This window comes from Telluria sp. ZT3P26 (assembly GCF_059686035.1).
Window position 1 is genome coordinate 171096 of sequence record NZ_JCASII010000004.1, and the last position, 54609, is coordinate 225704.

Annotated in this window: 59 protein-coding genes (2 of these 59 running past the window's edge); 36 read left to right on the plus strand and 23 right to left on the minus strand. The window is 63.4% G+C overall.

Annotated elements, in window-relative coordinates; translation table 11 throughout:
• On the plus strand, positions 1–976 hold the 3' portion of the coding sequence (locus tag AC56LN_RS14480; RefSeq protein ID WP_499572708.1) for a TonB-dependent receptor domain-containing protein. 1298 nt of this gene lie to the left of the window's left edge; the window shows 976 of its 2274 coding nt (coding positions 1299–2274); its start codon lies beyond the left edge, outside the window; its stop codon occupies positions 974–976.
• 145 nt (positions 977–1121) lie between these two features.
• Positions 1122–3254 (plus strand): TonB-dependent receptor plug domain-containing protein, encoded by a 2133-nt coding sequence (locus tag AC56LN_RS14485; RefSeq protein ID WP_499572710.1) that lies wholly within the window; start codon positions 1122–1124, stop codon positions 3252–3254.
• A 135-nt stretch (positions 3255–3389) separates the two neighbouring features.
• Here AC56LN_RS14485 and AC56LN_RS14490 read toward each other — a convergent pair whose 3' ends face one another.
• Positions 3390–4526 carry a PilT/PilU family type 4a pilus ATPase gene (locus AC56LN_RS14490; RefSeq protein WP_482897407.1) on the minus strand — a complete coding sequence of 379 codons (1137 nt, stop codon included), beginning with the start codon at positions 4524–4526 and terminating at the stop codon, positions 3390–3392.
• Between the two features lie 9 nt (positions 4527–4535).
• The gene (locus AC56LN_RS14495; protein WP_183556967.1) at positions 4536–5579 is read right to left on the minus strand and encodes a type IV pilus twitching motility protein PilT; all 1044 of its coding nucleotides are present in this window, start codon (positions 5577–5579) and stop codon (positions 4536–4538) included.
• A 54-nt stretch (positions 5580–5633) separates the two neighbouring features.
• Between AC56LN_RS14495 and AC56LN_RS14500 the strand changes: the two genes are divergently transcribed.
• Both AC56LN_RS14500 and proC read left to right on the plus strand, forming a co-directional pair.
• Positions 5634–6335 carry a YggS family pyridoxal phosphate-dependent enzyme gene (locus tag AC56LN_RS14500; protein WP_499572713.1) on the plus strand — a complete coding sequence of 234 codons (702 nt, stop codon included), beginning with the start codon at positions 5634–5636 and terminating at the stop codon, positions 6333–6335.
• Between the two features lie 10 nt (positions 6336–6345).
• Positions 6346–7158 (plus strand): pyrroline-5-carboxylate reductase, encoded by an 813-nt coding sequence (proC, locus tag AC56LN_RS14505; RefSeq protein WP_499572715.1) that lies wholly within the window; start codon positions 6346–6348, stop codon positions 7156–7158.
• A gap of 153 nt (positions 7159–7311) precedes the next feature.
• On the opposite strand, the gene AC56LN_RS14510 is transcribed toward proC, so the two are convergent.
• The 4 genes from AC56LN_RS14510 to ubiA all read right to left on the minus strand — a co-directional run bounded on the left by AC56LN_RS14510 (position 7312) and on the right by ubiA (position 9224).
• Entirely contained in the window at positions 7312–7614 is a 303-nt protein-coding gene (locus AC56LN_RS14510; protein ID WP_499572717.1) for a hypothetical protein, read from the minus strand.
• On the minus strand, positions 7598–7981 hold the full coding sequence (locus AC56LN_RS14515) for a phage holin family protein (protein WP_499572719.1): 384 nt from the start codon (positions 7979–7981) through the stop codon (positions 7598–7600). Before AC56LN_RS14515 ends, AC56LN_RS14510 begins: the two co-directional genes overlap by 17 nt.
• Position 7982: 1 nt before the next feature.
• Positions 7983–8303: an ElaB/YgaM/YqjD family protein gene (locus tag AC56LN_RS14520; protein ID WP_332532988.1), complete on the minus strand. Its 321-nt coding sequence runs from the start codon at positions 8301–8303 to the stop codon at positions 7983–7985.
• A 66-nt stretch (positions 8304–8369) separates the two neighbouring features.
• Positions 8370–9224, minus strand: a complete 855-nt coding sequence (ubiA, locus tag AC56LN_RS14525; RefSeq protein ID WP_332532989.1) for a 4-hydroxybenzoate octaprenyltransferase — start codon at positions 9222–9224, stop codon at positions 8370–8372.
• Positions 9225–9529: 305 nt separating this feature from the next.
• Between ubiA and AC56LN_RS14530 the strand changes: the two genes are divergently transcribed.
• Together AC56LN_RS14530 and AC56LN_RS14535 are read left to right on the plus strand one after the other, a co-directional pair.
• Positions 9530–11032: a PhoX family protein gene (locus AC56LN_RS14530; protein WP_499572721.1), complete on the plus strand. Its 1503-nt coding sequence runs from the start codon at positions 9530–9532 to the stop codon at positions 11030–11032.
• 31 nt (positions 11033–11063) lie between these two features.
• Positions 11064–11636: a PEP-CTERM sorting domain-containing protein gene (locus AC56LN_RS14535; RefSeq protein WP_499572723.1), complete on the plus strand. Its 573-nt coding sequence runs from the start codon at positions 11064–11066 to the stop codon at positions 11634–11636.
• A 183-nt stretch (positions 11637–11819) separates the two neighbouring features.
• Here the strand turns inward: AC56LN_RS14535 and AC56LN_RS14540 are convergent, their stop codons facing one another.
• Complete coding sequence (locus AC56LN_RS14540; RefSeq protein ID WP_499572724.1) at positions 11820–12665, minus strand: rhomboid family intramembrane serine protease; 846 nt, start codon at positions 12663–12665, stop codon at positions 11820–11822.
• A gap of 363 nt (positions 12666–13028) precedes the next feature.
• Between AC56LN_RS14540 and AC56LN_RS14545 the strand changes: the two genes are divergently transcribed.
• Positions 13029–14717 (plus strand): mechanosensitive ion channel family protein, encoded by a 1689-nt coding sequence (locus AC56LN_RS14545; RefSeq protein WP_499572726.1) that lies wholly within the window; start codon positions 13029–13031, stop codon positions 14715–14717.
• On the opposite strand, the gene AC56LN_RS14550 is transcribed toward AC56LN_RS14545, so the two are convergent.
• Entirely contained in the window at positions 14695–15642 is a 948-nt protein-coding gene (locus tag AC56LN_RS14550; protein ID WP_482897417.1) for a LysR substrate-binding domain-containing protein, read from the minus strand. The two genes, AC56LN_RS14545 and AC56LN_RS14550, sit on opposite strands and share 23 nt — an antisense overlap.
• A gap of 146 nt (positions 15643–15788) precedes the next feature.
• Here AC56LN_RS14550 and AC56LN_RS14555 point away from each other — a divergent pair, with 146 nt between their 5' ends.
• Genes AC56LN_RS14555 through AC56LN_RS14570 form a run of 4 tightly spaced genes read left to right on the plus strand, consistent with a single transcriptional unit; the run spans position 15789 to position 19820 of the window.
• Positions 15789–16979 carry a PilT/PilU family type 4a pilus ATPase gene (locus AC56LN_RS14555; RefSeq protein WP_482897418.1) on the plus strand — a complete coding sequence of 397 codons (1191 nt, stop codon included), beginning with the start codon at positions 15789–15791 and terminating at the stop codon, positions 16977–16979.
• 11 nt (positions 16980–16990) lie between these two features.
• Positions 16991–17464 (plus strand): D-glycero-beta-D-manno-heptose 1-phosphate adenylyltransferase, encoded by a 474-nt coding sequence (gene rfaE2, locus AC56LN_RS14560; protein WP_258836587.1) that lies wholly within the window; start codon positions 16991–16993, stop codon positions 17462–17464.
• 5 nt (positions 17465–17469) lie between these two features.
• Positions 17470–18639: an aminotransferase class V-fold PLP-dependent enzyme gene (locus tag AC56LN_RS14565; RefSeq protein WP_499572729.1), complete on the plus strand. Its 1170-nt coding sequence runs from the start codon at positions 17470–17472 to the stop codon at positions 18637–18639.
• On the plus strand, positions 18639–19820 hold the full coding sequence (locus tag AC56LN_RS14570; protein ID WP_499572731.1) for an SGNH/GDSL hydrolase family protein: 1182 nt from the start codon (positions 18639–18641) through the stop codon (positions 19818–19820). The genes AC56LN_RS14565 and AC56LN_RS14570 overlap by 1 nt, the downstream gene beginning before the upstream one ends.
• A gap of 4 nt (positions 19821–19824) precedes the next feature.
• Here the strand turns inward: AC56LN_RS14570 and AC56LN_RS14575 are convergent, their stop codons facing one another.
• Both AC56LN_RS14575 and AC56LN_RS14580 read right to left on the minus strand, forming a co-directional pair.
• The gene (locus tag AC56LN_RS14575; protein WP_499572733.1) at positions 19825–20979 is read right to left on the minus strand and encodes an epoxide hydrolase family protein; all 1155 of its coding nucleotides are present in this window, start codon (positions 20977–20979) and stop codon (positions 19825–19827) included.
• Between the two features lie 64 nt (positions 20980–21043).
• Positions 21044–21475, minus strand: a complete 432-nt coding sequence (locus AC56LN_RS14580; RefSeq protein WP_499572735.1) for a pyridoxamine 5'-phosphate oxidase family protein — start codon at positions 21473–21475, stop codon at positions 21044–21046.
• Positions 21476–21550: 75 nt separating this feature from the next.
• On the opposite strand from AC56LN_RS14580, the gene AC56LN_RS14585 reads away from it, so the two are divergent.
• A complete protein-coding gene (locus tag AC56LN_RS14585) occupies positions 21551–22264 on the plus strand; it encodes a TetR/AcrR family transcriptional regulator (protein ID WP_499572737.1) in 714 nt (237 codons plus the stop codon).
• Positions 22265–22425: 161 nt separating this feature from the next.
• Here the strand turns inward: AC56LN_RS14585 and trmL are convergent, their stop codons facing one another.
• Positions 22426–22896 carry a tRNA (uridine(34)/cytosine(34)/5-carboxymethylaminomethyluridine(34)-2'-O)-methyltransferase TrmL gene (gene trmL, locus AC56LN_RS14590; protein WP_499572738.1) on the minus strand — a complete coding sequence of 157 codons (471 nt, stop codon included), beginning with the start codon at positions 22894–22896 and terminating at the stop codon, positions 22426–22428.
• A gap of 24 nt (positions 22897–22920) precedes the next feature.
• Positions 22921–23661, minus strand: a complete 741-nt coding sequence (locus AC56LN_RS14595; RefSeq protein ID WP_499572739.1) for a ComF family protein — start codon at positions 23659–23661, stop codon at positions 22921–22923.
• Positions 23662–23721: 60 nt separating this feature from the next.
• On the opposite strand from AC56LN_RS14595, the gene AC56LN_RS14600 reads away from it, so the two are divergent.
• The 7 genes from AC56LN_RS14600 to AC56LN_RS14630 all read left to right on the plus strand — a co-directional run bounded on the left by AC56LN_RS14600 (position 23722) and on the right by AC56LN_RS14630 (position 29640).
• Positions 23722–24636 carry a methyltransferase domain-containing protein gene (locus AC56LN_RS14600; RefSeq protein ID WP_499572740.1) on the plus strand — a complete coding sequence of 305 codons (915 nt, stop codon included), beginning with the start codon at positions 23722–23724 and terminating at the stop codon, positions 24634–24636.
• A gap of 298 nt (positions 24637–24934) precedes the next feature.
• Positions 24935–26128, plus strand: coding sequence for a cytochrome c oxidase subunit II (gene coxB, locus AC56LN_RS14605; protein WP_499572741.1), 1194 nt, complete (start codon positions 24935–24937; stop codon positions 26126–26128).
• 39 nt (positions 26129–26167) lie between these two features.
• Complete coding sequence (ctaD, locus tag AC56LN_RS14610) at positions 26168–27787, plus strand: cytochrome c oxidase subunit I (protein ID WP_499572743.1); 1620 nt, start codon at positions 26168–26170, stop codon at positions 27785–27787.
• Positions 27788–27797: 10 nt separating this feature from the next.
• Positions 27798–27905 (plus strand): cytochrome oxidase small assembly protein, encoded by a 108-nt coding sequence (locus AC56LN_RS14615; RefSeq protein ID WP_482897440.1) that lies wholly within the window; start codon positions 27798–27800, stop codon positions 27903–27905.
• Position 27906: 1 nt separating this feature from the next.
• Positions 27907–28488, plus strand: coding sequence for a cytochrome c oxidase assembly protein (locus AC56LN_RS14620; RefSeq protein WP_332533006.1), 582 nt, complete (start codon positions 27907–27909; stop codon positions 28486–28488).
• A complete protein-coding gene (locus AC56LN_RS14625; protein ID WP_183557016.1) occupies positions 28475–28684 on the plus strand; it encodes a DUF2970 domain-containing protein in 210 nt (69 codons plus the stop codon). The genes AC56LN_RS14620 and AC56LN_RS14625 overlap by 14 nt, the downstream gene beginning before the upstream one ends.
• A gap of 80 nt (positions 28685–28764) precedes the next feature.
• Positions 28765–29640 carry a cytochrome c oxidase subunit 3 gene (locus AC56LN_RS14630; protein WP_499572745.1) on the plus strand — a complete coding sequence of 292 codons (876 nt, stop codon included), beginning with the start codon at positions 28765–28767 and terminating at the stop codon, positions 29638–29640.
• A 156-nt stretch (positions 29641–29796) separates the two neighbouring features.
• On the opposite strand, the gene AC56LN_RS14635 is transcribed toward AC56LN_RS14630, so the two are convergent.
• The gene (locus tag AC56LN_RS14635; RefSeq protein ID WP_482897442.1) at positions 29797–29997 is read right to left on the minus strand and encodes a twin transmembrane helix small protein; all 201 of its coding nucleotides are present in this window, start codon (positions 29995–29997) and stop codon (positions 29797–29799) included.
• A 33-nt stretch (positions 29998–30030) separates the two neighbouring features.
• On the opposite strand from AC56LN_RS14635, the gene AC56LN_RS14640 reads away from it, so the two are divergent.
• The 7 genes from AC56LN_RS14640 (at position 30031) to budC (ending at position 36044) form a co-directional block, all read left to right on the plus strand.
• Positions 30031–30756, plus strand: a complete 726-nt coding sequence (locus AC56LN_RS14640) for an SURF1 family protein (protein ID WP_499572747.1) — start codon at positions 30031–30033, stop codon at positions 30754–30756.
• Entirely contained in the window at positions 30734–31342 is a 609-nt protein-coding gene (locus AC56LN_RS14645; protein ID WP_499572749.1) for an SCO family protein, read from the plus strand. Before AC56LN_RS14640 ends, AC56LN_RS14645 begins: the two co-directional genes overlap by 23 nt.
• A 24-nt stretch (positions 31343–31366) precedes the next feature.
• Positions 31367–32524, plus strand: a complete 1158-nt coding sequence (locus tag AC56LN_RS14650) for a COX15/CtaA family protein (protein ID WP_499572751.1) — start codon at positions 31367–31369, stop codon at positions 32522–32524.
• Positions 32524–33417 (plus strand): heme o synthase, encoded by an 894-nt coding sequence (cyoE, locus tag AC56LN_RS14655; RefSeq protein WP_258836573.1) that lies wholly within the window; start codon positions 32524–32526, stop codon positions 33415–33417. Before AC56LN_RS14650 ends, cyoE begins: the two co-directional genes overlap by 1 nt.
• A gap of 13 nt (positions 33418–33430) precedes the next feature.
• Positions 33431–34021, plus strand: a complete 591-nt coding sequence (locus AC56LN_RS14660) for an SCO family protein (protein ID WP_482897447.1) — start codon at positions 33431–33433, stop codon at positions 34019–34021.
• A 29-nt stretch (positions 34022–34050) separates the two neighbouring features.
• Positions 34051–35130: an AI-2E family transporter gene (locus tag AC56LN_RS14665; RefSeq protein WP_499572753.1), complete on the plus strand. Its 1080-nt coding sequence runs from the start codon at positions 34051–34053 to the stop codon at positions 35128–35130.
• A 152-nt stretch (positions 35131–35282) separates the two neighbouring features.
• Entirely contained in the window at positions 35283–36044 is a 762-nt protein-coding gene (gene budC / locus AC56LN_RS14670; protein ID WP_499572755.1) for a meso-2,3-butanediol dehydrogenase, read from the plus strand.
• A 72-nt stretch (positions 36045–36116) separates the two neighbouring features.
• Here budC and AC56LN_RS14675 read toward each other — a convergent pair whose 3' ends face one another.
• Entirely contained in the window at positions 36117–36293 is a 177-nt protein-coding gene (locus tag AC56LN_RS14675) for a hypothetical protein (RefSeq protein ID WP_499500953.1), read from the minus strand.
• Positions 36294–36445: 152 nt separating this feature from the next.
• On the minus strand, positions 36446–37546 hold the full coding sequence (locus AC56LN_RS14680) for an NADH:flavin oxidoreductase/NADH oxidase (protein ID WP_499572757.1): 1101 nt from the start codon (positions 37544–37546) through the stop codon (positions 36446–36448).
• A 202-nt stretch (positions 37547–37748) separates the two neighbouring features.
• Here AC56LN_RS14680 and AC56LN_RS14685 point away from each other — a divergent pair, with 202 nt between their 5' ends.
• Positions 37749–38048 carry a putative quinol monooxygenase gene (locus tag AC56LN_RS14685; protein ID WP_499572759.1) on the plus strand — a complete coding sequence of 100 codons (300 nt, stop codon included), beginning with the start codon at positions 37749–37751 and terminating at the stop codon, positions 38046–38048.
• Between the two features lie 412 nt (positions 38049–38460).
• Entirely contained in the window at positions 38461–38883 is a 423-nt protein-coding gene (locus tag AC56LN_RS14690; protein WP_499572761.1) for a hypothetical protein, read from the plus strand.
• A gap of 115 nt (positions 38884–38998) precedes the next feature.
• Here the strand turns inward: AC56LN_RS14690 and AC56LN_RS14695 are convergent, their stop codons facing one another.
• From AC56LN_RS14695 to AC56LN_RS14705, 3 genes are all read right to left on the minus strand, one after another.
• A complete protein-coding gene (locus tag AC56LN_RS14695; protein WP_499559971.1) occupies positions 38999–39244 on the minus strand; it encodes a glutaredoxin domain-containing protein in 246 nt (81 codons plus the stop codon).
• 138 nt (positions 39245–39382) lie between these two features.
• Positions 39383–39544 carry a hypothetical protein gene (locus AC56LN_RS14700; protein ID WP_499572763.1) on the minus strand — a complete coding sequence of 54 codons (162 nt, stop codon included), beginning with the start codon at positions 39542–39544 and terminating at the stop codon, positions 39383–39385.
• A 30-nt stretch (positions 39545–39574) separates the two neighbouring features.
• Complete coding sequence (locus AC56LN_RS14705) at positions 39575–40531, minus strand: AraC family transcriptional regulator (protein ID WP_499572765.1); 957 nt, start codon at positions 40529–40531, stop codon at positions 39575–39577.
• 248 nt (positions 40532–40779) lie between these two features.
• On the opposite strand from AC56LN_RS14705, the gene paoA reads away from it, so the two are divergent.
• From paoA to AC56LN_RS14735, 6 genes are all read left to right on the plus strand, one after another.
• A complete protein-coding gene (gene paoA, locus AC56LN_RS14710) occupies positions 40780–41430 on the plus strand; it encodes an aldehyde dehydrogenase iron-sulfur subunit PaoA (RefSeq protein WP_499572766.1) in 651 nt (216 codons plus the stop codon).
• Positions 41427–42386 (plus strand): FAD binding domain-containing protein, encoded by a 960-nt coding sequence (locus AC56LN_RS14715; protein ID WP_499572768.1) that lies wholly within the window; start codon positions 41427–41429, stop codon positions 42384–42386. Before paoA ends, AC56LN_RS14715 begins: the two co-directional genes overlap by 4 nt.
• Complete coding sequence (paoC, locus tag AC56LN_RS14720) at positions 42383–44593, plus strand: aldehyde oxidoreductase molybdenum-binding subunit PaoC (protein ID WP_499572770.1); 2211 nt, start codon at positions 42383–42385, stop codon at positions 44591–44593. Before AC56LN_RS14715 ends, paoC begins: the two co-directional genes overlap by 4 nt.
• 39 nt (positions 44594–44632) lie before the next feature.
• The gene (locus AC56LN_RS14725) at positions 44633–45151 is read left to right on the plus strand and encodes a (R)-mandelonitrile lyase (RefSeq protein WP_499572772.1); all 519 of its coding nucleotides are present in this window, start codon (positions 44633–44635) and stop codon (positions 45149–45151) included.
• A gap of 133 nt (positions 45152–45284) precedes the next feature.
• On the plus strand, positions 45285–45965 hold the full coding sequence (locus tag AC56LN_RS14730) for a carboxymuconolactone decarboxylase family protein (RefSeq protein WP_499572774.1): 681 nt from the start codon (positions 45285–45287) through the stop codon (positions 45963–45965).
• A 241-nt stretch (positions 45966–46206) separates the two neighbouring features.
• Positions 46207–46773: a DUF3617 domain-containing protein gene (locus tag AC56LN_RS14735; protein WP_499572776.1), complete on the plus strand. Its 567-nt coding sequence runs from the start codon at positions 46207–46209 to the stop codon at positions 46771–46773.
• Positions 46774–46826: 53 nt separating this feature from the next.
• Here AC56LN_RS14735 and AC56LN_RS14740 read toward each other — a convergent pair whose 3' ends face one another.
• Positions 46827–48107 carry an Nramp family divalent metal transporter gene (locus tag AC56LN_RS14740; RefSeq protein ID WP_499572778.1) on the minus strand — a complete coding sequence of 427 codons (1281 nt, stop codon included), beginning with the start codon at positions 48105–48107 and terminating at the stop codon, positions 46827–46829.
• Between the two features lie 394 nt (positions 48108–48501).
• Between AC56LN_RS14740 and AC56LN_RS14745 the strand changes: the two genes are divergently transcribed.
• Together AC56LN_RS14745 and AC56LN_RS14750 are read left to right on the plus strand one after the other, a co-directional pair.
• Complete coding sequence (locus tag AC56LN_RS14745) at positions 48502–49530, plus strand: glycerophosphodiester phosphodiesterase family protein (protein ID WP_499572780.1); 1029 nt, start codon at positions 48502–48504, stop codon at positions 49528–49530.
• A gap of 151 nt (positions 49531–49681) precedes the next feature.
• Positions 49682–51364, plus strand: a complete 1683-nt coding sequence (locus AC56LN_RS14750; protein WP_499572782.1) for an alkaline phosphatase D family protein — start codon at positions 49682–49684, stop codon at positions 51362–51364.
• Between the two features lie 43 nt (positions 51365–51407).
• Here the strand turns inward: AC56LN_RS14750 and AC56LN_RS14755 are convergent, their stop codons facing one another.
• The 4 genes from AC56LN_RS14755 to AC56LN_RS14770 form a co-directional block, all read right to left on the minus strand.
• Positions 51408–51767, minus strand: coding sequence for a hypothetical protein (locus AC56LN_RS14755; protein ID WP_499572784.1), 360 nt, complete (start codon positions 51765–51767; stop codon positions 51408–51410).
• A gap of 28 nt (positions 51768–51795) precedes the next feature.
• The gene (locus tag AC56LN_RS14760) at positions 51796–53346 is read right to left on the minus strand and encodes a hybrid sensor histidine kinase/response regulator (protein ID WP_499572786.1); all 1551 of its coding nucleotides are present in this window, start codon (positions 53344–53346) and stop codon (positions 51796–51798) included.
• A 6-nt stretch (positions 53347–53352) separates the two neighbouring features.
• Positions 53353–54156: an alpha/beta fold hydrolase gene (locus tag AC56LN_RS14765; RefSeq protein WP_499572788.1), complete on the minus strand. Its 804-nt coding sequence runs from the start codon at positions 54154–54156 to the stop codon at positions 53353–53355.
• Positions 54157–54242: 86 nt separating this feature from the next.
• Positions 54243–54609: the end of a hemolysin family protein gene (locus tag AC56LN_RS14770; protein ID WP_332533028.1), read on the minus strand. It continues 974 nt past the right edge of the window; only the last 367 of its 1341 coding nucleotides appear in the window; its start codon lies off the right edge, out of view — the gene reads right to left on this strand; the stop codon is at positions 54243–54245.

Below are 54609 nucleotides of genomic sequence, written 5' to 3' on the forward strand. Positions count from 1 at the left end.
TTACCAGCTTCGCCTTGCCGAGAAGTGGGGCTTGCTGGGTGGCCTGCGCACCGAGTACACCGATCTCGATCTGAACCAGGTCACGACGAACGTCAAGGCCAACAACCATTACTTCGACGCGATCCCGAGCGCCTTCCTGACCTATGACCTGTCGGACGACACGGCGCTGCGCCTGAGTTACGCGCACCGCATCCGCCGTCCGGGCGCGGGCGACCTCAATCCCTTCGTCGTCTACCGCGACGAAACCAACGTCTCGTCGGGCAATCCCGATTTGATGCCCACCAAGACCGACTCGATCGAGCTGGGGCTGGAAACCAAACTGGGCAAGGTCGAGACCAATGTTCGTCTGTACGCGCGGCGCGACTCGGACCTGATCCAGGAACGGCGCACCTTCATCTCCGACACGGTGCTGCTGACCACGCGCGAGAACGCCGGCAGCAGCAACTCGGGCGGCCTCGAATTCACGTTCAGCGGCCGCGTCACGCCAAGCTTGACGCTCAACGCCAGCGGCAACCTGGGATACTCCGAACAGTCGGTGCTGGGCAACAGCCAGGACGACAAGCGCAGCGCCACGTCGCTCAGTGGCCGCGCGCGTGTGAGCTACCAGATCAATCCGACCAACAGCCTGCAACTGGTGCTCAATGCGCAGGGCAAGACGCTGTTCGGCGAAGGCTATCGCCAGCCAACGCGCAGCGCTGACCTGAGCTACCGCCGCAACCTGAGCCAGGCCCTGAGCCTTGTCGTGAACGTCAACGATGTCTTCGACTCGCAAAAGACCGAATCGATCACCGAGACCGACCGCCTGCGCGAATACAGCATCCGCCGCCAGGAAGGGCGCCTCGTGTATGTCGGGTTGTCGTACCGCTTCGGCAGTTTTGGCGGCGCGGGTGGGCGCCGACCGGATGGACCGCGCGGCGGGCCTGGCGGTCCACCAGGGTTCGGGCCACCGGGCGGCGGCATGGGGCCAGGACTCTGATCGATCGGCCCACATGCGCGCAGGGTAATTTGAGGATGTGCTGTTCTACGTAGCAGGGGCGTGACAGAATATGGCACCTTTGAATCTGCCATGACTGTCCCCCCAGATGCTTCGCCCCACGCTTGTCGCGCTTTCGCTGTCTGCCTTGCCTGCTTACGCTCAAAACACCGCGGCCCCGGCACTCTCTACGGACACCGTCCAGAAGGTCGAAGTCAAGGCCGACGCCAACGGCTATGATCCGCGCCGCGACGATACCGCCAGCAAGATCGTGGTGTCGACCGAGGAAATCCGGCGCTATGGCGATACCTCGGTGCTCGATGTGTTCAAGCGCCTGCCGGGGATCACGGTCAGCGGCGGCGCCGGGCGTGGCGGTGGCGAGATCCGCATGCGTGGCCTGGGCAGTGGCTACACGCAGATCCTGATCAATGGCGAGCGCGCGCCGGCCGGCTTCGACATCGACCAGCTCTCGCCCGAGTCGATCGAGCGCATCGAAATCCTGCGCGCAGCCAGCGCCGAATTCTCGACCCAGTCGATCGCCGGCACCATCAACATCGTCCTCAAGCGCGCCGTAAAAAAGGCGCAGCGCGAGCTGCGCATCGGCTACGGCAAAAGCGGGGAGGTGAGCAATCCCTCGGCCAGCCTCACCATGTCGGACCGCGTCGGCAAGATGTCGTACTCGCTTGCCGCGAGTGCCTGGCGCTACGAGTTCGATCGCCCGTCGCCATTCGAAGAATCGCAGATCGATGCGGACGGGCGCCCCATCTTTACGCGGCGCACCGTGCAGACCGATCGTGGCAAACCGCAAGGCATCAACCTCACGCCGCGACTGAACTGGAGCCTGGAAAACGGCGACACGGTCAGCTGGCAGTCGCTCGTGACGCACCAGCGCACCGATTACCAGGGTGGCGCCGTGGTCGACACCGTCCTTGGGCTGCCCCCGCGTTACGACGTGCGTGGCATGACCAGCGATGGCAGCAGCACCGTGGTGCGCTCGGACCTGAACTGGATGCATCACCTGGACGAGGGCGCGAAGCTGGATCTGAAGCTGGGCGTGAACGGCATGCGCAGCGATGGCGACTACCATGAAGAAGACGCCCGCACGATCGACGGCGTCGCCCGGCTGGCGCGTGACTCGGTCGTTCTCAGCGACACCGACGAAGCTGGCGTCACGGCGGTGGGCAAGTATTCGCGGCCGTGGAAAAAAGACCATGCGCTGTCGATGGGCTGGGATGCCGGCTACGCGGTGCGCGACGACGCGCGCGGCGAAGTGGAACTGTTCCCGCTCGCGGGCACGACGTTGCGTCGCAATGAACAATACGAGGCGACCCTCAAGCGCCTGGCGCTGTTCGTGCAGGACGAGTGGAACGTCACCAGGCAATGGTCGATGTACGCCGGCCTGCGCTGGGAAGGGCTGGAGACGCGCAGCAGCGGCAATACGTTCGAGACCAGCACCAACCGTACCAGCGTCTGGAGTCCGCTCGCGCAGACCCTGTACAAGCTCCCCGACAGCCGCGATCAGGTACGCGTGGCGCTGACGCGCACCTTCAAGGCACCCCTTACGGGGAGCCTGATCCCACGGCGCTTCACGACCCCGAACAACAGCCAGACCGACCCTGACTATCGCGGCAATCCCGATCTGAAACCGGAACTGGCGACCGGCATCGACGCATCGTACGAACATTACTGGGCCGAGAAGGCGCTGCTCAGTGCCAGCGTATCGGTGCGGCGCATCAGCGACTACACGCGCCAGGGCCTGCTGGTCGAGGACGGCCGCTGGATCCAGACGCCGGTGAATGATGGCGACGCGCTTACGCGCAGCCTGGAGCTGGAAGCGAAGTTTCCGCTGTCGGCCGTACTGCAGGACGTGCCGGACATCGACCTGCGGGCGAGCCTGGCGCGCAACTGGTCGCGCGTCGATGCGGTGCCGGGGCCGGACAACCGGCTCGATCAGCAGGTGCCTGTATCTGGCACGTTGGGTGTGGATTACAAGACGCCGGGCGGCAAGCTCACGACGGGCGCGAGCTTCGCCTTCAAGAACGGCGGCAACGTGCGCGTGAACGTGGAGCAGTCACGCTACCAGAGCGTGCGGCGTGAACTCGATGTGTATGCGCTGTGGAAGTTCAACCCGACCTACCAGCTGCGGCTGGCGGCAACCAATCTGCTGGCGCAGGATACGGTGTCCGAGTCGCGCTACGTGGATGACAACGGCGTGCAGCGCAGGACGACGTTTTCGGATGGGCAGGCGGTGGCGCGGGTGACGCTGGAGTCACGGTTCTAACCGGGACGCGCCGCCTGACCGTCGTTCCCGCGAAGGCGGGAACCCAAGTTCCTGTGCGTTGCCACGAAAGCGCGCGTCGGTGGCTGTGCTCGAGCTTGGGTTCCCGCCTGCGCGGGAACGACGGTGGTGAGGCCGCTACACCAATCCCAACGCCTCCGTCCCACTGGAAAAATCACGGTTCTTCGCATGCTTGCTATTGAGCTTGATGTTCAGCCGCAGGTCATTGACCGAGTCCGCATTGCGCAGCGCGTCTTCGTAGGTGATCTTGTCGGCCTCGTACAGGTCGAACAGCGCCTGGTCGAACGTCTGCATTCCCAGCTCGCGCGACTTCTTCATGATTTCCTTGATCTCATGGACTTCGCCCTTGAAGATCAGGTCCGAAATCAGCGGTGAGTTCAGCAGGATCTCGATCGCCACCACGCGCCCCTTCGATTCCTTCTTCGGAATCAGGCGCTGCGACACCAGGCCTTTGAGGTTTAGCGACAGGTCCATCAGCAGTTGCTGGCGCCGCTCTTCGGGGAAGAAGTTGATGATGCGGTCCAGCGCCTGGTTGGCGCTGTTGGCGTGCAGCGTGGCCAGGCACAGGTGGCCCGTTTCGGCAAACGCAATGGCGTGTTCCATCGTTTCGCGGTCGCGGATCTCGCCGATCTGGATCACGTCCGGCGCCTGGCGCAGCGAGTTTTTCAGCGCTGCTTCAAAGCTGTCGGTGTCCACGCCCACTTCGCGCTGCGTGATCACGCAGTTCTTGTGCGGGTGGACGAATTCGACCGGGTCTTCGACCGTGATGATGTGGCCGTAGCTGTTCTCGTTGCGGTAGCCGACCATCGCCGCCAGCGTCGTCGATTTGCCGGAACCCGTCGCGCCGACCATGATCACCAGCCCGCGCTTGGTCATCACGACATCCTTGAGCGTGTCGGGCAGGCTCAGTTCCTCGAACTTCGGAATCGCCGTGGTGATCACGCGCAGCACCATGCCCACGCAGCCCATCTGCATGAAGGCCGACACACGGAAGCGTCCCAGGTCGCCCGGCGTGATCGCGAAATTGGCTTCGCGCGTGAGCTCGAAGCCGGCCCCCTGCTTGTCGTTCATGATGGCGCGCGCCAGGTCGCCCGTGTGGCCGCTGGTGAGCGGCTGGCTTGATACGGGCGTCATGCGCCCGTCGATCTTGATCGCCGGCGGAAAGCCCGCCGTGATGAACAGGTCCGAACCGCCCTTGGTCACCATCAGGCGCAGCAGGTCGAACATGAATTTGGTAGCCTGGTCGCGTTCCATCAATGGCCCTTAGCCGAGGAAGTTTTCGGGGATCTTGGCGGCGCTGCGCGCAGCCACCGAGGAGATCATGTTGCGGCGTACGAGGTCGGTCAGGTTCTGGTCGAGCGTCTGCATGCCGACATTGCTGCCGGTCTGGATCGCCGAGTACATCTGGGCGATCTTCGCTTCGCGGATCAGGTTACGGATGGCCGGCGTGCCGATCATGATTTCGTGCGCCGCCACGCGACCCGAGCCGTCCTTGGTCTTGAGCAGCGTTTGCGAAATCACGGCCTGCAGCGATTCGGACAGCATCGCGCGCACCATCTCTTTTTCTTCGGCCGGGAACACGTCGACGATACGGTCGATGGTCTTGGCGGCCGACGACGTGTGCAGCGTGCCGAACACGAGGTGACCCGTTTCGGCGGCCGACAGCGCCAGGCGGATCGTTTCCAGGTCGCGCAATTCGCCGACCAGGATCGCGTCCGGATCTTCGCGCAGCGCCGAGCGCAGCGCGTTGCTGAACGAGAGCGTGTGCGGGCCGACTTCACGCTGGTTGATCAGGCATTTCTTGGAGTCGTGGACGAATTCGATCGGGTCTTCGATCGTCAGGATGTGGCCATATTCCTGTTCGTTGAGGTGATTCACCATCGCCGCCAGCGTCGTCGACTTGCCCGAGCCGGTGGGGCCCGTGACCAGCACCAGGCCGCGCGGTTTCAGGGCCAGTTCGCCGAAGATCTTCGGCGCGTTCAGGTCTTCGAGCGACAGGATCTTGGACGGAATCGTGCGCAGCACGGCAGCCGCGCCCCGTTCCTGGTTGAACGCATTGACGCGAAAACGCGCCAGGCCCGGAATCGCGAACGAAAAGTCGCACTCGAGCACTTCTTCGTACTGCTTGCGCTGGCCGTCGTTCATGATGTCATAGATCATGCCGTGCACGTCCTTGTGCTCCAGCGGCGGCAGGTTAATCCGGCGCACGTCGCCATGGACGCGGATCATCGGCGGCAGGCCGGCCGACAGGTGCAGGTCCGAGGCCTTGTTCTTGACCGAGAAAGCGAGTAATTCCGATATGTCCATTTATAATCCCAGTGCCGCAAACGGCCTCAAAAATATTTCCTATAGAAAATCATTATGTCCATAATCGCCGGGAACTTGCAAGCTGTCGAAGCGACAATCACCGATGCTGTAAAGGCATCGGAACGCGCGCGCAACGAGGTCCAGTTGCTGGCCGTATCGAAGACCTTCCCTGCACAGGCGGTGCTCGATGCGATGGCCACTGGTCAGCTGGCATTCGGCGAAAACTATTTGCAGGAAGCGCTCGACAAGATCGCAAGCGTCGCGCAGGCGCAACCAGATGCAGCCGTCGAGTGGCATTTCATCGGCCCGATCCAGAGCAACAAGACGCGGCCCATCGCCGCCAGCTTCGCCTGGGTGCACACGGTCGAGCGGCTCAAGATCGCGCAGCGCCTGTCGGAGCAGCGGCCGCCCGAACTGGGCCCGCTGAATATCTGCCTCCAAGTGAACATCAGCGGTGAGGCCAGCAAGAGCGGTGCGTCGCCCGAAGAATTACCGGCGCTGGCGCGCGAGGTCGCGCAACTGCCGAACCTGCGCCTGCGCGGCCTGATGGCGATCCCCGAGCCCACCACCGATGTCGCAGAACAGCGCGCCGCCTTTGCCCGCGTGCGCGTCCTGTTCGACGCGCTGCGCGCCGACGGCATGGAACTCGATACGCTCTCGATGGGCATGTCGGGCGACCTGGCGCCCGCCATCGCCGAAGGCGCGACGATCGTGCGCGTCGGCAGCGCCATCTTCGGCAAACGCGATTACACCTGACAGGATCACCATGAACATCGTCTTTATCGGCGGCGGCAATATGGCCGCAGCCCTGATTTCCGGGCTCGTGAAGGTCGCGGGTTCCGGCGCGCACATCCACGTGGTGGACCGCAATCCCGAAGCACTGGAGCGCCTGGCACGCGAGTATGGCGTGCGCACCGCGACCGCCATCGACGAGGCGGTGCAGCACGCCGAAGTCGTCGTGCTGGCCGTGAAGCCGCAGCAGATGCGCGAGGTGGCCACAGCGCTGGTGCCGCACCTGACGCGCCAGCTGGTGCTGTCGATCGCGGCAGGCATCCGCAGCAGCGACCTGGCCCGCTGGCTGGGCGGCTACGACGCCATCGTGCGCACGATGCCGAATACACCGGCGCTGATCGGCATGGGCGTGACCGGCATGGCGGCGCAGGCGGGCGTCAGCGCTGCGCAGCGCGAGCAGGCCGACGCCGTCATGCGCGCGGTCGGCAAGACCGTGTGGCTGGACGACGAAGCGCAGATCGATGCGGTGACGGCGGTGTCGGGCAGCGGGCCGGCGTATGTCTTCTATTTCCTGGAAGCGATGCAGGAAGCCGCGCGCGCGATGGGCCTGAATGCGGAGCAGGGCAGGGAGCTGGCGCTGGCCACATTCACGGGTGCGGCGCAACTGGCGGCGCAGTCCGACGAAGCAGTCGACGTGCTGCGTGCGCGCGTGACGTCAAAGGGCGGCACGACACATGCGGCGATCGAGAGCATGGAAGCGGCGGGCGTGAAAGGCGCGATTGTCGCGGCGATGCAGGCAGCTGCAGCGCGTGGCAAGGAACTCGGGGACGAGCTGGGTCAGGATTGAGCGTGCGGTGCCTGTAAAAAGCTTGGGTTCCCGCCTTCGCGGGAACGACGGTCTGGAAGCTGGCGGCCACGATCAACATCCGTAGCTGCCATCCCTGAAACCGTCGTTCCCGCGCAGGCGGGAACCCAAGTCAGTTCGCGAACCGCAAACCGTTCAATGTACTTCGAACTTTCTCCACCCCAGCACCGGCAACACCTTCTGTGCCAGCTTGTAGGCCGACAACGCTGCCGTGATCGCGCCGACCACCCAGGTCGGCCGGGTCAGCATGATGCCCACCCCGACGCCGGCGGCGGTCAGGATGGCTTTCTTGTGCTGCACCACATACCCCGTGGTGCCACCCATCGCCGACGGCGTGCGCAGCAGCGTCACGTCGGCCGACATCTGGGCGCGCTGTTCGGCGCATTGCGCGGCCAGCAGGCGGCGGCGCACTGCCAGTGGTTCAGATTTTGTGGTCATCGATCGGCTCTCCTTTGACAGCTTGCGCATCCTTGCGCAGTTCGGCCAGCGTGGCAGCCATGATCGGCCCACGGGTTGTCAGGTCGCCACGGACCTTGAAGAACGCCAGCACACTGCCCAGCGCGAACAGCAGTGTCATGCCGCCGACGGCGAGCAGGCGGTGCGTGTCCCAGAACAGCACCAGCACGAACAGGATCAGCAGCAGCACCGCGACCACGCCGAAGAAGGCGGCAGCGATGCCCCAGGCTACGTAGCCGAACACGCGTTGCGTTTCTTCCTGCAGCTCGAGCGCGGCCAGTTCCAACCGCGTGCGCAGCATGGCAAGCAGGGTGGCCCCGATGCGCGAGATGGTCGCGGGGATCGTCATCTTATTTACGGACGATCAGCATGCCGATGACGACACCGATGGCAGCGCCCAGGCCAACCGACTTCCATGGGTTGTCCTTGACGTATTCGTCGGTGGCCTTGGCGGCGACCTTGGTGCGCTCGACCACGGTTTCTTCGGCGTTGATCAGGCCGACCTTGGCCGAAGCCAGCGTCTGCTCGAACTTGGCCTTGGCCGACTTGAGTTCTTCACCGGTCAGCTGGCTGCCGTTGCGCAGCCACGATTCCGCGTCGCCGATGACGCTTTTCAGGTCGTTGACCAGCTGGTCGCGGGTATTGGTCTGGGTCGGGATTTTTTCGATCATATTGGGCCTCTTGATGTGGTGGTCGATCACACTGCCGGAGCAGCGATGAATGTATTTCGGACAATATTAACCTAATGCATAATCTAGTGCGACACCAATGAACAGTGCGGCCCCCAGCCAGTTGTTATGGCGGAAGGCCTTGAAGCAGTTCATCCGGTCGCGATGGCGGATCAGCGTGTAGTGATACAGCGCGATCGCGCCCGCCACCGCCACACCGGCCACGAACCACCAGCGCAGGCCCAGCGACCAGCCGCACAGCAGGAAGATCGCCAGCGACGCACCGTAGCACAGCATGATGGCGGCCACGTCGAAGCGCCCGAAGGTGATGGCCGACGTGCGCATGCCCAGCTTGATGTCGTCGTCGCGGTCGACCATCGCATACGCGGTGTCGTAGGCCACGGCCCAGAACACGTTCGCCACCAGCAGCCACCAGGCCACGCCCGGCACCGCGCCCTGCACGGCGGCAAACGCCATCGGGATGCCGAAGCCGAACGCGATGCCCAGGTAAGCCTGCGGAATGGCGAAGAAGCGCTTGAAGTACGGGTAGGTGCCGGCCACCACCACGGCTACCACCGACAACTGCTTGGTCAGCGCGTTCAGCGGCAGGATCAGCAGGAACGACGCGATCGCCAGCACCGCCGCCACCATCACCGCTTCCCAGCCCCGGATCTTGCCGCTCGTGAGCGGACGATCGACCGTGCGCTTGACGTGGCGGTCGAAGTCGCGGTCGGCGTAGTCGTTGATGGCGCAGCCGGCAGAGCGCATCAGCGCGGTGCCGATGACGAAGATCGCCAGCACGTCCAGGGCCGGCACGCCGCCCGAGGCCATCCACAGCGCCCACAGCGTTGGCCACAGCAGCAGCAGGATGCCGATCGGCTTGTCAGCCCGGATCAGGCGAAAGTAGAGCGCCAGCTTGTTCATCGTGTTCGCTTTTTTGTCACAAAAAATATTGATCGGAAGACAGCAATTCTAGCCGGTTTGGGGATGCTGCGCGGTGCGCCCTTGCCCCAGCAGGCCGCATGCAATGTGCATGACAGGCATGTGTCACGACCAACGGTGTAAGACAAAAAATTGCCTTTTTGTTGTCATTAACTTGACATGATCGTTTGCTTTAATGCATCGGTCCGAGCCGGGGTGGTAAGGACAGGCGGGCCGCCGTTCAGGCGCTGCCAACATTCGAGACGCCGGTCCACCGGCTCGCACGTCCAATCAATGGAGAAGTACACATGAACAACCACGACACGTCGCCGTCGCGCCGCAACCTGCTCAAGGGCATCGCCGGCGCCAGCGCGCTGCCATTCGTCGGCGCCTTTGCCGCGCTGCACGCGCGTGAAGCAGCGGCCGCCAACGGCGTCACCGCACTGGTCGACAGCCCGTACGGCCCGATCGCGCCCGCCAATGACCTGAGCACCGGCCTGCCGCTGCTGCAACTGCCGCCTGGCTTCACGTACAAGAGCTATGGCTGGCGCGGCGACATCATGACCGATGGCCGGCCATGCCCGGCCGGCCACGACGGCATGGGCGTGATCGCCACGCGCAAGGTCGGCCGCAGCACCGAACAGGTGTTGGTGCGTAATCATGAAATCACCAGCAGTGCAGCTGGCAATTTCATCAACGCCTACAGCTTCTACGACGGCGGCACGATCAGCGCCAGCACGACCAACCGCTCGTGCGGCGGCACCACCAACCTGGTGTTCCGCGATGGCGACTGGGTCAGCATGACACCAAGCCTGGGCGGCACGCAGCAGAACTGCGCCGGTGGCGTCACGCCATGGGGCACCTGGCTGACCTGCGAAGAAATCGGCTCCGACGCCATCACCGCCGGCGGCAAGAAGCATGGTTACGTGTTCGAAGTGACGGCCGATCCGCGCCAGACCACCGGCCAGCCGATCGTCAACATGGGCCGCTTCGCGCACGAAGCCGCTGCTGTCGACCCGACGGACTGCACGGTCTACCTGACGGAAGATTCGTCGGGCAAGTCGGGCTTCTATCGCTACGTGCCGGACATCAAGACGGGCGCTGCCGGTTCGCTGGCCCGTGGCGGCGTGCTGGAGATGGCCAAGGTCAAGGGCGTCAACAACGTCAATCTGGCTGTGGCCAGCGTTGACAACACCTACGAACTGGAATGGGTCTCGATCCCGAACCCGGACGCCAACCGCGGCAACAGCGTGGGCCTGAATGGCCAGGCGATCAGCAATGCCGCCGGTCCGTTCAACCAGGGCTGGGCCAAGGGCGCGCTGCGCATGAACCGTGGCGAAGGCATCTTCTACACCAAGGGCAAGCTGTACGTGATGGACACGTCGGGTGGCCCCGTCAACCGTGGCGCGATCTGGGAACTGGACCTGGCCAGCCAGACGCTCAAGTGCATCTATTCGAGCCCGAGCCCGCTGATCGGCAATATGGGCGACAACCTGGCCGTGAGCCCGCGCGATGGCCTGCTGATCTGCGAAGACTCGTCCAGCCCGATCACCGACTCCTTCGGCTTCGGCCAGCGCCTGATGGGCCTGACGGGCGCCGGTGACGCGTACATCTTCGCCAAGAACAACGTGAACCTGACGACCGCCCAGCTGACCGCCGCCGGCAAGTCGACGGCGCTGGCCGGCGATGGCCGCGGCAATGAATTTGCCGGTGCCTGCTTCGATCCGACCGGCCGCTACCTGTTCGTCAATATCCAGACGCCAGGCATCACGTTCGCGATCTCGGGTCCGTGGGCCAAGGGTCCGCTGTAATTCTTACCGCATTCATTCAAGGATATTCACCATGACCATCAACAAATTCATCACCGCCGGCCTGGTTGCGCTGGCGTTCTCGGCTTCGAGCCACGCGGCGCTGCTGGTGAGCTCGGACAGCGCGGCCGGCAATGCCGTGACCGACTACAGCGCCGCTGGCGCCGTCTCGTTCGACCTGGAAATGGGCAATTTTGCCGGCACCACGCTCAACTTCGTGCTGCAGGAAGCCGATATCGGTGGACCGTTGAGCCTGAGCGCGATGGTATTCAACCTGAGCGGCATGTCGTTCCCGCAGTTCACCTTTGGCCTGCAGGGCATCCGTTTCGCGGCGCCGGGCAGCGTGTCCGCGTTCTCGCAAGACCTCAGCGTCAACAGCTCGTTCTACAACGCGGCGATCACGTTCGCCAATGGCGAACCGGCCGAGTTCCAGTTCGGTAACCCGACCCTCGTCGATGGCCGCAGCGACTGGCTGCTCGATACCAGCGGCATGCGCGCCGGCGACACGTTCTCGATCGTGGCCGAAGTGCCGGAGCCGTCGACGATTGCGCTGATGCTGCCGCTGCTGCTGGGTGGCTTGATGGTGGCGCGTCGCCGTCAGGGCTGATCGGGCTGGTTGCGTTGCGTTGAACGCGTGGACGGCATAGCCGTCCACCCTACGCGCTGGGCGGTTCGATGGTGGCGCGGTTCGAGGCCAAGGTTGATCGGTTGGTCACATTGAATGCGTGGACGACGTAGGGTGGGCGGGCCGCCCACGCGTTCAACCCAATGTTGCACCGCGTGGACTGTATTACGGACGCTCCGGATTCACGGCCCGCAACGCCTCGCGTTGCGCGGCAAGCGCCTCCGATGCGCGCAGGGTCTGCGCGATCCGGCTGACCTGATCAGACGGCGGCTGCTTCACCAGCACCACCAGCACACCCAGGCTCACGGCGAACACGACCGCCGACTGCACCGCAGGGGCGATCCGCAACACGCGCCCCGGCAGCATCAGCAAGGCGCCAATGGCGATCCCCGCCAGCGCGCCACCGACGTGGGCCGCGTTATCGGTGCCGGTCATCAAGAAGCCCATGCCGATATTCAGCGCCACCACCTGAAAGATCACTTTCAATTCGATTTTTGCCGCGTTGCCGGCGCACAGCGCGTGCACCAGCAGGGCGCCGGACGCGCCAAGCAGCGCACCGGACGCGCCGATGCTGACCGTGGTCGCGAAGTGCGGCGTGAAACCCATCGCCGACGGCACCAGGTCGTAGCCCATATTGCGCACGGCCACGCTCGCATACCACCAGGCGCTGGCCAGTCCGCCGAACAGGCCCGACAACAGATAGATCAGCGTGAAGCGGGTGCGGCCCCAGACCGCCTCGGACAATGGACCGATCTGCGACAGCATGAACATGTTCAGGCCCAGGTGCAGCGCGCCACCGTGCAGGAACATCGAGGTCAAGAGCCGCGTCCAGTCGCCGGTCAGGGTATAAGGGCCAAGGTTGCCGCCCCAGGCGGTCAGGTCGGCGGGGCTGGGCGACATCCAGTCGACGCCGTTGATGCCCAGATATACCCAGGCGCCGATATTGAGCAGGATGAGCCAGAAGGTGGGGGAGGTGAAAAAGCTCGGGCGCGAGCCCGGTGTTGTCTGCATGGTTGTTACCGAGAATAAATTAGCGGTGAAAATAGCACCTTTCAACGGAGCCGTCGATTCGATATCGCTTGTTCAATGCAAACGCGCTGCGACACCCTTGCGCTGCCAGCAATAGTGCGGGTGCGACACCGTCAGGATGCTAGACTTTGGTTCCCGGGCACCACTGTCCGGGCATCCAGACCGATCGCATCGCAGGTCCGGGCCAGCGTGTTTGCCCCGGCACGGCATGCCCATCGCTGCGCATCCGCAGGCATGCCATCTCGCCGGAAGGTGCGGTGACCGCGCCGTCACTCCCGCCCGGCTGGCGCCATGCGCCATGCGATCACACACGTGCAAGGAGTCGTTTTGAATAGAATATTGTCGATGAGATTACTGGTCTCGCTGTCCCTGGCCTTGCTGCTGGGGCTTACCCAACCACCGGTGTTCGCCGCCGGCCAGGATGCCGAGGCAACCGCCACCGCCGAACCCGCGGTTCCCGATCCGCTCAAGCGCGAAACGCCGCGCTCCATGGTCTCCGGGCTGCTCGGCGCCCTTGGCGAATCCGACTACGATCGCACCGCGCTGTACTTCGACCTGCCGCCCGCAACGAGCTCGCGCCAGCGCACCAATGCGGTGGCGCAGGCGCGCGCCTTCCATGCGGTGCTGGACGATGGCGGCACGCTCGACACGTTCATCACGCTCTCCAACGACCCCAATGGCAAGGTGAGTGACGATTTGCCGGTCGAGCAGGAGCGCGTTGGCGAGATCGCCATCCAGGACAAGAAAATCCCGGTGCTGCTCACCAAAGGGCAGGACGGCGAGCACCAGGTGTGGCGCGTTTCGCGCGAGACGCTGGCCCAGATTGCGGCGGCGACCAAGCGCGCGCCCGTGGTCACCGAACCTGCGGCCGACGAGGTCGTCGTCGCCGGCGCACCGCTGAAGGACTGGGCGCTGCTGCTGGGGATTGGCGTACTGGTATTCGGCGGCTTGTGGATGCTGTCGGCGCTGATCGTGTTCTGCATGCGCAAACTCGTGCCCGACCCGGAAGCCAATGGCCTGTACCGCTTCTTCGAGGCGGCGTTGCCGCCGGTGAGCCTGTTGATCGCCGTCGGCGTGTTCTACAACTGGGCCGAGCAGGTGCCGGTGTCGATCGTGGCGCGCCAGACCTTGCTGCGCTACACCGGCATCGTTTCTGTCATCGCGCTGGTATGGTTCGGCCTGCGGCTGGTCGATGCGATCTCGGAACTGGCGATCGCCCGCATGCAGCGCAGTCAGCGGCGTCAGGTCATTTCGGTCATCACGCTGGCGCGCCGCGCCGCCAAGGTGATTTTGCTGGCGTTTTCGGGCATTGCGATCCTGAGTACTTTCGGCATCGACGTCACGACGGGGATCGCGGCGCTGGGTATCGGTGGTATCGCGCTGGCGCTGGGCGCCCAGAAGACGGTGGAAAACCTGGTCGGCAGCGTGACCGTGATTGCCGACCGCCCGATGCAGGTGGGCGACTTCATCAAGGTCGGCGACGTGGTGGGCACCGTGGAAGACGTCGGTATCCGCTCGACCCGCATCCGCACCAACGACCGCACTGTGGTGACGATTCCGAATGGCGACCTGTCGGCGCGCCAGATCGAGAACTTCGCCGCGCGCGACCGCTTCCTGTTCAATCCCGTGATCGCGGTCGACTATGGCATCTCGTCGGCCAAGCTGCGCGAAGCGGTTACCATCGTCCAGCAAGTGCTGGCCGAAGAAAAGAACATGGCGGAAGGGCACCGCGCGCGCCTGGGCAGCATCAGCGAGCGCGCCTTCAACATCGAGGTGTTTTCGTACATCGACGTGCACGAATTCGATACCCAGGTGATCATTCGCGAAAAGCTGCTGCTGACGATCTTCGAGCGCCTCGAAGCAGCCGGCATCAACCTGGCGTTCCCGACCCAGACCATCGTGTTCTCGCCGTCGCAACTGGAAGCGGTCAGGGGCGGGCCTGCAGCCGGTGGCGATGCCACCGGGACGGCCGACACGGTCGCTATCGCGCCGCCAGCCGTCTGGACCGATACTACGCCGCCGCCTCGTACGTGATCATCTCGACGCCGGCCAGATGACATTCACTCACCGCCCGCATCACCGCATCGATGGCGGCGCGGCGGGTGAAGCTCTTGCGCCAGGCGATCACCACGCGGCGCGACGGCGTCGGCTTGGTGAACGGCACATATGCCAGCAGGCCGTTCGACTCGCTCAGGTCGGTCACCGACGCACGCGGCAGCACCGTCAGGCCGATGCCGCTGGCGACCATGTGGCGGATCGTTTCCAGCGACGAGCCTTCGAATGTGCGCTGCATGCCGGTGCCGCCGCCCGGCGCCGAGAAGCGCGCCATTTCCGGACACACTTCCAGCACCTGGTCACGGAAGCAGTGACCGGCGCCCAGCAGCAGCATCGTTTCGCTTTTCAGGTCTTCGGCCGAAATCGCCGTGCGCTTGGCCCACGGATGGTGCTTGGGCATGGCCACGATGAACGGCTCGTCGTACAGCGGCTGCACCGCCATCCCGTGGTCAGGCAGCGGCAGCGCCATGATGGCGGCATCGAGCTCGCCCTGGCGCAGCAATTCCAGCAGCTTGTGCGTGAAATTCTCTTGCAGCACGAGCGGCATCTGCGGCACCGTGTCGATCAGGTTTTTCACGAGTGGCGGCAGCAGGTAGGGGCCGATCGTGTAGATCACGCCCAGGCGCAATGGCCCGGCCAGCGGGTCCTTGTTCTGCTTGGCCAGTTCCTTGATCGCGGCGGTCTGCTCGAGCACGCGCTCGGCCTGCGCCACGATCTGGGCGCCCAGCGGCGTGACGGACACTTCCGAGCCGCCGCGCTCGAACAGCAGCACGCCCAGTTCGTCTTCGAGTTTCTTGATGGCGACGGACAGCGTGGGCTGGGCGACAAAACAGGCTTCGGCCGCGTGGCCGAAGTGTCTGGCGCGGGCGACGGCGACAATGTATTTCAGCTCGGTCAGGGTCATGGTAGGCGTCTCGACTCGGCACGTTGCCCGCCCCTCGCGGATAGCGGGCAGCAGGATGCGTGCCATGAAATAATGGTGTAGCAAGAATGATAGTCGATATAATCCCTTGATAGGCTCCGCCTATGCATCTTTTCTGAAAGGCCCGCATGTCCACCACGTTTGGCCCGGCGGAAGCCCAGGTCTATATCCATAAACTGCTCACGGTGATGCATCACCAGGGCGGTTCCGACCTCTTCATCTCGGCTGATTTCCCGCCGAGCATGAAATACCAGGGCGCCATGAAAGCCCTCAGCCAGCAGCGCCTGAGCGGCGAAGTCACTCGCGCGCTCGCGATCTCGCTGATGAACGATCGCCAGCGCGCCGAGTTCGAAAAAGAAATGGAGTGCAATTTCGCGATCTCGCTGCCGAACGTCTGCCGCTTCCGCGTGAACGTCTACGTGCAGCAGCAAAGCGTGGGCATGGTCGTGCGAACGATCTCGTCCGAGATCCCCAACTTCGAAAAGCTCGACCTGCCCGAGGTGCTCAAGGATGTCGTGATGACCAAGCGCGGCCTGGTGCTGGTCGTGGGCGGCACGGGCTCGGGCAAGTCGACGACGCTGGCGGCGATGATCGACTACCGCAACAACAACTCGGCCGGCCACATCATCACGGTGGAAGACCCGGTCGAATACGTCCATAAAAACAAGAACTGCCTGATCACGCACCGCGAAGTGGGCGTCGATACGCTGTCGTGGCATAACGCGCTGAAGAACACGCTGCGCCAGGCGCCGGACGTGATCCTGATCGGCGAGATCCGCGACACCGAAACGATGGAACATGCGATCGCGTTCGCCGAAACGGGCCACCTGTGCCTGGGCACGCTGCACGCGAACAATGCCAACCAGACGATGGATCGGATCATCAACTTCTTCCCCGAAGAGCGGCGCAACCAGCTGCTGATGGACCTGTCGTCGAACCTGCGCGCGATTGTCTCGCAGCGCCTGGTGCGCACCGAGGACGGCAAGGGCCGCAAGGCCGCCATCGAAATCCTGCTCAACACGCCGACGATTGCCGAAATGATCCTGAAAGGGAACTTCCAGAGCATCAAGGAAATCATGCACAAGTCGCGCGAGTTGGGCATGTGCACGTTCGACCAGGCCTTGTTCGAGCTGTACAACAAGGGCTTCATCAGCTACGACGAAGCGATCCGCAATGCCGACTCGGCCAATGGCCTGCGCCTGCAGGTCAAGCTGTCGGGCGAGCGCAAGGAGCCGGGGCTGCCTGCCGGCGGTGCGCGGCCATCCGAACTGTCGATGGCGCTCGACGAAGAGCCTGACGACGAACCGCCAAAACACTGAACTGATTATCCATGCCTTCATTTGAAAACAAACTCTGCACGCGCGCCGACCTGGCTGCGCGGATCGCCGCACTGCCAAAGCCGGTGGTGCTGACCAACGGCGTGTTCGACATCCTGCACCGCGGCCACGTGACCTATCTGGCGCAGGCGCGCGAGCTGGGCGCCTCGCTTGTCGTGGCGGTCAACACCGATGCGTCCGTCAAGCGGCTGGGCAAGGGCGACGATCGCCCGCACAACACGCTGGCCGATCGCATGGCCGTGCTGGCCTCGCTGGAATCGGTCAGCCTGGTGGTCGAGTTCGACGAACAGACAGCGCTCGAAGTCGTCCAGGAAGGCCGGCCAGACATCTATGCCAAGGGCGGCGACTACGTCATGGACCAGATTCCCGAAGGGCAGGCCGTGCTGGCCTATGGCGGGCGCGCGGTGGCGATCGACTTCGAGCATGACCGCTCGACCACCAAGCTGGTGGCGCGGATCCGGGGCTGACCGGCATGGCCAAGCTCCCTGTGATGCCGGCACTGGCCGGCCTGTATCCGGCGGCGCCCGACGGCATCGTCAATCTCGAGCACGGTTACTTTGGCGCGATGGCGCATCCGGTGCAGGCGGCGCTGGTCGAATCGGTCGACTATCTGAATCGGCATCTGAGCCCGTTCCTGCGCAGTGAACTCGCCGTCCAGCATGGCGCGGTGCTGTGCGCGCGGCTGGCCAAACTGATCAACGCCGAACCGCACGAGATCCTGCTCACGCGCAGCGCGAGCGAATCGATGCAGGTGCTGATCGGCCAGTACCACCGGCTGGCGCCGGGCGACGGCGTCCTGTGGAGCAATCTGGATTATCCGGCGATGCGCTACGCGATGGCCTGGCTGGAAGGGCGGCGTGGCGTGGTGCCGACCGAACTGCAGTTGACGCTGCCGTTGTCGGGCGACGCGTTGCTGGAACAGTATGCGACGGCGATCCGCGATACGCCCGGCCTGAAGCTGCTTTTGCTGTCGCAGGTGTTTCCGGCCAATGGCCAGTCGGTGCCGGTGCGCGAGATCGCCGCACTGGCGCGGGCGCGCGGCGTCGACGTGCTGGTCGACAGCGCGCATGCGCTGGGCCAGCTGCCCGTCGACGTGCAGGCGATGGGCATCGACTTCGCGGGCTTCAACCTGCACAAGTGGATCGGCGCGCCGCCCGGGCTGGGTTTTGCGTATATCCGGTCGTCGCGCCTGGACCGGATCGAGCCGCATTTCGGCGACCGCGATTATCCGGCGGACGATATCCGCGGACGCCTGCACGCTGGCATGCCGCCGATGAGCGCGATCATGGCTGCGCCGGTGGCGCTCGACGTGCATGCGCAGCTGGGCGGTTCGGCAGCAAAAGGCGTGCGGCTGGCGTGGCTCAGGAATTACTGGGTGCAGCGCGTGGCGGACCTGCCGGGCCTGCAGTTGACGAGCCCGTTGGTAGGCGACACGGCGCTGGCGGCGTTCACGATCGACGGCATGCGCGCGCGTGACCTGCAGGCGGCGCTGCTGGCGCGCTTTGGCGTGTTCACCGTGGAGCGCCACATTGGCGACGTCAGCCTCGTGCGCGCCACGGTGGCGCTGACGACCACGGTGGAAGAACTCGATCGCCTGGTCGAGGGCTTGACGGTGCTGACCCGCGAAGCGGCAGGTGCCTGATGACGACGACGCGCATGCACACGCTGTCGCCGATACCCGCAGACCTGATCCATGGCGCGGTCGAGCTCGAACAGACCGACGCCGGCCTGCTGCCGCAGCGTTTGCCGGCCTGGGCGCTCGCGCAGCACCCGGATGTGCAACTGGCGCTGGCCGCAGCGCAGCCATCCGGCGTGCGCCTGGCGTTCAGGACGACAGCCAGCGTCGTCGAGGTGCTGGTGCTGCCGACCAAGCGGCGTTACGGCAAGATGGCGCCGCGGCCCGACGGTATCTACGATTTGATGGTCGATGGGAAGCTGCTTGCCCAGGCGAGCGCGCCGGGCGGCAAGCTCCTCGAGATCGACATGATCAGCGGCGCCACCAGGGTGCATCCGGGCGAGCCGCACTGGCTGCGCTTTGCCGACCTGCCGGCGGGCGACAAGACCGTCGAACTGTGGCTGCCGCATGACGAGACGACGGAGCTGGTGAGCTTGCGCGCGGATGCGCCGGTGTCGCCGCTGTTGGCGAGCGGCCAGCGCCGCTGGCTCCATCACGGCAGTTCGATCAGCCAGGGCTCGAATGCGACCCATCCGACCGGCATCTGGCCTGCCGTGGCTGCCAGTCTGGCCAACGTCGACCTGTTCAATCTGGGCTTCGGCGGCAATGCCTTGCTGGATCCGTTCACGGCGCGCACGATCCGCGACTTGCCGGCGGACGTGATCAGCCTGAAATTCGGCATCAATCTCGTCAACACGGACCTGATGCGCGTGCGCGCGTTCGGGCCGGCCGTGCACGGGTTTCTTGACACGATCCGCGAAGGGATACACCGGACCACGCCGCTGCTGGTGATCTCGCCGACCTGGTGTCCGATCCACGAAACGACGCCGGGGCCGACCATGTTCGATGGCAAGGCGATGGAGCAGGGCAGGCTGCTGTTCCGGGCGATGGGCAATGATGCCGAGCGACGCCAGGGCAAGCTGACGCTGGGCGTCATCCGCGAGCAGTTGCAGAGGATCGTGGCGCAGCGGGCAGCGACCGATGCGCACATTCATTACCTCGATGGCAGCGCGCTGTATGGCGCCGACGACAACGCGCACTTGCCGTTGCCCGATGCGCTGCATCCGGACGCCGCCACGCACCGGCTGATCGGCGAGCGTTTTCATGCGCAGGTGTTTGCCGATGGCGTGTTCGGCCAGCGGGGCTGAAGGCTCAGCGCATCGTGCGGAACGTCGCGCGCAGATGCTCGACGAGAGTAGCCGGGTTTTCCATCGCCGCGAAATGGCCACCGCGTTCGGCTTTGCCAAAGAAGCGCAAATCGGCAAAGCGTGCTGCGGCCCAGCGCTCTGACAGCCGCATCTGCTCGCCTGGAAACATGCTGATGCCGGCTGGCAGGGGCAGCGGGGCGGCGGGCATGCTGCGCGCCATCTCTCGCGCGCCTTCCCAGTAAAAACGTGCCGAGCTCGGCCCGGTATTGGTCAGCCAGTACATCATCACGTCGTCGATCAGGCGGTCCGGCGCGATCGTGCGCTCAGGCTGGCCGTCGGTATCCGACACGTCCTGGAACAGCGCGTACAGCCAGCTGGCCAAGCCCACCGGCGAATCGGCCAGCGCGAACGCGACCGATTGCGGGCGCGTGCACTGCAGCTTCATGTAGCCTGAGTATTCCCTCTCGTAGCGGGCGGCGGCGTCCAGCATCTGTTGCTCTTCTGGCGTCGCGTCGGCGATTTCCTGTTTGGTTGGATGGAACATCACCATGTTCAGGTGGATGCCTGCCAGGCCCGGCACGCGCATGTGCGCCAGGGCGCTCGTGACGGCCGCGCCCCAGTCGCCGCCTTGCGCTACCCAGCGCTCGCCATAGCCGAGGCGGCGCATCAGTTCCGCGAAGGCCTGCGCCGTACGCCCTACGCCCCAGCCCGGTTCGGTCGGCTTGTCGGAAAAGCCGAAGCCGGGCAAGGCCGGAATCACCAAGTGGAATGCATCGGACGCGAGGCCGCCATGCGCTTGTGGCTGCGTCAGCGGACCGATCAACTCGCGAAATTCGAGCACGGAGCCCGGCCAGCCATGCGTCAGCAGCAGCGGGGTCGCATTCGGTTCTGGTGAGCGGATGTGCAGGAAGTGAATGCCCAGCCCATCGATGACCGTACGGCTGCTGCCCCATTCGTTGAGCGCGGCTTCCGTGCTGCGCCAGTCGTAGCCATCTTGCCACCGTGCCACCAGTGCGCGGATGCGGGCCAGTTGCGGGCCTTGCGAGGTGTCGTTCACGGTTTCGGCATCGGGCCAGCGTGTGCGCGCCAGGCGATCGGCGAGGTCGGTCAGGTCGGCGTCTGGAATATGGATGGGAAATGCGTCGATTGCAGTGTGCATGGCGAGCCTGTCAGGTCGGTGATGGGGTAGTGGGCAGGGCCAGCGCGGCCCCTGTCCTTTGGTTTCACAAAACGATCTCGCCCTGGTCGGCGCCATTCCAGTAGTGGATTCGGGCGGCGCGAACGCGTATCATCACCAATCCCAGCGTGTCGACGCCTTGCTCGAACCAATGATCGAGCCCTGTCGTCCAGTGCGCTGCAAACATGGCCTTGTCGCGAATCAGTTCCGCGGTGCCTTGTACGGCAATGAACAGCGGTGGCTGCCCGTGGGGCCCGGGAGCGTCGGTGAAGGTCAGGCCGACCGCCGCATCGCCTTCGATGTCGGCCACAGTACGAGCCTGATCGTAGGTGAAAAAGTAGCTGTCCCCGTCATAATCGACCTCGCCGTTGTTGCTCATGGGCCGGCTGGCAAAGGCGCCGCCTTCGGTTCGGGTCGAGAGCATGCCAAAATCAATTGCCCTCATATTGTCAGATAGAAATTTCAAACGCATGTCCATCGCTTCACCTTTGATTGAGAGTTCAGAAACTGAACTATACCATTCAGTTCAGTTTATTATGATGACTATTTCGCCATGCATTTGACAGCGAGCCCGCCAGAGCCGGACCAAACGCCCACCGCGCGCAAGCGGGGCGGTCGGCCGTCTGCCGAGCATGCCGGCGAAGTAGACCGCCGCATTCTCGATGCGGCAACGACGCTGTTCCTGCGCGCCGGTTTCGATGCCACGAGCTGCGACCAGGTCGTGGCGATGGCGGGCGCTGGCAAGGCGACGCTGTATGCACGCTATGCCAACAAGGACGCGTTGTTCAGCGCAGTTGTGCACCGCGCGCTCGAGGGCGTAGCGCCGGCTGCGCCCGATTTTCCGAATGCCATGCCGGTGCGGGAACGCTTGCATGCAGTTGGGCTGCATCTGCTTCAGCAGGCGCTCACGGAAGAGTCGGTTGCGCTACTGCGGGTCTGTTTGACAACTGCACAGCGGCTACCGGAATTGTCGCGACTGGTGGATCAGTCTGGGCGCGACAGCGGCGTGGCGAGCATCGTGGCCGCGCTGGCCGGGCCGGCGCCTTCGCCTGACGGCGTCGCAGCGGCCACGGCCATTGCACAGCGTTTCATCGATCTGGTGATCGTGCCGCAGCAGATGCGCGCCCTGGTTGGCGACCACCGCGAGCAACTCGACGCCGCCGCGCCGCGCCGGGTCGACGAGGCCATCGACCTGCTGGCCCGCGCCGGTATGCTGGATGCCTTCGAGCGAGTGCCACACGCTGGCACAAGCGGGGGTCAGGTCTGACATTTGGACACAAGCTCTACAACAAGCCGGGGTCAGGTCTGGCATTTGGACACAAGCTCTACTGTGATCCAGCGACCGTACCCCTCCCAGCAGTCGAGCCCGTGTCCGAATGTCAGACCTGACCCCGGCTTTTGTGACCCCGGCTTTTGAGTGGTGCCGGTTCAGGCGCCGCCGGCGTAGCCGTTCTGGCGCCAGGCTTCGTAGACGACGACGGCTACCGTGTTCGACAGGTTCAGGCTGCGGTTGTCGGGTCGCATTGGCAGGCGGATGCGTTGGGCGGGTGGGAAGGTCTCGCGCAGGGCGGGGGGCAGGCCTCGCGATTCCGGGCCGAACACGAACACGTCGCCCGGCTGGAACTGGGCGTCGGCGAAGGGTGCCGAGCCGTGGGTGGTCAGGGCGAACATGCGCGCCGGATCGGGCTGGGCGTCCGCCAGGAACGCATCCCAGTCCTTGTGCACCTTCATTGTCGCGTAGTCGTGGTAATCGAGGCCGGCGCGGCGCATCTTGGCGTCGTCCAGCGGAAAGCCGAGCGGCTCGATCAGGTGCAGTTGCACGCCGGTGTTGGCGCACAGGCGGATCACATTGCCGGTATTCGGCGGGATTTCTGGTTCGACCAGGACGACGTGGAACAACGTGCTTCTCCTTGATGATGAGGCTTATCCATGCGGCGGGGTGCGCGCGAAGACGATGTTCGTCACGCGCGCGGCGCCCGCCTGTTTCAATACGGCGGCGACTGCTTCCAGCGTGTGGCCGCTCGACATGACATCGTCGACCACGCCCACATGCCGGCCGCGTAGGTCGAACGTGCCGCTCACGCCAAACGCGCCGCGCACGTTGTTGCGCCGTTCCCCGGGCGCAGCGCCCGATTGCGGCGCTGTCTCGCGCAGCCGTTCCAGTAACCGTGGCGTCAAAGGCAGGCCGAGCGCGCGGGCCAGCGGGCGCGCAACTTCGAGCGCCTGGTTGTAGCCGCGTTCGATCAGCCTGGTCGGCCCCAGCGGCACCGGGCACAGCACGTCCGGCACTACCGGCGCTGAAGGCGCACTGCGCACGATCGCCCCATGCAGCACGCGCGCCATCCACGGCGCCAGCGCCAGTTGTCCGCCAAATTTCAGTTGCAGCACCAGACTGTCGAGCGGCGCTGCGTAATCGCAGGCTGTCCAGGTGGCGTCGAATGACGGTGCATCCGCCAGGCAGGCGCCGCAATGCCGCGACACGTCCAGTGTGCCGGTCGGATTGGCGCAGCACGGGCAACGCGGCACGGCCAGCACATACGCCCGCTCACATTCGGCGCACACCGCCGCCCGCGCATGCCCGCCGCACAGTGCGCAGCAGGAGGGCAGCAGCGTGTCCAGCAGCGCGTGCAGGAGGCGCATCGGCAGCGGGCGAAGGTCCGGCATCGGCTCGGCGTCCCACAAACGGTTAAACTGACCACATTATCTCATCACGCACCCGATCCCATGGCATCTCCTCAATCCCCGTCCACGCTGAGCGCGCCCATTGACCTGTCGCGCGTGCGCAACCTGTTCGCGCGGCCCGAGCGTATTGCATCGTCGGATTTCCTGCGCCGCGAAATCGCCACGCGCATGCATGAACGCCTGAGCCTGGTGAAGATCATCCCGAAGCAGGTGCTCGACGCCGGCTGCGGTCCCGGCGGCGACCTGGGTCTGCTGCAAAAGACCTATCCCTCGGCGCAGATCGTCGGCCTGGATGGCGCCGGCGCCATGGCGCGCGCGGCGAAGAAGCCGGGCGCCTCGGGTTCGCTGAATCAGTTATTGAGCCGGTTGATGCCGGCCAAGGCAGGTGTCGACATTCTGTGCGGTGACTACGGCAACCTGCCGCTCGGCCCGAACTCCGTCGATTTGCTGTGGTCGAACCTGGCGTTGGACTGGCATCCGTTGCCCGACCGCGTGTTTGCCGAATGGCGCCGCGTGCTGCGCGTCGAGGGCTTGCTGATGTTTTCCAGCTTCGGCCCCGACACGTTTACCGAACTGCGTACGGCATTTGCCGCGCTGGATGCATACCCGCACACGTTGCCATTTGTCGACATGCACGATTTCGGCGATCAACTGGTCGAGGCGGGTTTTTCGACGCCGGTCATGGACATGGAGCGCATCACGGTCACTTACGACACGCCACAGGCGCTGCTGCGCGACGTCCGTGCGCTGGGCGGCAATCCGCTCGAATCGCGCCGGCGCGGGCTGATCGGCCGCGCGGCCTGGCAGCGGATGCTCGCCGCACTCGAGGCGCAGCGCCTCCCCGATGGCAAGCTGGGCCTGACGTTCGAAGTGATCTACGGCCATGCGTTTCGCCCGGCGCCGCGCACGACGACGGCCGGCGAATCGATCGTCCGCTTCCAGCCGCGCAAACCGTAATGTCGCCCGCGTGCATGGTCAAATTGGCCAGCCCGCGATATTCCTTGAATAAAAATTAGTGCTTTAGATATAATCAATTGCTATTTTTCATGTCTAGCCGATAGAATCGTTTGAAAAAGCGGTATCGCAAGGCGCGAAACCAGAACAGAAACAAAAGCAGAAAAAGAATTGCAGCAGCCGCAGAGATGCCCCGGCACGGCATCGGTGTTCTGCGGCCAGCACGGAGCGGCGTCGTTCGTTCGTGGAATGGCTGACCGTTTAAAAATAATTCTTATTTTTTGGGTGGTTGGGGACATACATGACATATGCAACGCGACTTCGGGCCGTGCTGTACGGCTGTGCCGTACTCGGCGCCGCCGCTGGCTCTGCGCCGGCGTGGGCGCAGCAACTGACGGGCCGGCCTCAGGAGCATCAGCTCAATATGCAGGCCCCGGTCACTGCCGTTGGCGCCGACATCTACGGCTTGCACACCTGGATGATGATCGTCTGCCTGGTGATCTTCGTCGCCGTGTTCGGCGTCATGTTCTACTCGGTGTTCAAGCACCGCAAGTCCCTGGGCCACAAGCCGGCCACCTTCCACGAATCCACCGCCGTCGAGATCGCCTGGACGATCGTGCCGTTCCTGATCGTCATCGGCATGGCGCTGCCGGCCACCAAGACCGTCGTCGCGCTGAAAGACACGTCCAATGCCGACCTGACCATCAAGGCCACGGGCATGCAGTGGAAATGGGGTTACGACTACCTGAAAGGCGAGGGCGAGGGCATCTCGTTCCTGTCGAATCTGTCCACGCCACGCTCGCAGATCGGCGAGCCCGGCGTGGCGCCGACCGAAGCGCGCACCGCGAACTACCTGCTCGAAGTCGATAACGAGATGGTCGTGCCGGTCAACAAGAAGATCCGCATGGTATTCACGGCCAACGACGTGATCCACGCCTGGACCGTGCCGGCGTTTGCCATCAAGCAGGATGCCATCCCCGGCTTCGTGCGCGACGGCTGGTTCAAGGCCGAGCAGATCGGCGTGTATCGCGGCAACTGCGTCGAGCTGTGCGGCAAGGACCACGCGTTCATGCCGATCGTCGTGCGCGTCGTGTCCGACGCCGACTACACCGCCTGGGTCGCAGGCAAGAAAAAAGAGATGGCGGCGCTGGCCGACGATCCGACCAAGGTCTGGACCATCGACGAACTCAAAACCCGTGGCGAAGCCGTCTACACCGCCAACTGCGTGGCCTGCCACCAGGTCAATGGCAAGGGCATCCCGGCCGCGTTCGCAGCGCTGGATGGCTCGCCGAATGTGCTGGGCAACAAGGCGCACCAGATCGACATCCTGCTGCACGGCCAGAAGAGCGGCAAGTTCCCCACCGCGATGCCGGCCTGGCCGCAATTGTCCGACACCGAGATTGCCGCCGTGATCACCTATACCCGCAATTCCTGGTCGAACAAGGCTGCGGAAAATATCGTCCAGCCGGCCGAAGTCCTGGCCGCCCGCAAATAATGTCCGCCACCAACGCACGTAAAGAGCAGGGGTAACGCCATGAGCACCACGACGATCGACCACGCACCGGGTCACGGCAATGAGCACGGCAATGAGCACGCACACGACGAACACCACGACCATCCGCACGGCTGGCGGCGCTGGGTGTATGCCACCAACCACAAGGACATCGGCAGCCTGTACCTGTGGTTCTCGTTCATCATGCTGCTTTCGGGTGGCGTGCTGGCGCTGATGATCCGCGCCGAGCTGTTCCAGCCGGGCCTGCAGTTCGTGCGCCCCGAATTCTTCAATCAGCTCACCACGATGCACGGCCTGATCATGGTGTTTGGCGCGATCATGCCGGCCTTCGTCGGCTTCGCCAACTGGATGCTGCCGCTGCAGGTCGGCGCGTCCGACATGGCGTTTGCGCGCATGAACAACTTCTCGTTCTGGCTGCTGCCACCGGCCGCGATCCTGCTGGCCACGTCGTTCCTGGTGCCGGGCGGCGCCACCGCCGCCGGCTGGACGCTGTACGCGCCGCTCTCGACGCAGATGGGCCTGGGCATGGACATGGCGATCTTCGCGATGCACATCATGGGCGCCTCGTCGATCATGGGCTCGATCAACATCATCGTCACCATCCTGAACATGCGCGCGCCCGGCATGACCCTGATGAAGATGCCGATGTTCTGCTGGACCTGGCTGATCACCGCCTACCTGCTCATCGCCGTGATGCCGGTGCTGGCCGGCGCGATCACGATGACGCTGACCGACCGCCACTTCGGCACCTCGTTCTTCAACGCCGCTGGCGGTGGCGATCCGGTGATGTACCAGCACATCTTCTGGTTCTTCGGCCACCCCGAGGTCTACATCATGATCCTGCCGGCGTTCGGCATCGTCTCGCAGATCATTCCGGCGTTTGCCCGCAAACCGTTGTTTGGCTACGCCTCGATGGTCTACGCGACGGCCTCGATCGCGATCCTGTCGTTCGTCGTCTGGGCCCACCACATGTTCACGACCGGCATGCCGGTGACGTCGCAGCTGTTCTTCATGTACGCGACGATGCTGATCGCCGTGCCCACCGGCGTAAAGATCTTCAACTGGGTTGCCACGATGTGGAAGGGCTCGATGACGTTCGAGACACCGATGCTGTTCGCAGTCGGCTTCATTTTCGTGTTCACCATTGGCGGCTTCACCGGCCTGATCCTGGCGGTGACGCCAATCGACATCCAGGTGCACGACACCTATTACGTCGTGGCCCACTTCCACTACGTGCTGGTGGCCGGCTCGCTGTTCGCACTGTTCGCGGGCTTCTATTACTGGGCGCCTAAATGGACCGGCCACATGTACCCGGAAGCGCGCGGCAAGATGCACTTCTGGCTGTCGCTGATCACGTTCAACATCACGTTCTTCCCGATGCACTTCCTGGGCCTGGCTGGCATGCCGCGCCGCTATGCCGATTACGCGGTACAGTTTACCGACTTCAACATGATCGTCTCGATCGGCGCCTTTGGCTTCGGCTTCAGCCAGGTGTACTTCCTGTTCGCGGTCGTGCTGCCGACGATCCGCGGCGGCGCCAAGGCGCCCGCCAAACCGTGGGAAGGCGCCGAAGGCCTGGAATGGACCGTGCCGAGCCCGGCGCCGTTCCACACCTTTGAAACGCCGCCGCTGGTGAAATAAGGGGATACCGATGAACCGACCAGGCAAACCCAACAACCTGAAAACCGCGCTGTGGCTGGCCGGCCTGGCGCTGTTCTTCTTCATCAGCGTGTTCGTCAAGTTCACGCTGCTGAGCTGATATGGCCACCAGCCTCAAGTTGCTGCGCCTGAACCGCCGCACCTTCGGCAAGCTGGTGGTCGTGGCCGTGGCGATGTTCGGCTTCGGCTATGCGCTGGTGCCCGTGTACCGGCAGATCTGCGAGGTGCTGGGCATCAATGTGCTCACGCAGCAGGATGGGTTTGTTGCGGCGCCGACCAACAGCCAGGTCGACAAGTCGCGCACGATCACGATCGAGCTCGACGGCAATTCGCAGGGCCCGTGGCGGTTCCGGCCGACCACGCGCAGCATCGACGTGCATCCGGGCGAACTGGCCACCGTCATGTACGAGGTCGTCAACACGCAGGGCAGGGCGGTGAAAGCGCAGGCGATTCCCAGTTATGCGCCGCAGTCGGCCACGCCGCACTTCATGAAGGTCGAGTGCTTCTGCTTCCGCGAGCAGACGCTGGCCCCGAACGAAGCGCGCCAGATGCCGGTGGTGTTCTTCATCGATCCCAAGTTGCCGCGCGAAGTGAAGAACATCACGCTGTCGTACACGTTCTTTGAAATTGGCGGGGCGTTCAAGGCCGCTGCGGCGCCGAAAGAAGGCGATGCAAACGGATAAGCCCCATCAGCGCAAGGGCAGTTTTCTGGCCAGCATGAAGGCCGTGCTGTGGTCGTTCTTCGGGGTGCGCAAGCGCGCCGATTACGAGAACGATGCGGCCAGCCTGAACCCGGTCCATGTGATCGTCGCCGGCCTGATCGGGGTGGCGATCTTCATCGGCCTGATCATGCTGGCGGTGAGTTTCGCGGTGGCATAAGTACGTCATTCCCGCACAGGCGGGAATCCAAGCAAGCATGCATGACGCAACAATCAACAGCATTGCCCGAGGAGATACAGATGAGTTCGTCACAACCAGCTTCGCCAACGGCCGCCGCGCCTTATTACTTCGTTCCCGGCCCCTCGCGCTGGCCGCTGCTGGCCGGCCTGTCGATGCTGGTGACGATGGCCGGCGCGTCCGGCTGGGTCAACGGGTTGCCATTCGCGGCGCCCGTGTGCCTGACCGGCATCGTCGCGATGCTCGTCGTGCTGTACTTCTGGTTCGGCGAAGCCATCGGCGAATCCGAATCGGGGCTGTACGGCAAGCGCATCGACTTGTCGTTCCGCTGGTCGATGAGCTGGTTCATTTTCTCGGAAGTGATGTTCTTTGGCGCGTTCTTTGGCGCGCTGTTCTATGCACGCGTGATTTCGATGCCGTGGCTGGGCGACCTCGATCACCAGATCCTGTGGCCTGATTTTTCGGCGCACTGGGGCAATACGGGACCGGCCGGCATCGTTGAAGGCTTCCGCACGATGGGGCCGTTCCCGATCCCGACCATCAACACGGCGCTGTTGCTGACGTCGGGCGTGACGCTGACCATTTCGCACCACGCCCTGCGCGCCGGCCACCGCGCCAAGACGGCGTTCTGGCTGGCAGCCACCATTCTGCTGGGCGCCGTGTTCATGGGCTTCCAGGTGTATGAATACATGCACGCCTACCAGGACCTGAATCTCAAGCTCACGTCGGGCATCTACGGTTCGACCTTCTTCATGCTGACCGGGTTCCACGGTTTTCACGTGACCATGGGCGCGATCATGCTGTCGGTCATTTTGTACCGCGTGCTGCGCGGGCATTTCACGGCCGAGCACCACTTTGGCTTTGAAGGGGCGGCGTGGTACTGGCACTTCGTCGACGTGGTGTGGCTTGGGTTGTACGTGGTGGTGTACTGGCTGTAACGGGGGTGGGGCGATGGTTGAACGCGTGGAAGGCGGAGCCTTCCACCCTACGGTTATCTGGCACCGTCTGTAGATGTCGCGCATCGTAGCGTGGACGGGGCCCCCGTCCACGCGTTCACGCTGCTACGCCGTCATCCATCCTGATCCACGTGCAACTCAACGCAATCCGGTCGGCGCAATCCACCCCATCTGGTGCGCCGTCAGCAGGCACAGGAACAGCACGATCGACAAGCCCACCCGCAGCGCCAGCGCATTGACGGTGCGGTTGGTGCGCCCCTTGTCGCGCATCATGAAGAACAGGGCCGACGCCAGGCTGGCCAGGATCAGGACGAAGGCAATGGCTACGAAGATTTTCATGATGGACCCGCGAAAGGTTGAGAATTCATTGTAATGCGCTTCGCCTTCCGATTTCGCCCCATCGCCCTGATTGCAGCACTGATTGTGGCCCTCATCGGTATCTTGCTCGGCAACTGGCAACAGGACCGGGCTGCCTACAAGACCGACCTGCAGGCGCGCCAGCTGGCGCGCGCCGCCGAACCGCCATTCACCCTCGGCCCCAACACCACCGCCTCCCCGGATCTTGAATTTCGCCACGTGCGCGTGCACGGCGAATTCGTCGCCGGCTGGCCCGTCCTGCTCGCGAACCGCCCACGCGGGAGCCAGTCCGGGTTCTATCTCGCAATGCCGTTTAAAATAGCGGGTGCCGACGAGCACGTGCTGGTGCTGCGTGGCTGGTTGCCGCGCCAGGCCGAGTTCGACAAGCTGCCAACGTTTGCAACGCCAGCCGGGCCGGTCACGCTCGAAGGACGGCTCGTCCTGTCCGCCGGCAAGGTGATGGAACTGGGCGACGGCCCGCCACTGGCGCCCGGCGCGGCGGTGCAGAACCTGACGCCGCAGGCACTGGCACAGGCAAGCGGCCTGCGCTTGCTGCCGTTCCTGGTGCAGCAGACGCTGCCGGCGACGCCGGCCGACCTGATGGCGCGCGACTGGCCGCTGCCCGAGGCAGGGATCGACAAACACCGCGGCTATGCCTTCCAGTGGTATGCACTGGCGGCGCTGGCCCTTCTTTTTTATGTGATGACGGGATTTCGACGTGGCTCAAGAACAACTCGCTGACCCTGACACCGCGCGCCGCCGCGGCCGCCTCAAGCTGCTGCTGGTGCTGCTGATCTGCGCCGCGCCGCTGATCGTGTCGTACATTACCTTCTACATCGTCAAGCCGACCGACCGCACCAATTACGGCACGATCCTCGATGCGCGCACCCTGCCGATCCCGCAGATGGCCACGACCACGCTCGACGGCCAGCCGCGCACGCTCGCCGACCTGAAAGGCAAATGGGTCATGCTGCGCGTGGGTGGGGGCAAGTGCGACGATGAATGCATGCGCCAGCTGTACGCGATGCGCCAGTGGCGCACGATGCAGGGCAAGAACATGGAACGCATGGAACGCGTGTGGCTGATCACCGACAGTGAACCGCTCGACACCGTCATGATGCGCGAATACGACGGCATGGAATTGCTGCGCGCGCCAGCCGCAACGGTGGCCAAGTGGCTGCCGACCGAAGCGGGCCGCGCCCCGAGCGACCATATCTACCTGATCGACCCGCTGGGCAACCTCATGATGCGCTTCCCGTTCCAGCCCGAACCGGGCCGCGTCTACAAGGACATCGCCAAACTGCTGAAAGCGTCAGCCATCGGCTGAACCACGTTACCCGTAAAGAATCACATGGACCTGTCTTCCCTCATACACCTCGGCCTGATGGGCCTGCTCGTGGCCAGCCTGCCGCTGGCGATCGTCTGGATGTCGTCCGACGCCCACAAATACCGCAAGCTGGTCTGGGTGATGGTGTTTTTGACGTTCGACCTGATCGTGTTCGGCGGCTTCACGCGCCTGACCGACTCTGGCCTGGGCTGTCCGGACTGGCCGGGCTGCTATGGCGAAGCCAACCCGTTCCTGGCCCATGAGCAGATCGCCGCGGCCGAAGCGGCCATGCCGACCGGTCCGGTCACGGTGGCCAAGGCCTGGATCGAGATGATCCACCGCTACCTGGCGATGGGCATCGGCGCGCTGATCCTGGCGCTGCTGTTCACGTCGGTCAAGCAGTGGCGCCGCACGCATGACGCCGTGTTCCAGCCGGCCATGCCGATCGCCTTGCTGGCCTCGGTGCTGGTGCAGGGCGCGTTCGGCGCCTGGACCGTCACGCTCAAGCTGCAACCGGTGATCGTCACGATCCACCTGTTGCTGGGCATGACGCTGCTGGCGATGCTGGTCTGGATGGGCTGCCGCGAAGACGCGCTGCTCAAGCGGCCAGCGCCGCTGCAGGGGCCTGGAGTGGTCGCACGACTGCGCAGTCTGCGCTGGCTGTCGCTGCTTGCCGCCGTCGTGCTCACCGTGCAGATCGCGCTGGGCGGGTGGGTAAGCACTAACTATGCAACCATGGCCTGCGACACGTTCCCGCTGTGCCAGGGTGCGATCGTGCCGGAACTGGACTTCGAACACGGCTTCCACCTGTGGCGTGAACTGGGCAAGACGATGGAAGGGCACTATTTGCCATTCTCGGCGCTGGTAGCGATCCACTGGGTACACCGCGCCTTCGCGCTGGCCGTCGTGCTGGTGCTGGGTCTGGCGGCGTGGCGCGCCTGGCGCCTGCCGGCGCTGGGCAAGACTGCCCGCCTGCTGGTGCTGGTCATGGTGGCGCAGCTGCTGACCGGCATCGCGACCGTGTATTTCAGCTTCCCGCTGGCGATTGCAGTCATGCATAACGCCGGGGCGGCGCTGCTGGTGATTTTGGTGACCATGTTAAACTACCGGGTGAAGTTCCAACTCGACGCGGCCCGCGCTGTCCCAGCGCCCGGACTCGCCGCGTCCGCAAGCACCCATTGATGACAACCCAGACAGCCATCCCCAAACCCCAGAGCCGTTTCTCGCAGTATTGGACCCTGACCAAGCCGCGCGTGACGAAGCTGGCGGTATTCTGCGCCGTGATCGGGATGTTCCTCGCCACGGACGGCTTCCCGGGCTGGCAAACGCTGATCGCCGGCACCGCCGGTATCTGGCTGCTGGCGGCGGCCGCATTCGCTGTCAATTGCCTGGTCGAGGCGCGCGTCGATGCGCGCATGACGCGCACCGCGCGCCGCGCCACCGCCTCGGGCGAACTGAGCACGACGCAGACCGTGGTGTTTTCGTCGATCATCGGCGGCCTGGGCATGCTGGTGCTGTACACGCTCGTCAATCCACTGACCATGTGGCTGACCTTTGTCACATTCGTCGGCTACGCCTTCATCTACACGCTGCTGCTCAAGCCGAACACGTCGCAGAACATCGTTATCGGCGGCCTGTCGGGCGCGATGCCGCCGGCGCTGGGCTGGGCGGCCGTGGCCAACGAAGTCCCGATGGAAGCGTGGCTCTTGGTGCTGATCATTTTCATGTGGACCCCGCCGCACTTCTGGGTGCTGGCGATGTACCGCCGCGAAGACTACGCGCGCTCGGGCCTGCCGATGCTGCCGATCACGCACGGCATGAAGTTCACCGGCCTGCAGGTGTGGCTGTACACGATCGGCCTGGCCGCCACCACCTTGCTGCCGTTCGCGGTCGGCATGAGCGGCCTGATCTACCTGGCGGCCGCGGTGCCCCTCAATGCGGTCTTCCTGCGCCACTCGTGGCGCGTGCACCGCAACTACAGCGATGCGCAGGCGCGCAAGACGTTCACCTGGTCGATCGTTTACCTGTCGCTGCTGTTCGCGGCGCTGCTGGTCGACCATTATTTCAAGTTCTGATAACGGGTTCAAGATGAAACGACTGCTGACCATCGCGGCGTTCTCGGCCGTGGCGTTGTTTGCCACCGGCTGCGACAAGCTGCGCGACAAAGCCCCGGCCTTCCACAACACGGACGTGACGGGCGTCGACTACGCCAAGGGCTTCACGCTGACCGACCACACCGGCAAGGTGCGTACGCTCGAAGACTTCCGCGGCAAGATCGTCGTGATGTTCTTCGGCTACACCCAGTGCCCGGACGTGTGCCCGACCACGATGGCCGAAATGGCGACCGTGCTCAAAGAAATGGGCCCGTCGGCCGACGAAGTGCAGGTGCTGTTCGTCACCGTCGACCCGGAGCGCGACACACAGGAACTGCTGTCGCACTACGTGCCAGCGTTCGACAAGCGTTTCATCGGCCTGTATGGCGATGCCGCCGCGACCGCGAAAGTGGCGAAGGAATTCAAGGTGTTCTACGCCAAGGCGCCCGGCGCCGACGCGAACAGCTACACGGTCGACCACACGGCCGGCAGCTTCGTGTTCGACAAGCAGGGCCAGCTGCGCCTGTTCGTGCGCCATGGCCAGGGCCCAGGCCTGATCGCCCACGACCTGCGCCAACTGCTATGATGCCGTAAACACCACATCCCTGAGGCAGCATGGAGCAGCAACGACCCGGCAGAAACTACACCCGCATCGCCATGGTCATCCTGCTCACGCTGGGCTGCCTCTATGTGCTGCGGCCGTTTTTGCCGGCGATCCTGTTCGCCGCCGCCGTCGCCATCTCGAGCTGGCCGCTGTACCTGCGGCTGCTCACCCGCCTGAACGGCCAGCGCACGATTGCGGCGCTGACCATGACGCTCTCGCTCACGCTGCTGTTCATCATCCCGCTGTCGATGGTCGCCTACAACCTGGGCGACGACGTCGCGCGCGGCTTCGGCGAACTGCGCCTCTTGATCGAGCACCGCGAACTGGCGCCGCCCACCTGGCTGCGCGACATCCCGCTGGTCGGCCCGTCGGTAGAAACCTATCTGAACGACCTGATTGCCAGCCGCGAGCAGATGCTGGCGCTGGCCCAGCGCATGCTCGAACCGGCGCGCCACTGGCTCGTCAAGGGTGGGCTGATGCTGGGTACCGGCGTCGTGCAAATGAGCCTGGCCGCGTTCGTGAGCTTCTTCCTGTACCGCGACGGCAATGGCCTGCTGTCGATCATCGAGGTGACGATGCGCAAGGTGATGGGCGAGGGCGCCGAATCGATCCAGGCCACGGTCAGCCAGACGGTGCGCGGCGTGATGTACGGCCTGCTTGGCACGGCGCTGGCGCAGGCAATCGTCGCCGCCATCGGCTTTGCGATTGCCGGCGTACCGGCCGTGCCACTGCTGTCGGTGCTGATCTTCCTGACGTCGCTGATCCCGTTCGGCCCGCCGCTGATCTGGGGCGGGGCGGCGCTCTGGCTGTTCGCGCAGGGCGAGACGGGCTGGTCGATTTTCATGGCGATCTGGGGCGCGGTCCTGATCAGCGGCGTCGACAACGTCGTGCGCCCGATGCTGATCAGCCGTGGCAGCAGCCTGCCGTTTTTGCTCACGCTGCTCGGCGTCCTGGGCGGCCTGATCGCGTTCGGCTTCATCGGGATGTTCATCGGGCCGGTCTTGCTCGCAGTCGGTTACTCCCTGATGAGCGAGTGGACGGGCACCGAAGATCCGATCGTCAAGCACGACGAAGAACGCATCGTCGAATAGGTTCACGGGAGTTTTCCTGCTGGAACCGTGAGAGGGGTGCGCGAACCCCTGTGCTATCGTCAACAGCACATACTCGTGAACCAACAAGGCGTGATGGATGGCTCGCTTGCCGTGTGCAACCGGGCTGTCTTCGCCTGCTCGAAAGGAATTCAATGAACCGTTTCAACGATAAAACCGTCCTCGTGACCGGCGCCGCATCCGGCATCGGCCTGGCTGCTGCGCGCCGCTTCCTCGATGAAGGCGCCCGCGTCGTCATGCTCGATATCGACGGCGATAAACTCGACAAGGTCGCAGCCGACCTGCCGCAGGACCGCATCCTGGTGCAGGTGGGCGACACCGCCGACAAGGCCACCGCAACGGCCACCGTCAAGGCCACGGTCGAGCGCTTCGGCGGGCTGGATATCCTGATCAACAATGCCGGCATCGCGACGGACGGCGACATCATGGCCACGAGCGAAGAAGACTTCGCGCGCGTCATGGCCGTCAATGTCAGCGGCTACTATCACGTGGCCAAGGCCGCAATGCCCGAACTGGTCAAGACGCGCGGATCGATCGTCATGACGTCATCGGTGTCGGGGCTGGGCGGTGACTGGGAAATGTTTGCCTACAACACGTCGAAAGGCGCGGTCAGCAATATGGTGCGCGCGATGGCGATGGATGCGGCCAAGGATGGGGTGCGCGTGAATGCGGTCAACCCAAGCTTTACCAAGACCGGCTTGACCGAGGATATGGTCAACAAGCCTGAGCTGGTCGCCAAGTTCAACGAGCGCATGCCGCTGGGCGCGCCGGAAGATCCGGAGGGCATTGCGGCTGCGATGGCGTTTCTGGCCAGCGACGATGCACGCCTCATTACTGGTGTGAACTTGCCGGTGGATGCGGGCTTGATGGCGTCGAACGGTCAGCCGCCGCAGTAATCGGTTTGCAGCCCGGCGCAAGCGGTTGGCGTGTCCCGGGCTGCAGGTGATGTCAGACGTCGGTCGGCGCGATCAGCCGCCGCCGATACCGACAATCACGTGGCCGCTGCCGCCGCATTGCGGGCATGCCTTGCCGTCCGGGAGTGTGCCCTTTCCGGCGCAGGCATCGCAGATGTCTTCGCCGGTACCGGGCGTGCCGGGTTCGGCATCGTCGCCGGGATTCAGGTCGTGTTCGGGATGAATGCTCATGATGGTCCTCGTTGCTGATCGGTCAACCGATTGTAGTGAGGTTTCCTGGCAGGTGGCGCGAGGCAGGCACTGCGGGAAATTGCAGTGCCTGAATTGCTGGTCGGACAACGGTTCGGCGGTCCGGGCATGATCCCGTCTCGCCGACAATCGTTTTACTTCTGCATGCTGTAACGCTCGAGCCAGTGCGCATACGGCGCCGGCAGCACCCAGGTCGGACGCTCGATGCCCAGCTCCTTGGCGGCTTCCAGCGGGTAGTGCGGATTGGCCAGGTGAGCGCGGCCGACCATGACCAGGTCCAGCTGCTCGTCAGCCACGGCGCGCTCAGCCAGATGCGGACCATCGAAGCCCCACGCCGACGCGACCGGGATGCCGGCTTCGTCACGCACGCGCTTGGCCACCGGGCCCAGGAAGGCCGGGCCCCACGGGATATTCACATCCGGAATCGTGAAGTTGACGCTGACGCTCAGCATGTCCAGACCGCGCTGGCGCATCATGCGCACCAATTCGATCGACTCGTTCACCGTTTGTTCATCGTTGCCATCGTATTCGATGACGCCAAGGCGCGCGGTCAGCGGCAGGTTGGCCGGCCAGACTTCGCGCACGGCCTCAAGCGTTTCGAGCAGGAAGCGGCTGCGGCCGGCGAAATCACCGCCGTACTGGTCGGTGCGCTTGTTGGAGTGCGGCGAGAAGAAGCTCTGGCCCAGGTAGCCGTGGGCGAAGTGCAATTCGAGCCATTCGAAGCCGGCAGCAAGCGCGCGACGGGCAGCGTCGACGAAATTGGCTTTCACGCGCGCGATGTCGTCCAGCGTCATTTCCTTCGGCACTTTCGGCAGGTTGTTGCCGAAGGCAATCGCCGATGGGGCGATGGTATCCCACCCATACGCATCTTCCGACGGGATGTGGTCGTCGCCTTCCCACGGACGGTTGGCGCTGGCCTTGCGGCCGGCGTGGCCGATCTGGATGCCGGCGACCGCACCGGCGGCCTTGATACGGGCCGCGATGTGGGCCATGCCCTCGACCTGCGCATCATTCCACAGGCCGGTGCAGCCCGGGGTGATCCGGCCTTCCGGCGACACTGCGGTCGCTTCCACGATGACCAGGCCGGCGCCGCCACGGGCAATGCTGGCGTAATGCGTCTGATGCCAGTCATTGACGAAGCCGTCGTTGGCGGTGTACTGGCACATTGGCGGCACCGCGATGCGGTTGCGCAACGTGACGTCTTTGAGGGTGAACGGTGTAAATAAGGCGGCCATAAATTTTTCGTTTTCGTAACAAGAGGGTCAAGCCGCGGTCTGCGCCGCGGCGGTCGGCCAGTATAGAAGGAAGGCGGAAAACGTGCTGGCGAGGCCAGCATTTTGCAGTCGGACCGGCCGATTTGTGTCCAGCGCCCATCGTGGAAGTTTCCGCCAGCGCCCTTGTGATAATCTTGTCGGTCGCTCACTTTCAGGGACCACCATGACCTTGCCCGTCGTTGCTATTTTTGTTGCCAAGCCCGGTTTGGAAGAGAAACTGGAAACACTGTTACGCAGCGTCGTCGAGCCGACGCTGCTCGAGGAAGGGTGCATCAGTTATCAGGTGAACCGCGATATCGCCAATCCACGGCGCTTCGTATTTACCGAGGAATGGCAGAGCAAAGCTGACCTGGACCGGCATCTTGCAGCGCCACATCTGCGGATGCTGTCGCAGCAGGTACCTGAACTCATCGAATCCAGCGATGTGTTCTTGCTGGCGAAGCTTGTCGGCGGTGCGCCATAAACTGCTCATCAATGTGTACATCCCAGGAATCCAGGCGCTATTGGGCAATGAACTTGCAGGGTCGGTTACTGGCCCAGGTGGCGTGAAAACGCGAATCGGACGCCGGCCTGGCGATGTTCGGCATTTACCCATGTCTGATCAGTTTAAGGAGGGCGTGAAGGCGATACAGCGTGGAGTCACCGCTGGCACGTCCCCCGGGTCGGCAAATGCTCGTCGAAATAGTTGGTGACTTTTCTGGCTTGGCAACCTGCTAAGCTGACACAACGGTGAAGCTGGGTTAAAGGCCTGTGTGCAAATAAACCGCCAGCAGTTCAATCCAACGGCGCGTGCCTCAACTCACTTCTCGCCAAGGCACTGATTTCGTCCGGCCTTGGATTTTTTTCAGTCGTTTTGTAACGCATTGGAGAATTGCATGAAAATCACTGAATCGATTCTCGCCGCTTCCGTGGCTTTGTCTGCCTCTTCATTTGCCCAGGTTCAGGACTCGGCGCCGGTCACCAGCGCCGCAGAGTCGCTGGAATCCGCACAGAACGTGATCGTCAGCGCGCGCCGCTTTCATGTTGAACCACGCGAGTTTGCAAACTACGAATACGCCTATACGCTTAGCAATGGCGAAACGGTTCGCTTCAGCCGCCGGGTAGGACGTTTCTATGTGTCGATCAAAGGCTACGAACGCATAGAAATCCTTCCTTCCAGTTCCGACCAGTTTGTGAGCAGAGGCGGCGCGACGCTGATTTTTACGGAAGGCGGCGATGCGCTGACTATCGACAATTATGAGCTGCTTCGGGAAGAATCAGGCCCCCGGATCATCTACGCATTCGATGCTTTAATGTAGGCTCGTCTTTACGGCCGGTGTTCAGCGTGTTTGTTTCCTGAATATGATGGATCGCGAACTGCCTCGTTCGGCTACCAGTGGACATCCATGATGCTGGTGCCAACGCGGCTGGCTTTCACTTCTCGTTCAAGAAAGCGGCGAGTTCTTCATGCCCGCCAATGCGCTTGCCGTCAATATAAGTCTGCGGCGTCGTCTCGACGCCCTCGGCCTGCATGAACGAATCGACTTCGCTCCGGGTCGTCAACTGATGATCCTCGACCTGGTAACCCGCCTGTTGCAATAAGTCGAGCGATGCGACGCCGAACGGACAAGTATGTTCAGGGGTGACCATGCGGTGCAGTGTTGCTTGCTTCGATTCCATTGAAAATAACCTTTCTTGAATGGCCCGGGTGATTGTGGCAACGCGACGGGCCGTGACATCGGAAGATCGAGATCAGGCGTGTGGTACGGGCCGCGCCGTGCGTCAACCCACGCATACCCATAAAACACGCGGGTGAGATTACTCGGCAATGACCTTCGTCTTTGTAAACATGCGGGCCATGGTCTCAGCATCGATCGCCTGCATATCGACCAATTTCAGCGACTTAACTATGATTCCTCCAAAGGAAATCCGGTGCAGGTTGGCGCCAGTTCGCTCAAAAGGATTGGTCATGACTGTCATGTCTGCCTCTCGGTGGTAAAGACGATTCGGTCAGGTGGCGAGGCTATCGCCGGCTGCCAGCAATGACCGAACATCGCGCAGCGGCGGCTTGCCGAAAGCACGGCTGTATTCGCGATTGAACTGACTGGCACTTTCATACCCCACGACGAAACCTGCACTTGCAGCATCCATGCCGTCTGTCAGCATGCGCCGCCGCGCTTCGTGCAGACGCAGTTTTTTCTGGTACTGAAGTGGCGTCATCGAGGTCATGAGGCGGAAATGGTGATGCAGCGTAGACACGCCCATGCAGGCGATTTGCGCAAGTTCTTCGATACGAAGAGGTTCAGTGAAATGATCCCTGATCCATTCGACCGCTTTGGCAGTCTGCTGACTGTTGTCGCCTGATGTCGCAATCGCGCGAAGGCGTTGCCCTTCAGCGCTTTGAAGAATGCGGAAAATAATCTCACGTTCAATCAACGCGCTCATGAAAGGGATTTCAGCCGGCACACTTTGCAGGTCGATCAGCCGCAAAAAGGCATCAAGCATTTCTGCGGTCGTTTCCGCCGTCGTCATGCCCGGTTCGCCGTTGTTCATTCCCGTAATAGTCGCCGACACCCCTGCGAGCATCTCCCGGACAACGCCCATGTCCAACTTGAGCCTGATACACAAATAAGGTGCTTCCGGGCTGGCCTCTACAACCTGGCTCGTCACCGGCAGATCGATCGAGGTAATCAGAAAATGCGACGCATCGTAATCAAAGCGCATGGGCCCCAGCATCACCCGTTTCTTCCCCTGCAGGACCACAGCCACGCTCGGCTCATACGTAACGGAGTCTGGCACCGTCGGCGCGATATAGCGATACAGCGTCACACCGGGAATCGACGTCGAAAAACTCGGCTCGGCGCCAACCAGTGGTATGACGCGGTCGACCAACTGCATTCTGAGTGTGTCACGTCGGCTCGGTGAAGAATCCGGGGAGAGAACAGGCGTTTGAGCGGACGAATTCATGGTTCTTTACTGGATTTATTTCATTCAAGGATAAGACGTGTAACTGGCCATGCCTACCGAATTCACGCTCGTCAGAGGATCAGGCAATAAATCAGGAGGATGAGGATACCGTTTGAATCGTGCGCCCCGCAAGCTGGTCATATTCGTACAGACATACTTTGCCTTGCCAGGGGAATTGAATGCATCGTCGATGAAACGATCACGGCTCCCAATCATTGAACACGCAAAACGAACAGGATACCGAACCCATGAACCATCCAGAACAGCTGGCAGTTTCACGTCGAGAATTTCTTGTCACCGGCTCGGCCGCCGCTGCGGTCAGCATGCTGCCGATCGACGCCAACGCGCAGGCACAACATACCGGGTCAGGTACGCCGACAACGGTGGCGATCCAGGTCAACGGCACGAAACACCGCATCGAACTCGATACCCGTACTACGCTGCTCGATACACTGCGTGAGCACCTGCACCTGACTGGCACGAAAAAAGGCTGTGACCAGGGGCAGTGCGGGGCATGCACCGTACTCGTCAATGGACAGCGCATCAATTCTTGCCTGACGCTTGCTGTCATGCACGATGGCGACAGTATCACCACGATTGAAGGGCTGGGGACGCCTCAGCGCCTGCACGCCATGCAGCAAGCCTTCGTCAAGCATGACGGTTTTCAGTGCGGCTACTGCACGCCAGGCCAGATCTGTTCGGCCGTGGCAGTTCTCGACGAAATCAAGGCAGATATTCCAAGCCACGTAACGGCCAATCTCACCACCAGGGCGGTGCTGAGTACAGACGAACTGCGGGAGCGTATGAGCGGCAATATTTGCCGATGCGGCGCCTATTCGAACATCATCGACGCCATCACGGAAGTCGCCGGTGCAACGGTCGTGAAAGGGCAGCCATGAAAGCCTTTACCTACGAGCGCGCCCATTCTGCAGCCGAAGCGGCATCTGCAGCTGCCCGACACCCTGGCGCGAAATACATTGCAGGCGGAACGAATTTGCTCGATTTGATGAAGCTGGAGATTGAAACTCCGGTTCACCTGATCGACGTGAATGGACTGGGACTCGACAAGATCGAATCCATGGCTGATGGCGGACTGCGCATTGGCGCACTGGTGCGCAACACGGCGTTGGCCTCTCACCAGTTAGTGCGGCGCGACTATGGGCTGCTGTCCCGTGCACTGCTTGCCGGTGCGTCCGCGCAACTGCGCAACAAAGCGACGACAGCCGGCAATCTGCTGCAGCGGACGCGGTGCCCGTATTTCTACGACACCAATCAGGCATGCAATAAACGCCGTCCTGGCAGCGGTTGCAGCGCGATCGGTGGGTACAGCCGTCAGCACGCCGTGCTGGGCGCGAGCGACGCATGCATTGCAACTTATCCGGGCGACATGGCGGTGGCCATGCGCGCACTGGACGCGACGGTCGAGACAGTCAACGCAGGCGGTGCGAGCCGCACGATCCCTATCGCAAATTTCTACCGTTTGCCCGGCACCACGCCCCATGTCGAAAACACGCTGCAGCCCGGTGAACTGATCACTGCCGTCACGCTGCCACCTCCGATTGGGGGCACGCACATCTATCGCAAGGTACGCGACCGCGCATCCTATGCGTTTGCGTTGATCTCGGTCGGCGCCATCGTGCAAGCGGATGGCACTGCACGCATTGCACTGGGAGGAATGGCTCACATGCCATGGAGGGTAGAGGCAGCCGAACGCGCCATGTCCAGTGGCGACAAGGCCGGCATGGCCCAGCTGCTGGCAGGCGCCAGGACGACCCCTGAAAACGCATTCAAGTTGACACTGGCCGAGCGCACCCTCGCGTCGGTGCTGGCGCAAGCAAGGAGCACACAGTCATGAAATTCGATACCCCCGCTACAACCAATCCCATCGACCAGATGAAGGTCGTTGGTCATCCAGCCGATCGGGTAGATGGCCCATGCAAGGTCACTGGCACCGCCACCTATGCTTATGAACAGCACGAGGCTGCGCCGGACGCCGTGTATGGTTACGTCATTGGCGCGGCGATTGCGAAGGGAACAATCGAAGCGATCGACACGAGGGCGGCCAGCCGGGCGCCGGGAGTGCTGGCCGTGATCAGCGCCGACAACGCAGGCAAGCTGGACAAGGGTGAGTTTTACGCAGCGCGGGCTCTGGCCGGACCTGATGTGGACCATTACCACCAGGCGGTCGCCATTGTTGTCGCGCAGACCTTCGAGCAGGCGCGGTCAGCTGCGCAACTGGTGCGGGTGCACTACCGACGTGGCAACGGCGTATTCGATCTGGCCGCTGCGAAAGATGGCGCACCGCCCCCGAAGCCAGGCCCGTATTCGCCACCGGCTGAAACGTCCGTGGGGGATTTTGAAGGCGCTTTTGCCAGGGCGGCCGTCAAGCTCGATGCGCATTTCACGACGCCAGACCAGTCACATGCAATGATGGAACCCCATGCGACCATTGCAGTCTGGAAGGGACAAAAGCTGACGCTGTGGACCTCGGTTCAACAAGTCAATTGGGGCGTACGCGATCTGGCGAAAACACTTGGCATTGCCAAGGAAGACGTACACATCATTACACCCTACATCGGCGGCGGGTTTGGCGGCAAGGGAACGATTCTGTCGGATGCAGTTCTTGCCGCCGTCGCCGCGCGCAAGGTGCGGCGCCCAGTCAAGGTAACGCTGCAACGCGCGCTCATGTTCAACAATGTGACGCACCGGCCCGCCACGATCCAGCGCGTACGGATCGGCGCGTCTCGCGACGGCAAGATCGAGGCCATAGGGCACGAAAGCTGGTCTGGCAACATCGAAGGCGGCAGGCCGGAAGCGGCCACTGCAGCCACCCGGCTGCTGTATGCCGGCCCGCACAGAATGACGCGCCTGCGTCTCGCACATCTGGACCTGCCCGAGGGAAGTGCGATGCGCGCGCCTGGCGAAGCACCCGGCATGATGGCACTTGAAATTGCGATGGATGAGATGGCCGAGAAACTGGGCCAGGATCCCGTGGCATTCCGTATCCTCAATGATACCCAGGTCGATCCGGAAGACCCGAAGCGGCCATTTTCAACGCGACAGCTCGTCAAATGCCTGGAAACCGGGGCGAAGCAGTTTGGCTGGAGCGAACGCAATGCACGACCGGGCAGCCGGCGTGACGGTCGCTGGCTGGTTGGCATCGGCATGGCCTCTGCCATCCGCGGTGCACCTGTTACGAAGTCAGCAGCACGGGTCCGCCTCGACCACCGCGGCATCGTCACGGTGGAAACCGACATGACCGATATCGGCACGGGCAGCTACACGATCATCGCCCAGACGGCAGCAGAGATGATGGGCGTTGGCATCGACAAGGTGCGCGTCAGCCTGGGCGATTCGCACTTCCCGGAGTCTGCCGGTTCAGGGGGGCAATGGGGCGCAGCGTCTTCCACGGCAGGCGTGTACGCGGCCTGCGTCAAATTGCGCGAAGCGGTGGCGAAACAACTGGAACTGGATCCTGCGACTGCCGAGTTTGCCGGTGGCCTGATACGCGCCGGCAATCGCAGCGTGCCACTGACCCATGCTGCAAGGTGGCGCGACCTGGTCGGGGAAGATGTCATGGAATACGGTGACCTGGCCAAGCGTTATGCAATCCAGACGTTCGGTGCCCACTTTGTGGAAGTGGGCGTCGATGCTGCCACCGGTGAAATCCGCGTGCGGCGCATGCTTGCCGTTTGTTCTGCAGGTCGCATCATCAATCCCAAGACCGCGCGTAGCCAGGTGATCGGTGGCATGACGATGGGCATCGGGGCCGCCTTGATGGAAGAACTCGTCGTCGACAAACGGGTCGGTTTTTTTGTCAACCATGATCTTGCAGGTTACGAAGTGCCGGTGCATGCCGATGTGCCTCACCTCGATGCAATCTTCCTTGATGAAACAGACCCCACGATTGCGCCGCTCAAAGCGAAAGGAGTGGGCGAACTTGGCATCAGTGGCGTTGCTGCTGCGATCGCCAACGCCGTCTACAACGCGACTGGCGTACGGGTCAGGGAATATCCGGTCACGCTGGACAAACTGCTTGGCGGTTTGCCGCCTGTGGCGTAAGCAGTCCATCTTCTGCACTATCGGGTCACAGGGACATCCATGAAACCTATCATCGTAGCAACACTATCGCTCTTTCTTGCCGCACCCGCTTTCTCGCAAACTGCGACAGGACAGGCCAAGCCAGGGACTGCGGCCCAAGGCGCCGACGCCAGACCGGGCGAAATGACGATTGCCCGCGCCGGCAGCCAGGCATCAATCAAAGGGCCAGCGGAGAACTTTACCGGTAACGTCCGGGTCGACCCGGTATTTGGCGCACACCCGCCAGTCACCACCTCGGCCGGCGCCGTCACGTTCGAACCACGCGCCCGATCGGCCTGGCATACCCACCCTGCAGGGCAGGTCCTCGTTGTGACGTCAGGCGTGGGGCGGATTCAGCAGTGGGGCCGCAAAGCCGAAGACATCCGTCCCGGTGACGTGATCTGGACCCCGCCGGGCGTCAAGCACTGGCACGGCGCTGCGCCGACCACGGCGATGACCCATATCGCCATTCAGGATGCGGTAGGGGGCAAAACCGTCGAGTGGCTGGAGAAAGTCAGCGATGAGCAGTACGCGCAATAAGTCCGTCATGCCAAACAGCGGGCTCGCGCTTGCATTGCTTGGCTGCGCAAGCTGGTTCGCCATGTCAGGCGATGCAAGTGCGCAGCCGGGCGCACGTGTGCCCAGCTCAACACCGCCAACCAAAGGAGTCCCCATGGCTGCACCAGCATTCGACAATTACACCCAAAAACTGTTGTTTGACGACGTGTGGAAGCGCCCGGGCCTGTCGCAACGTGACCGGTCGCTCGTCACCATTGCGGTACTCGTTTCCAGAAACGCGACAGCGGAACTGCCTTCCTACCTGGCAAGGGCTCTGGACGCCGGGGTCAAGCCTGGCGAAATAGCGGAGATCATCACCCACCTCGCTTTTTATTCGGGCTGGCCGAATGCAAGCGGGGCCGCAACTGCGGCGGAAGCCGTGTTTGCTCAACGCCAGATCGATGCTTCGCAACTGCCGCCGGCAAGGGTCGCGTTGCTGCCTCTTGACAAAGAAGCAGAGGAAAAGCGCGCCAGGACAGTAGAAGAGAATTTTGGCCAGGTGTCGCCGGGCGTGGTGAAGTACACGACCGAGGCGTTGTTCCGGGACCTTTGGCTGCGTCCTGGGCTTGCACCGCGTGATCGCAGCATGGTCACGGTCAGTGCCCTAGTGACGTCCGGGCAGGTAGCGCAAATCACCTATCACCTGAGCCGCGCCATGGACAACGGCCTGACCGAAAAAGAAGCGGGGGAAATGCTGACGCAACTGGCGTTCTATGCCGGTTGGCCAAACGTGTTCTCCGCGATGCCCGTTTTCAAGGACGTGTTCAGCAAGCGCGCAGGTACTGTGGGCAAGTAATCCTCATCGGAACATGGACCTCGCGCCAGCGTCGCTCTGTCGGGCAGATTTCGGTAAGCAGGGGAGGGGAGCTCAGAGGTTCAAGGTTGAACTGGCAATCGGACCATCCGTTTCGGATCGAAGGCATCCATTGCCGGTCACCCGACACTGAGTCACTTGCATCGCATCGATTGCACAACCTCAGAATTCGCTCCCTGCCCGAATCGAATACACTGAAACACCCTATCTATCAGGAGCCAGTATGCGAACGAAACGCGCCACTCAGATTGTCTTTGCCATTGCCAGCCTCTTTGCAGTGCAGGCATTTGCGCAGCAACCGACCATCAAACCCGGGCTGTGGCAGATCGATATGACGCTGTCCGACAAGGCGGCGGGCAATCCGCTGGGGGGTTATCTCGAGCTGATGAAAAGCCAGGTGGCGCTGATGACGCCCGAGCAGCGCGCGCAGATTGACAAGATGATGGCTGCCAGCGGCACTGAACTGAATGGCGATGGGTTGCGCACGAGGCAGTGCATTACCCAGCAAAACATCAACGACTTCGATTTGTTCGGGAAAAAGGGTGCGGATTCCTGCACCAAGAAGATGACACCCATCGCAGGCGGGATGAATGTGAACATGGTCTGCACCCAGCCCCGGATGAAGGTCGACGCCGTCCTGAAGGCCGAGAGTGACACATCGTACCGGTTCGATTCAGTCACTACCGTACCGGGGCCGGGCGGCGCCGATATCAGCCAGAATGCAAGCGGTACCGGAAAGTGGCTGGGAAGCGACTGTGCCAAGACCGGGGCAGCGGCTACTGGCCGGTAACGGGCGGCCGCGCGACGTGATAGTCGAGGTCACGGCCAGCCCTTATCGCCCGTTCACGCCAGGACAAACATGCACGCCACGGCAATCCCCATCACCGACGTGCAGAGCCAACCAAGGATCTTCAGGCGCCGGGAGATTGTTAGTGCGCCCATGATGTCGCGCCGCGCTGCCATCAGCATCATCACGGCCATGATCGGGATCGATACGACGCCGTTGATGACGGCGCTCCAGTAGAGCGCCTTGATCGGATCGATGGGTGCGTAGATCAGGATGACCCCGAGCAGCGTCGCCAGGACGATGATCGCATAGAAGCGGGGCGCTACCGCAGGCTTGTCTTGCAGGCTGTTTTTCCATTCAAATGTGCCCGCCATTGCGTAGGCAGCAGATCCCGCAAGCACGGGAATTGCCAGCAGGCCGGTGCCGATGATGCCAAGGCTGAACAGGATGAATGCGAATTCGCCGGCAATCGGCCGCAGCGCTTCGGCCGCCTGCGCCGACGAAGCAATGTCGGTGACGCCGTGCAGATGCAAGGTCACGGCAAAGGTCAGCATGATGGCGAAGGCCACGACGTTCGAAAAACCCATGCCGATATAGGTGTCGACCTTGATCCGGTCGAGGCTTGCCTTCGCTTCGTCCGGCGCATATTTGAGTGCCCTTGCATCCGGTAGTGCACGCAGGTTCTCGACTTCTTGCGATGACTGCCAGAAAAACAGATACGGGCTGATGGTCGTGCCGAAGACAGCAACAATCGTCGTGATATACGCCGCGTTCCATGGCAGCTGCGGGAACGTGACCAGGCCGACCGCGACCGTGGCCCACGGCACCCTGACGACGAACACGGTCGCGACGTAGGCCAGCAGTGCCAGCGTCATCCATTTCAGGATGCGCACGTAGCGTGTGTAGGGAATCATCACCTGCAGCACGGCGGGCAATGCACCGAAGCCGATGGCATACACGTGCGCGGGGCCACCCAAGACCAGGCGCAGGGCGTCGCCCATGGCTGCGATGTCGGCGGCGATATTAATGATGTTCGCGATCAGCAACAACATGACGATCGCATACAGCAACGGCTTTGAATAATGTCGCCGGATATTGGTGGCCAAACCATGGCCGGTTACCACGCCAATCCGGGCGCTGACAACCTGGATGCCCACCATCAGCGGATAGGTAAATAACAGCGTCCACAGCAACCCGAAACCAAACTGCGCACCGGCCTGCGAATAGGTTGCAATACCGCTTGGATCGTCGTCTGCCGCCCCGGTGATCAGGCCGGGTCCCAGTTTGGATAGCCATGTGTCGGATTTTGCTGCGGACGTCGGCAAGGACTGATCCATGAGAGATGCTTTCTTGTTTCTGCCAGCCCTTGCGCAGAAGGTCCTGCAAACAACGGATGCGTGATAAAAATGAGATCGGCCATGTAGCGCCATCTCGCACGAGTCTAACGTGTAAATTCCCTCTGTAGGATAAATCTTACAAAAACCGCCTTATCGACATGGCGCCGGGTGCGTCAGCCGGTGGCCGCATCAACAACACGTTGGCACCCGAATTCATGCCACTGTCATCATGCCGAATTAGCATCCCCACGTCAGCGCCGCCGGTATCGCGCTGACAACTTCTGTCGAGCTCGCCCTTGGCGCGAGGCAGCACAGTCAGGCAGCCTGGCTGCGCCCGCCCTTCGGCCCTTGCTTGCGCAAAATAACTCATACAACTTGAAGAGGGTTTGCTTTTATGAAAACGTCGCATCTCGGACTGTTGCCGCTCGCGGCCATGCTGTTCGCACCAGTGCTCGCCCATGCCGTGCCCGTGTCGACCCTCACGGGCGAGCGTCCCCTGGTCATCGCCCATCGCGGTGCCAGCGGCTACCTGCCGGAAGAGTCGGTGCAGTCGTACCAGCTCGCCATGCGGATGGGCGCCGACTACATCGAAGGCGACGTCTACCTGACCGCCGACAACAAGGCCGTGATGCTGCATGACGGCACGTTGAACGCCACGACCAATGTCGTCGCATTCGCGGCCACGCATCCCGAAATCGCCGCCCTGCGTTCCAGTAACGGGACCTACGATGTGCGCAAATTCACGCTGGCGCAGCTCGAGCAGTTGTCCGTGACGTGCCGCAACGCCAATGGCTACTGCACCGACAAGACCTATTTCAACCCGGCCATCTCGTACAGCTTCACGTCCTACGATGCGTTTCTCGACCTGGCCTACAACCATTTCCTGGAAACCGGCGTCGCCATCGGGGTCTTCCCGGAAGCCAAGCAGAGCGGGCTGGACGTGGCCGAAGCCATCCTGGCGGGCCTGACCAATGCAAAGTACAACGGCTACTTCACGACGCCAGGCCGCGCCCTGACGCAGTCCTTCAACGCGGCGCAGGTGGACTACCTGAACACCAACTCGTCCATCCCGGTCAGCTACCTGGGCGTCTGTCCGACTACAACGGCAGCGGCGGCAGCGGTTGCGGCCATCGCCGACGGGATCGGCCCGTCGGCGGGCCAGCTCAGCGCAGCCTGCGTACAGGCCGCGCACGACGCCGGCATGACGGTCACGCCGTACACCTTCCTGAACAACCCGGCCACCTACGAGGCGGCCTACAACCTCGGCGTGGACGGCGTCTTCACCAACTATCCGGACATCGCCGTCACCGTGCGCGACCAGGTATTCGGCCCGGCCACCCCGGTGCCCGAGCCGCATTCGCTGGCGCTGCTGGGCCTGGGTCTGGCCGGCATCGCCGGACTGAAAAAGCGCAAGCAGGCTTGATCACGCACGTGATGTGCACGCCCGGCCGGCCTGTCCGGCCGGGCGTTTTTACATGCCTGGTACTTCATGCCCCATGCATCGGCCGCGTCATCAGAGCGTCATCGGCGCTGGCTAAGATTTGCCGTCTTTCACTTTCACCAATTGTCATCCCATGAACCAATCGCATTCACGTCGCAATTTCATTCGCACCTTCTCTCTTGGCACCGTCGCCGTGTCGACCCTCCCGCTCGCGGCCTGCGGCGGTGATGGCGACGACCGCGTCGTCAGCTTCGCGCATGGCGTGGCCAGCGGCGATCCGCTCGCCGACCGCGTCATCCTGTGGACGCGCATCACGGCCACCGGCACCGCCGACATCGATGTCGGCTGGGAGATTGCCGAGACGAGTGACTTTTCGCGGACGGTGGCGTCGGGCAGCCTGCGTACCGGGCCGGCCAGCGACTTCACGGTGAAAGTGGATGCGACCGGCCTGACGGCCAACCGCAGCTATTTCTACCGCTTCGGCTGCTACGGCCAGCTCTCGCCGGTGGGCCGTACCAAGACCCTCCCAACGGGCAGCGTCTCGCGCGTGCGCTTTGCCGTGTTCAGCTGTTCGAACTACCCGGCCGGCTACTTCAACGTGTATGCCGACGCTGCCAGGTTCGACGACATCGATGTCGGCCTGCACCTGGGCGACTACATCTATGAATACGCGGCCGGCGGCTATGCGTCGCAGAATGCAAGCACCCTGGGGCGCGTGTCGAAGCCGGCCACCGAGATCATCACGCTGACAGATTACCGGGTCCGCTTCCAGCAATACCGTACCGACCCGGACCTGCAGGCGGTGCATGCGCGCATGCCTTTCATCGCCGTCTGGGACGACCATGAACTGACCAATGACACCTGGAGCGGTGGCGCCGAGAACCACGATCCGGCCACCGAAGGCCTGTGGTCGGCGCGGCGCCAGATGGCGATCCAGGCCTATCACGAATGGATGCCGATCCGCGTGCCGGACGCCGCGCAGCCGGACAAGATCTATCGCTCGTTCGATTTCGGCAACCTGATTTCGCTGCACATGCTGGACACCCGCGTGATCGGCCGCGACAAGCAACTGGCCTACGCCAGCTATGTCGGCGCCGACCGCAGCTTCAACAGCGCAGCGTTTACTGCCGACGTGACGAACCCGGCACGCCAGCTGATGGGCACGGAACAGACCGCCTGGCTGCGTAACCAGATGAGCAAGTCGACGGCCACCTGGCAGATCCTGGGCCAGCAGGTGCTGATGGCGCGCATGCTGCTGCCGGCGCCGATGGTGCTGGGCACCACGGGCTACCCGGCGTACTTCGCGATCGCCGCCAAGGTCAAGGCCGGTGTGGCGCTGAGCGCCGCCGAACAGCAGCTGGTCTCGGCCACGCCGGTGCCGTACAACCTCGATGCCTGGGATGGTTACCATGCCGCGCGCGAGACGGTGCTGAACATGGCGCAGGCGCTGAACAAGAACATGGTGGTGCTGGCGGGCGACACGCACAATGCCTGGGCCAGCGACCTGGCCGACCAGCAGGGGCGGGCAGTGGGCGTCGAATTCGGCGTGCCTTCCGTGACCTCGCCCGGTTTCGAAAGCTACTTCCCGACTGCCGCGCCAGCCACCGTCGCGGGTGGCATGGAGCAGCTGATCGGACCACTGCAGTACGCCGAGACGGCTTTGCGCGGTTTCGTCGTGCTGACGGTCACGCCGACCGAAACCCGGGCCGAGTACCGCTACGTCGATACGATCACGTCGAAGACCTATAAGGCGGCAGTCGGCAAGACGCTGCGCATGCTGCCGGGCGTGGCGAACCGCAAGATCGTGGCTGCCTGACGAGGGCAAGGGGCGAGGCAGCAAGCCTCGCTCCTCACCGCGTTCAGCACAGTCCCAGCTGCCAGACGAGCTTCTCCCGATCCTTTTCCAGCAGCTGCACCTCGACCCCCTTGCTGGCCGAGCGCGTGATCACGACCGTCTTGTGAAAATACGTGTACTGAATGCTGACCGTGCCCGAGCTCTCGCTGCGCTTCACGTCGGCCCGGTCCAGGTTGAGCTTCAGGTTCCGCAGGATCTGCGCATCGGGCCAGTCGGCCGACAGGCGCACGTGGCGCGTGCGGTCGTCGCCATTGGCCTGCGGGTAGACGCGCTCGCAGGCATGGGCGGGGGCGGGCACCACGATCAGCGCGGACAGTGACAGCAAGCCTGCTGCGAGAAGGTTCAGGGACAAGGCACGGGTCATGGTGTCGGCATCGGTAAGGAACAGGTGCTCACTGTAGCAGCAAGCGCAGCCGCTCGATATCGATCGGCTTGGTCAGGTGGTGGTCGAACCCCGCGTCGCGCGCCATTTGCCGGTCGCGTTCCTGGCCCCAGCCGGTGGCCGCAATCAGTTTGGTACTGGCGCAGGCGTCCAGTCCGCGCAGGCGCCGCGCCAGTTCGTAGCCATTGAAGTCGGGCAGGCCGATATCGAGCAGCGCCACCTCGGGCAGGAACGTCGGTGCCAGCGCCAGCGCGCCCGCCGCCGTATGCGCCAGCAGCGTCGTGCAGCCGAACAGCTCGAGCATCGTCGCCATCGTCTCGGCCGCATCGACATTGTCATCCACCACCAGCACCCGCAGCGGCGCCGGCTGGCCAGGCGCCGTCGATGTTTCTTCCGCCACCGCGCAACCGGCAATCAGCGGCAGGCGCAGCGTGAACTGGCTGCCGCGGCCCGGCCCGTCGCTCTCGACCAGGATCTCGCCACCATGCAGCTCCACGATGCCGCGCGCCAGCGCCAGGCCGATCCCCAGGCCGCCGCACGCGCGCTCGAGCCCTGTGTCCAGTTGCGTGAACAACTGGAAGATCGTGCTGAGCGCACTGGCAGGGATGCCGATCCCGTTGTCGCGTACGCGCAGCTCGGCGTGGCCGCACTGGCCGGCCAGTTCAACATCGATCAGCCCGCCATCGGGCGTGTACTTGGCCGCGTTGCCCAGCAGGTTGATCACGACCTGCGCCAGGCGCGTGGCGTCGCCGTCGACGGTCAGCGGCGCATCCGGCAGGGTCAGGCGCAGCGTGTGGCGCGCCGCCGTCATTACCGGCGCCATGTCGTGTACCGCGCCGCGCACCAGCGCCGCCATGTCGACCGGCGCGCGTCGCAGCTGCATGCGGTTCTGGGTGATGCGCGAGACTTCCATCAGGTCGTCCACCAGCCGCGTCAGGTGGCGCAGCTGGCGGTCGAACGCGCCGATCACGCGCGCGTCGTCGTCATTGCCATGCTTGATCTTGAGCACGTCGAGCGCGCTGCGCATCGGCGCGAGCGGATTGCGCAGCTCGTGCGACAGCATGGCCAGAAATTCATCCTTGCGCAGGTCGGCCGCCGACAACTGCGTGTTCACCGCGCGCAGTTGCAGGTCGAGCTGGCGCTGGGCCTCGCGGGCTTCGTCCGCGGCTTCCGACCTGCACAGCAGCGCGTTTTCGTAACGATGCCGGCCACCGGCGCGAAACAGCGCCCAGTGGTCGATCTCGTGATCGCCGTCGCGCTGGCGCACGAGCTGGAGCAGCACCGGCAGCCGCGCGCCGCCTGGTCTCAGGAGGTCGATCTGGATGTCATGCGCCGCGCCCTCGTTCTGCAGCCGGGGCACGCAGCAGGTGTAGTGGAACAGCCGGGCGCTGGCCGGCATCAGGTCGTGCAGGCGCGTGCCCACCAGCGTCCCGGGACGCATGCCGAGCCATTCATGCAGGCTGGCGTTGGCGGTGAGGATCATGCCGTGTGCATCGGTTGCCATCAGGCCGCATGCAGCCTGGTCGAAGAACAGGTCGGGTGCGGTGAGGGCGGCGTTCATGGACGGTCAGCGTAGCTGCTGTGCGAGGAAGGCGTCGATGGCAGCCGAGACGGCGGTCGGGGCGCTCATGTGCGGGCAGTGGCCGACGTTCGACACCATGGCGAGGGTACTGTGCGGCAGGTTTTCGTGCAGCCACTGGCCGGCCGTGCACGGCGCGATCAGGTCGTCGCTGCATTGCAGGATCAGCGCCGGCGTCGTCGACCGGGGCACATCAAGGCGATGGTCCGAGCGGAACGTGACGCTGGCAAAGTGATGGGCGATCTCGGGATCGTTGCGGCAAAAACTGGCCGTCAGCCCGGAGGCCAGGTGGGGCTGGTTGGGTGCGCCCATGATGGTGGGGGCAAGGCTGTGCGACCAGGCGATGAAGTTCGTCTCCATCGTCTCGAGCAGTTCGTCGATGTCGTCGCGCGTGAAGCCGCCGGTATAGTCGCCGTCGTTGATGTAACAGGCTGATGGACTGACCATGATCTGGGCGACGAAGCGCTCCGGCGCGGCAATCGTGGCCAGCATGCCGATCATCGCGCCCACCGAGTGGCCGACGAACACGACCGGGCCGACGGCATGGGCATCGATCAGGGCAAGCAGGTCGTCGGCGTGACCCTGCAACGATCCATGGCGAACAGGGTCATAGGCCGACAGGTCGGAGCCGCCGGAGCCGATGAGGTCGTAGGTCAGCACGCGATAGCGGTGCTGGTAGGCGGGGGCGAGGTGACGCCACATCGTCTGGTCGCAACCGAAACCATGGGCAAACACCATCGTGGCGGCGCCCCGGCCGGCGAGGTGAATGTGATGGCGGAGCTGGGCGGACATTGAATGCCTCTCGTCGGTTCACGCAGATATACACAAAAAATAACACCATTCCTGTGTAATGTCAGCAATGCCGATGTAAAAGGCGGTTAGTCGTGGTCGTCGTTTTCGCCGGCGCGTGTCAGTTGCGGGATCACCTTGACCAGGAGAATGCGCGGGCCGTTCATTTTCTTGACCACGACATCGAACTGTGGAAAGCCGATGCGCTGGCCCTGCTTGGGGATGTCGCCCAATTTGGCCATCAACAGGCCGCCGACCGATTCCACGTCGTCCAGCCCCATCTGTTCATTGTCGATGTCGATCCCCAGCAGCCGTTCGAGCGAGAAGATCGGCAGGCTGGCCTTGCCGATCCAGGTGCCGTCGGCCTGCTTGAGCCAATCGTTTTCGTTCATCCGGAATTCGTCGCGGATCTCGCCGACCATCGCGCCCAGCAGATTGTCGAGCGTGACGAAGCCA

Excerpts from the sequence above, each read along its gene's own strand:
- AC56LN_RS14600 (WP_499572740.1), top strand. The coding sequence starts at position 23,722 with ATGGCATCTCCTCAATCCCCGTCCACGCTGAGCGCGCCCATTGACCTG.
- AC56LN_RS14680 (WP_499572757.1), bottom strand. The coding sequence starts at position 37,546 with ATGGCCGCCTTATTTACACCGTTCACCCTCAAAGACGTCACGTTGCGC.
- AC56LN_RS14650 (WP_499572751.1), top strand. The coding sequence starts at position 31,367 with ATGGACCTGTCTTCCCTCATACACCTCGGCCTGATGGGCCTGCTCGTG.
- paoC (WP_499572770.1), top strand. The coding sequence starts at position 42,383 with ATGAAATTCGATACCCCCGCTACAACCAATCCCATCGACCAGATGAAG.
- AC56LN_RS14615 (WP_482897440.1), top strand. The coding sequence starts at position 27,798 with ATGAACCGACCAGGCAAACCCAACAACCTGAAAACCGCGCTGTGGCTG.
- AC56LN_RS14530 (WP_499572721.1), top strand. The coding sequence starts at position 9,530 with ATGAACAACCACGACACGTCGCCGTCGCGCCGCAACCTGCTCAAGGGC.
- budC (WP_499572755.1), top strand. The coding sequence starts at position 35,283 with ATGAACCGTTTCAACGATAAAACCGTCCTCGTGACCGGCGCCGCATCC.
- AC56LN_RS14620 (WP_332533006.1), top strand. The coding sequence starts at position 27,907 with ATGGCCACCAGCCTCAAGTTGCTGCGCCTGAACCGCCGCACCTTCGGC.
- AC56LN_RS14735 (WP_499572776.1), top strand. The coding sequence starts at position 46,207 with ATGCGAACGAAACGCGCCACTCAGATTGTCTTTGCCATTGCCAGCCTC.
- AC56LN_RS14555 (WP_482897418.1), top strand. The coding sequence starts at position 15,789 with ATGTCCACCACGTTTGGCCCGGCGGAAGCCCAGGTCTATATCCATAAA.
- AC56LN_RS14625 (WP_183557016.1), top strand. The coding sequence starts at position 28,475 with ATGCAAACGGATAAGCCCCATCAGCGCAAGGGCAGTTTTCTGGCCAGC.
- AC56LN_RS14745 (WP_499572780.1), top strand. The coding sequence starts at position 48,502 with ATGAAAACGTCGCATCTCGGACTGTTGCCGCTCGCGGCCATGCTGTTC.
- AC56LN_RS14535 (WP_499572723.1), top strand. The coding sequence starts at position 11,064 with ATGACCATCAACAAATTCATCACCGCCGGCCTGGTTGCGCTGGCGTTC.
- AC56LN_RS14490 (WP_482897407.1), bottom strand. The coding sequence starts at position 4,526 with ATGGAACGCGACCAGGCTACCAAATTCATGTTCGACCTGCTGCGCCTG.
- AC56LN_RS14495 (WP_183556967.1), bottom strand. The coding sequence starts at position 5,579 with ATGGACATATCGGAATTACTCGCTTTCTCGGTCAAGAACAAGGCCTCG.
- ctaD (WP_499572743.1), top strand. The coding sequence starts at position 26,168 with ATGAGCACCACGACGATCGACCACGCACCGGGTCACGGCAATGAGCAC.
- AC56LN_RS14700 (WP_499572763.1), bottom strand. The coding sequence starts at position 39,544 with ATGACAGTCATGACCAATCCTTTTGAGCGAACTGGCGCCAACCTGCAC.
- AC56LN_RS14515 (WP_499572719.1), bottom strand. The coding sequence starts at position 7,981 with ATGACGATCCCCGCGACCATCTCGCGCATCGGGGCCACCCTGCTTGCC.
- AC56LN_RS14630 (WP_499572745.1), top strand. The coding sequence starts at position 28,765 with ATGAGTTCGTCACAACCAGCTTCGCCAACGGCCGCCGCGCCTTATTAC.
- AC56LN_RS14750 (WP_499572782.1), top strand. The coding sequence starts at position 49,682 with ATGAACCAATCGCATTCACGTCGCAATTTCATTCGCACCTTCTCTCTT.
- AC56LN_RS14755 (WP_499572784.1), bottom strand. The coding sequence starts at position 51,767 with ATGACCCGTGCCTTGTCCCTGAACCTTCTCGCAGCAGGCTTGCTGTCA.
- AC56LN_RS14520 (WP_332532988.1), bottom strand. The coding sequence starts at position 8,303 with ATGATCGAAAAAATCCCGACCCAGACCAATACCCGCGACCAGCTGGTC.
- AC56LN_RS14635 (WP_482897442.1), bottom strand. The coding sequence starts at position 29,997 with ATGAAAATCTTCGTAGCCATTGCCTTCGTCCTGATCCTGGCCAGCCTG.
- coxB (WP_499572741.1), top strand. The coding sequence starts at position 24,935 with ATGACATATGCAACGCGACTTCGGGCCGTGCTGTACGGCTGTGCCGTA.
- AC56LN_RS14540 (WP_499572724.1), bottom strand. The coding sequence starts at position 12,665 with ATGCAGACAACACCGGGCTCGCGCCCGAGCTTTTTCACCTCCCCCACC.
- AC56LN_RS14725 (WP_499572772.1), top strand. The coding sequence starts at position 44,633 with ATGAAACCTATCATCGTAGCAACACTATCGCTCTTTCTTGCCGCACCC.
- AC56LN_RS14575 (WP_499572733.1), bottom strand. The coding sequence starts at position 20,979 with ATGCACACTGCAATCGACGCATTTCCCATCCATATTCCAGACGCCGAC.
- AC56LN_RS14640 (WP_499572747.1), top strand. The coding sequence starts at position 30,031 with ATGCGCTTCGCCTTCCGATTTCGCCCCATCGCCCTGATTGCAGCACTG.
- rfaE2 (WP_258836587.1), top strand. The coding sequence starts at position 16,991 with ATGCCTTCATTTGAAAACAAACTCTGCACGCGCGCCGACCTGGCTGCG.
- AC56LN_RS14510 (WP_499572717.1), bottom strand. The coding sequence starts at position 7,614 with ATGACCACAAAATCTGAACCACTGGCAGTGCGCCGCCGCCTGCTGGCC.
- AC56LN_RS14715 (WP_499572768.1), top strand. The coding sequence starts at position 41,427 with ATGAAAGCCTTTACCTACGAGCGCGCCCATTCTGCAGCCGAAGCGGCA.
- AC56LN_RS14695 (WP_499559971.1), bottom strand. The coding sequence starts at position 39,244 with ATGGAATCGAAGCAAGCAACACTGCACCGCATGGTCACCCCTGAACAT.
- proC (WP_499572715.1), top strand. The coding sequence starts at position 6,346 with ATGAACATCGTCTTTATCGGCGGCGGCAATATGGCCGCAGCCCTGATT.
- AC56LN_RS14705 (WP_499572765.1), bottom strand. The coding sequence starts at position 40,531 with ATGAATTCGTCCGCTCAAACGCCTGTTCTCTCCCCGGATTCTTCACCG.
- AC56LN_RS14570 (WP_499572731.1), top strand. The coding sequence starts at position 18,639 with ATGACGACGACGCGCATGCACACGCTGTCGCCGATACCCGCAGACCTG.
- cyoE (WP_258836573.1), top strand. The coding sequence starts at position 32,524 with ATGACAACCCAGACAGCCATCCCCAAACCCCAGAGCCGTTTCTCGCAG.
- AC56LN_RS14675 (WP_499500953.1), bottom strand. The coding sequence starts at position 36,293 with ATGAGCATTCATCCCGAACACGACCTGAATCCCGGCGACGATGCCGAA.
- AC56LN_RS14665 (WP_499572753.1), top strand. The coding sequence starts at position 34,051 with ATGGAGCAGCAACGACCCGGCAGAAACTACACCCGCATCGCCATGGTC.
- AC56LN_RS14740 (WP_499572778.1), bottom strand. The coding sequence starts at position 48,107 with ATGGATCAGTCCTTGCCGACGTCCGCAGCAAAATCCGACACATGGCTA.
- AC56LN_RS14685 (WP_499572759.1), top strand. The coding sequence starts at position 37,749 with ATGACCTTGCCCGTCGTTGCTATTTTTGTTGCCAAGCCCGGTTTGGAA.
- AC56LN_RS14545 (WP_499572726.1), top strand. The coding sequence starts at position 13,029 with ATGAGATTACTGGTCTCGCTGTCCCTGGCCTTGCTGCTGGGGCTTACC.
- AC56LN_RS14580 (WP_499572735.1), bottom strand. The coding sequence starts at position 21,475 with ATGGACATGCGTTTGAAATTTCTATCTGACAATATGAGGGCAATTGAT.
- AC56LN_RS14760 (WP_499572786.1), bottom strand. The coding sequence starts at position 53,346 with ATGAACGCCGCCCTCACCGCACCCGACCTGTTCTTCGACCAGGCTGCA.
- AC56LN_RS14565 (WP_499572729.1), top strand. The coding sequence starts at position 17,470 with ATGGCCAAGCTCCCTGTGATGCCGGCACTGGCCGGCCTGTATCCGGCG.
- paoA (WP_499572766.1), top strand. The coding sequence starts at position 40,780 with ATGAACCATCCAGAACAGCTGGCAGTTTCACGTCGAGAATTTCTTGTC.
- AC56LN_RS14660 (WP_482897447.1), top strand. The coding sequence starts at position 33,431 with ATGAAACGACTGCTGACCATCGCGGCGTTCTCGGCCGTGGCGTTGTTT.
- AC56LN_RS14550 (WP_482897417.1), bottom strand. The coding sequence starts at position 15,642 with ATGACCCTGACCGAGCTGAAATACATTGTCGCCGTCGCCCGCGCCAGA.
- AC56LN_RS14730 (WP_499572774.1), top strand. The coding sequence starts at position 45,285 with ATGGCTGCACCAGCATTCGACAATTACACCCAAAAACTGTTGTTTGAC.
- AC56LN_RS14500 (WP_499572713.1), top strand. The coding sequence starts at position 5,634 with ATGTCCATAATCGCCGGGAACTTGCAAGCTGTCGAAGCGACAATCACC.
- AC56LN_RS14595 (WP_499572739.1), bottom strand. The coding sequence starts at position 23,661 with ATGCCGGACCTTCGCCCGCTGCCGATGCGCCTCCTGCACGCGCTGCTG.
- AC56LN_RS14690 (WP_499572761.1), top strand. The coding sequence starts at position 38,461 with ATGAAAATCACTGAATCGATTCTCGCCGCTTCCGTGGCTTTGTCTGCC.
- AC56LN_RS14765 (WP_499572788.1), bottom strand. The coding sequence starts at position 54,156 with ATGTCCGCCCAGCTCCGCCATCACATTCACCTCGCCGGCCGGGGCGCC.
- ubiA (WP_332532989.1), bottom strand. The coding sequence starts at position 9,224 with ATGAACAAGCTGGCGCTCTACTTTCGCCTGATCCGGGCTGACAAGCCG.
- AC56LN_RS14585 (WP_499572737.1), top strand. The coding sequence starts at position 21,551 with ATGCATTTGACAGCGAGCCCGCCAGAGCCGGACCAAACGCCCACCGCG.